Genomic DNA, 57,671 nt, shown 5'->3' on the forward strand with positions numbered 1-57,671 from the left:
AGCGATGTCCGCTAATTTAAATTGGATGGCCTGGAAATTGGATAAACTTTTTCCAAACTGTTTTCTTTCTTTTGCATATTGAAGAGCCTTTTCATAGGCTCCTTGTGCAATACCTACAGCCATCGCAGCGATTCCAATTCTTCCGCCATCAAGAGTAGCCAAAAATTGCTTGTAACCGTTTCCATCCGTTCCCAACAGATTTTCTTTTGGAACTCTTACATTCTCCATGATAAGTTCTGTGGTATTTGAGGCATGCAGACCCATTTTTTCGTAGTTGTCGATGACAGTGAATCCCGGAGCATTTGTAGGAACAATAAATGCGCTGATTCCGTTGATTCCTTTTGAGCGGTCTGTAACCGCTGTCACTGCAAGGTGATTGGCATAGCTTGCATTTGTAATAAAACATTTGGAGCCATTAATGACCCACTCATCTCCATCAAGAACTGCTGTTGTTTGGGTTCCACTTGCATCAGATCCTGCATTTGGCTCAGTCAATCCAAATGCTCCAAGAGACTCTCCCGTACAAATGGGCGTTAAATACTTCTCTTTTTGCTCATGTGTACCAAATAAATTAAGAGGTGCTCCTCCTAATGAAATATGTGCTGAATATGTAATGCCTGTTGATGCACAAACACGACTAAGTTCTTCCACGACAATCGCAAAGCTAATCGTGTCGGCTTCACCTCCACCGTATTGTTCAGGAAATGGCAGGCCCATGATCCCTAACTCTGCTAATTTTGCAAACACTTCCTTAGGGAATTCCCCCGTTCGATCACGTTCATCCGCTCCAGGAGCAACTTCTGCATCAGCAAAATCTCGAACTAACTTGCGGATCATCTCTTGTTCTTTCGTTAAATCAAAATTCATTTATCTACATCCCCTTTCTTAATATTCTGATTTGTTTTTTGAGCAAAAAAAATTAATCCTTCACTACCTATCTATAAGATGAACTCCTTTCATTATTTTCAAAACTTTCTTATAATAAGAATATAATCATTATGAGTATTAAGCTATGTATATTTTCATGAATATAATTATGAAAAATTTGTGTCTTTTACACAAAAATACAAATTGGATGAAATGTGTAGTCTTAGAGAAAGGATGATGACAGATGCAAGATACCTTAACTCATCGGCAATTAAAGTCCTTAATCCATGTGTCGAACGTGATCAATTCCAAATTAGATATTGATACCATCTTTGATTCCATCATGAATGAAACGATATCTGTCGTTGAAGCGGCTGGAGGGGGCTCTATCTGGATTTTTGACAAAAACCAGAATCGACTCATCGCCAAATCTGCTCAAGGATTATTTTATCCACATATATTTAGGCAAATTAAACTAGTTAGTGGTGAATCTATGACTGGGATGTCTTTTGCAGCCAAAAAATGCCTCATTTTTTGGAATGAAGTAGAAATTAAACAAGCACTTTCAACATTAACTCCAGGTAACAGAGATTTATTAGATCAGTCTATTCCAAGTAATTTCCATTTTACATCTGTCATTTCTTCACCTATATTACAAAACGGAAAATGTATTGGCGTGATTACATTGGACTCTTTTGAACAATCGTTGCAGTTTAAGCAAGAGGATATTAATCTATTGGAAGCGATCGGCCACCAAGCAGCAGTCGCCTTGGAAAAATCCATTCTTTATAATGAGAAGGAAAAAATGGTTCAGAAACTTTCACATTCCATCGAAATACATAGAAACCTGGCCAATCTCGTTGTAAATGGAGAAGGAATTCAATCGATTATGGATTATATACATAAAACAATCGGACAACAGATGTTTCTCTTTGATGAAATAGGGGAACTTAGGGCATCTGCCTGCTATTCCTCCTTTTCAGATGAAATGACCGAGTTTATGAAAGCGTATGCAAAACAAATTATCCTAACACTTGAAAACTCACATACCGTTTCCGAAATATCATTAAATGATGAAACGTATCAATTAGTTGTATTACCACTTGGATCCAAATTAAAGTCTTTAGGGGGGCTAATCCTCCTATCAAAACAAAAAATGAATGAGGTGGATATCGCTGCTCTTGAACATGCCTGTACAGTCATTTCACTTGAACTGGGAAAAGAACAGGCCGTTTTTGAATCACAGCAGCGTTTAAGAGGGGAATTCGTGACCAAGCTTTTTTCTGGACAGATCGATGAAGCACTCATTCAGAAAGCAAAAAATTTAAATTTTGACCCTAACCGAAACTATGTTGCTATACTTATTAATTTTGAGGATAAGTTCAACGAGAACAAGGTGATTGCCAATCACTTGATAAGGAATTTACTCCATATGGCCAATTCATTCCTCGGGAGGAACTCGCAAGTAATGGCCGTAAGGGATGAAAATCAAATAGTCGCCCTTTTATCCTTGCCTTCAAGGGTCTCTTCTTCCAAGATTTTTGCCGAAATAAAAGAACTTGCAAAAAATTTACAGAATGAAATTACTAATAAATATAAAGAGATAGACGTATCCATTGGGATTGGAAGAATTAAGCAAGGGCTTATTTTTGTCCACGAATCATTTGTAGAAGCGACAAAGTGCATAAAGTTTCTCAAAAACTATCGATTCGATCATAGAGTCCTTAGTTATACAGACCTTGGCGTCCAGAGGTTTATTTTACAAAATTCAAAAGAAGAATTGATCGATTTTATCCATGAAGTATTAGGTCCCTTAATTGAATATGAAAAAACTAGAAAAGGCGAACTGTTAAGCACGCTTATTGTTTATTTGGACCAAAATCAAAACATAAAGAAAACCGCTGATTCCTTACATATTCACACCAATACCTTAAGCTATCGTTTAAAGCGAATTGAGGAAATTCTATTAACGGACTTGAATGATAGTCAACCATTATTTAATATCCATTTAGCCATCAATATTTATCAATATATAAAAGAGAAAGATACAGATATATTACAGTTAAGCAAAAACTAAAACCAAGGGACACGGTTCTCCCAGCCTTTTGGCCGGGAGAATCATGTCCCTCTGGTATTTTATTCAACATCTGTAGGTGATGTAAGTTTATCTTCGTATTTATCTACAAAAAGGTTACCACCGCTATTGACTACAGCATAATAAATTTCTTCTATCCGCAAATTTCTTCTTTTGAATTCAGCTTCAATCCACTCACGGCTATAGATGCCGGAAGCGTTCTTTTCGATGATTTTCCCGTCCATTACTAGTTCAACCGGCAATGACTCTGATGAATTGGGTATATTGAAATCTTTTTTAATTACATTTTGAAACGGTACCTTTTTAAGAATGGATAATTCCCCGTTTACTTCCAGCATTGCGTATTCCACTTCAGCTATATTAAAGATTTCCTTTTCCCTCAAGAGCTGATTAAGGTCATCAATCGAGAACTTTACTTTTTTCATATTCTTGTCTAATAATTTTCCTTTTTCTATTAGCACGGTAGGTCTACCTGATAGCCACTTTCTAAAAACCCGACTCCTAGAAGATAACACCATGAACAAATAAAAAATTAAAACTAATACAAGAAATGAAATAAACATTTCTTTGAACTTTAAATTCGTATCAAACCCCATGTTAGCTATATAGGAACCAATCGTTACAGATAAGGCAAAGCCATAGTGGTTTTTATGAGAGTTAATATGCTTTCCTATTGCCAGAGTAACGAGTATTAAAATCATAAAGCTGCCAACAGTTCTAAGAACCGGTATAAGTATTTCTTCCATTAAAAACTCCTGTTTACAAATATTAATTTTAACGATATTGACCAAAGATATATCCCCTTGTAATTTATTTATCTTTCCAATTAGCTATTTTATTTATCCATCTACCAAATTTCCGATAAATACATTTTGTATTTTTACAAATTCTTTAATTAAATTGTCTTAAGTTTTATGATGTTTGTCCAGACCACTCTTGTCTTATGACAATATAATAAATTGTACGTATCAGTTAATTTAAAATAAAACTGGTTAAGTGAATCCTTCATTAAAAATATCAGTAAAGATAGGATGACCAAGCTTATGCGAACGATTGTATTTATAGAAACAAACAAATCTGGATCCAGCAGAGAAGCAATTAAAGTTGCCGAACGACTCGGCTTTTTTACGGTGTTATTCACCAATAGACAAAAATTCATACAGCAAAGAACAGAATTTCCCGAAGTCCATCAAATGATTTTAGTGGAATTATCGAATGATGCTGAAATAAAAAAAAACCTCAACAAACTTCAACAACAAGGTAAACAAATTAAAGGCATTTTTAGTTTTGTCCATTCTTACGTTCACCTAGCAGCCGTCTTAGCAGAAGAATTTTGTACAAGTATAGTCTCTACTGATTCTATTTTTAAAATGGAAAATAAAGTCTTAACTCGTGAGCTTCTCAAAGGACACCCAAATTCCCCCTATTATGCCCTTTATAATCCAGATAATTATTCCTTAGAGTATTTTATTGATCAAGCCAAGGACTATTTACCTCTTATTGTAAAGTCTCCTACATCCGCTGGATCAAAAGATGTTATCTTGGCAAATAACGAGAACCAGTTAAAACTGGCAATACAAGAGTTACAAAAAAGAAATGAACAGATTTTACTGGAGGAGTATCTAAAAGGCCCCCAATATTTAATTGAAGTATTAGTCCACAATGGAAAAGTGCATATTGTCGCGATCATCGAACAAGAGATTACTCTTTTACATCGATTTATCGTAACCGGATATTGTTTACTACCATATATCAACCAAAGAATGTACGATAGTATCCTTGATTCAATAAGTTCCCTCTTAAAGGCTTTTGATATGAAAAATGGTGCCTGTCACCTTGAAATGCGTTTAGTAAATGGGGTATGGAAATTAATTGAAATTAATCCAAGGATCTCAGGTGGAGCGATGAATCGAATCATTGAAGTCGGATATGGAATTAATTTAGTTGAGGAAACCATTCAATTAATGTTAGGAAATGCGCCTCGCCTTACAAAAAAACACAGGAAGTATGTATATGCACATTATTTAACAGTTGATTCTAAAGGAACATTAAATAAGGTAACGGGGAAAGAACACAGCTCACAATATCCCGGTGTAGAAGAGGTGTATATAAAACCTCGTCAAGGCCAGATCGTACGTCCGCCATTATCAATGGGTGATCGTTGCGGATACATTTTGGCATCCTCCGATTATAAAATGGAAGCGAAAAGAATTGCCATTCGAGTAGCTAGCAATATACGTTTCTACGTTGACCCATTATAGAATTTTGCGAGTGACAAATATTGAACAAAAATTCTAGTCTTATTATCAGAAAAAGAATGTGGAGAGGTGGAAAAGAAGAGAAATGACGCTAATTGGCATGCTTCATCATCGTAGAGATCCAATTAATGTAAAGAAAGTATATGCTTATGCCGCTGTAGCAAAAGCAGAGGGAGTAAGTTTTTTTTACTTTACCCTAGGGAAGGTGAATATAAAACAGCAAAAAATTTTAGGAAAAGCCTATGAAAATGGACGATGGATTGAAAAAGAATTTCCATTACCAGATGTCATATATAATGCGAGTTATCTTGCAGGTGAGAACACTAGACATATTTTTGATTATTTGTTTGATAGGATTCCGTTTACAAGCCATTCGATTGGGGACAAATTAACAGTATATAACAGAATTAAAAACGCAAATAAATTTAAACATTACCTTATTCCTTTCTATGAATTAACTAACGTTCAAATTTTTTTTGACATGATCAAACGTTATCAAAAGGTTATTATCAAACCGCTATCAGGGCATCAAGGAGGAGACGTTGTTTTTATTGAAAAATATGGATCAAATCATTATAAAATAAATGATGCCGGAGTAGAATCATCTATGAATGAAAAACAATTGGTTAATTGGTTAACCCCTAAAATACAAGAACAGGAGTACGTAGTTCAACAGTTTATTACAAGTCAAACAAAATCTGGGCATGTTTTTGATTTCCGGTTGCATGTACAAAAAAATGGAGAAGGAAAATGGGTGATTACTTCTATATATCCAAGGATCGGGCGTTTAGGAACGATAACATCTAATATGGGGAGTGGGGGTTATAGTACTTACTTGGATATTTTTTTAAAAACAGAGTTTGGTGACTCCTGGTATGATATTAAAAAGTATCTTGAACAGTTTGCGATAAGTTTTTCAAATCATTTTGATTCTTTATATGATAATGAATTGGATGAATTAGGAATTGACGTCGGCATTGATGCAAACCAAAAACTATGGCTTTTTGAAGTAAATTGGCGGCCAGGACCACCTAATATATATAGTCTTGAATTAGATGTAGCCAAAAACACGATTTTGTATGCTAAATATCTAGCTGACAAAAATAAACATTAAACTGGAAGAAAAATAAAACACTAAAAACATTGCCTAAAAAAGGCAGCTTGCCTCTCATGAACAGCACCACCAATTTTGAACAATTGGGTTGCCAGTCATTAAAGGAAAGCTGCCTTTTACGATTAAAGTTTTCTACTATTTTAACCTCTTAAATAGTCGATGACATCATCGAAATCTGAGTCATCCCCGCCCGTTTTGAAATAAACAATGTCATTTGGGATTAAAAATGAATCAAAAAACCTCTTCATTTCGTCTGCATCTGAAAAATGATAAACATTGTGCGGATTTACTCCTGCCTCTATAGCTGGCTTTTCAAAATCTTTTGCAATAAACCCTTTGGTGATGAGAATTTCGATCCCCGAGGCACTGATTAGATGTCCTGCCTTTTCGTATTCTTCATCGGCATATTTTCCCAATGCCGCCATTCTCCCTAGAACAGCAATTTTTCTTTGCGATGGCAATGCTATTCTGCTTAACGTTTCTAAGCCTTTTCTTAAGGAAGCAGGATTTGACTTCCACGTATCATCCACCAGAGTAATGTGATTTCGTCCTTCAATTATTTGAAAATGGGATCTCATGTGGTGATAAGAAGACAATCTCTTTATAGCATAGGGAATATCCACTCCTAACATGGCAGCAGCTGCTATTGAAGCGACTGCATTATATACACTGTGCTCACCAAGACCCGGTATATATCCTTTAAATTCCCTTTGCTTATATTCCATCCAAAAAGTCATACCGGATGAATGATATTGATACTTCTTAATCCTAAAAATAGCATTCGTGTTTTTTCCGAACGTTATTATCTCTCCCTTAAATTTAGAAGTATCGATGGAGGATAGATAATGGTCATCCGAATTTAGGATGAGAATTCCCTCATTATTCATTCCTTCCATAATTTTTGCCTTTTCTGCTAGATAGGTATCAAATGATCGAATTTTATCCGTATGATCCACATCAATCATTGTCATAATCCCAATAGTAGGGTAAAAATACTTACAGGACTCCGTCATATCCCCTTTTGCAGATACAGCAGTTTCAAACACTGCCACATCCGTATCCTCATCTATTCCCATTAAATAAGGCAGGTTGTAACAATTGGCATTTTTGCTGGATATGGTTGCTTGGACCTTATGTGTTCCTTCCAAAATGTGTTTTAGCATTTCTTTCGTTGTAGACTTTCCACATGTACCAGTTATGGCGACTACAGGAAGGTTAAACAGATGCCTGTAGTACGAAGTGAATTTAAAGAAACTGTCTTTTAGATCCTTTACCATAATGATTTGATTCGGATTTAAACTTTCCATTAGAGAAAAGGGTGAATCTGTAACGATGAATACATTTTTGTATTTCTTTATCGATTCAATAGGCACCGCTCTATTGTTCCAACGAAAGAATAACGTTTGACTTCTAATTTCAGATCTGTCATAAGTGACGTTCTTGATTCGTATACCTTTTTGCTTTTCATTAGGCTGAATACTCATGGCAGTTAAAATGTTCTCCAATAATAAAGTTTTCAAAATTTCCCTCCTGAAGTTCCTTTTTTGAAAAAAGCATCTCCCCCAATAATAATGTTCTATATGATGGTAGCGATTGGTTCACTTTGAATTCAAAGGCTTATGTATCATATGACGTGTCCCCTCTTGCAGGTGTGTGATAAATACACAGGCTATAGAAATAAACAAGTATTAGAGGAGGTTTGTATAAACCTCCTCAACATGATCTCTTATTAAACGCAAGTAAACGATTGAATTTGTCTAAGGCTTATTCCGAAACGAACCCATCTACGTCCAGTCCAGCGAAACCCTGAGACAGAGTGTCTACCGATAAATGTTGGATAAAACCAGAATTGTTCACGACCTCTAAGCCATACATACGTGAATCTGTGTAAACACCTAATCATACTACCTGGGTCTACAGCAAACGCTCCTACTTGTTGAGTCTGCTGAGGAACAATAGATGGTGGTGGTGATGTTGGCGGTCCAGGCTCCAGCTCTTGACCAGGAGGTGCAGAGGGAGGTTGTTGCCCACCAAATTGTCTTCCATCAATTGTTGATTGGTAATAATCCATTTCTTGGTAGGGTAACGAATATATATAAGCTTCCTGACTATCTGGATAGTTATAATACAAAGGTCCTTGACTAGGATACATAATATTCACTCCTTTTATTTTTTATCTCATAACATCCTATTCATTAGTCATAGACCTATAAACTTGTTCTCTCATAAATGTGTATTTACCTATTCTTAACACCATTTTAACCACTTTCCTATGAATCTACAGAACATATTCTTATCTTCTATGGGCAGACACACAGTCAAATAGGTATTGACCTACATAATGTACACAAAGCAATTACATGTGTTTTGGAGGGGTACATTTGTCCGGGAATATTAAAGAACATTCGGATACAGAGGTATAAGCATTGGAGGTATAGGGATGACAAATTTTTTTTCGTTTCATGGGACCATCACCATGATTACAGATCTTGTAGGACAAAATGGTGAAGGAGAAGGCTGTAGGAAATTACTATCTGTAGAAAATGGAATGGGAACAATAGTAAATTTCGTGGTGTCTCCCACAACTTACTTTGTAGACCATGTAATGGTGGCAGTGGGAGATCGCGTGACTGGATATTATGACGGAAATGCACCTGCTATTCTTATTTACCCTCCGCAATATCAAGCACTCGTCATGGTAAAGAAAAGCCCATATCAGAATGTAAAAGTAGATTATTTTAATAGTGAGTTGGAGAGTAGTGATGGACGATTACGATTAAATATTTCTCCATATACTCAAATAGTTTTAACAAATGGGCAGCTCTTTTCAAGAACACCTGTGAACCGAGATCTCATTGTTATATACGGACCTGCCACAAAAAGTATCCCCGCCCAAACCACACCCTATAGAATTATAGTTTTGTGTTAGGAGTTAAATAGAAAATTCCTATTTGGAATATTACGGGGTTATATAGGAAAAAGCCTCATGATGAATGAACCATGAGGCTTTAATATAGAGTTATAGATAGTATCAAATAATTCATTTTAGGACTTAAAACTTCTACCTTTTTGTGGCCCCGACATCATTACATCAACCACTGCTTGTATTGCTTACCTTTTCTCTAGATAAAGCTTTTTTAAACTGTTCTATTAGAATAGGAACGATCTCAAAGGCATCACCAACAATTCCATAATGACAGTTCTGAAAAATAGGGGCTTCTTTGTCCTTGTTAATAGCAATAATTAAACTGGAATTTTTCATTCCAACAATATGTTGAATCGCACCGGAGATTCCAATTGCAAAATAAATTTTTGGCGTTACTGTCACACCTGTTTGCCCTACTTGATGGGCGTGATCGATCCACCCCGCTTCCACCACATCCCTGCTGGCACCAACCGCTCCTCCAAGAGTTTCCGCCAATTGGTGTATGATTTGAAAGCCCTCGAAACCCCCTAATCCTTTACCGCCGGCAACAACGATATCCGCCTCATCGATTCTTACTTTCTTAACCGTTTCCTTTACAATTTCCAGTACTTTAGTCCGAATATCTTCTTCCTTTAGGGATATTGTTTCTTCAATTATCTTTCCTGTTCTCCCGGACTCCGGAGGCAATGCCTTCATCACCTTGGCACGTACTGTCGCCATTTGGGGACGGTATTTTTTACATAAAATCGTCGCCATAATATTTCCACCAAATGCAGGCCTGCTCGCCAATAGTAACCCTGTTTCCTCTTCAACATCCAACTCTGTCGTATCTGCCGTCAAACCTGTCGGCAAATCGGTGGCAACTGCACTTGCCAGGTCTTTTCCTGTTGAGGTGGCCCCATAGAGGATAATTTCTGGTTTATATTTATCAGAACACTCCAATAGCGCCTTCATATAGGTTTCGGTCCGGTAATGTTTAAAGATGGGTTGATCATAAACGTAGACTGTATCTGCTCCATATTCAAAAACAGTCTTTGTTAAATGTTTAACATTTTCACCGATGAGAATACCCGCCAATTCCACTCCCCGTTTGTCTGCTAACTTTCTTCCGGCACCTAAAAGTTCTAGTGAAACGGAGGCAACCACATCATCTTTTTGTTCAATGAATACCCAAACGCCTTTATAATCTTGGAAATCCAATTACACGCCCTCCTTCGTTTCAAACAGTTCTTTCTTTCCAAGCAAAATAGAGAGCAATTGATCTACTTGTGCCTCCGGGCTGCCTTCAAAGTACGTTCCCCCAGCCGGTTTTTGCGGAGCCCATACTTTGGAGACAATCGTAGGGGATCCTTTCAAACCAAGCTGCTTTATATCTACACCTTCTAGGTCATCAACAGACCAAATAATTGGTTTATATCTGGCAGCTTTTATCATGTTGGGAAGCGGAGAATATGGCACTTCATTGATTGTTTTTTCAACGGAAAATAAACACGGCAATGTGGACCGGACGACTTCATATCCGTCCTCCAACTTGCGATGGACAATGGCATATCCTTCTTCTTGATTGATTTCCACAACTTTGTTTACAGAAGTCAGCGGTGGAATATCGATCCTTCGTGCTATTCCGGGTCCGACTTGCCCGGTATCTCCATCGATGGACATTTTTCCGCAAATAATCAAATCTATTGGCTTCGTTTTTGCTATTTTTTCAATCGCCTTTGTCACGGCATAACTCGTTGCCAATGTATCTGCACCCGCGAACCGGCGGTCCGTGATTAAATAGCCCTCATCGGCGCCAATTTCAATGCACGTTTTTATCGCGTTAACCGCTGGAGGCGGCCCCATCGTTACGACCGATACAATCCCTCCGTACCTTTCCTTTAGACGAACCGCCTCTTCAACAGCATGGGTATCATACGGATTCAAGATCGCAGGCGCTGTCCTCCGGTCCATTGTGTTTGTTTTTGGATTCATCTTAATAATTTTGGTGTCAGGCACTTGCTTGATACAAACTACAATATGCAGCATTTAACTCCTCCCCTTTAATAAAAACCATATGGTTCCTTTATTTATCGAATGATGAAACTTGCTGGCTGTTTTCCAACTTAAAAGCCTTTTTTAGCCCGTTTACATTTACTTTATTAAAAGAGGTGTCCTGACATTCGAATTTTCTGATAAATATCTTTATTAATGTTTTTACTGGAGGCATCAAAATGAGGTTCTCTTGGATTTTTGTGATAAAATTCATTCCTTTTAAATAAGATGTCTTGTCCTTAATCAAGTAACAAGCAAAAGTAAAATTAGCGGAGATTTTCCGGTTAAATGCAGGATGGAGCTTGTTTCGGGGTATATAAGGGAAATCTTTCCGGTTATGTAAAGCAAATTCTACCATTTTCGAATATTTCGAGTAGATAGACGGAATCTCTCCGTCTATCTAAGCTTTTTTTAGAAATAATTACCAATTAAGCGGAATATTTCCGTTAAAAGAGGTCATCCAGAAATGGCATTAAAAAAATAATCCCCCATCAATCCTTGAACGGAAAAAACGGGGGATAATCACCAAGTATTCTTTTTCCTTTTAGACATAAAATACCTCTCTTTCTTTTTCGTTTAAACTCTCACTAATGGCCTCTTCCCACCATCGAAAGTCATCTGAATTACGATTTTTCATGAGTTTTAACCGTTCATCCGCAAGCTTTGCCTTCCTAAGTGTTTCTTCCTCTTCCATTCCACAACAGATTTGATAAATATCATCAAAGTGAGCGAGTGACATTCCATCACCTTCTTTCATAAGTTTTGATGAATTATAAGAAACATTGCCCTCCCTTCTTTATGTCAATTATATGACCATTAAAGCGATAAAACCATTCTTTATTTTGTCAATATTTTGAATTTTTAAGGTGGTTTTTTTAAAAATAAAAAAAAGGCAAAACTGCCTCATCTACAAATTAGTAAACAGTTTTGCCGAATTTAACAGTTATACTCCTGTCTTCTCAAAGAACATCCCCATTGCTTTCAATCACATTTTTATACCAATGGAATGATTTTTTCCTCCTTCGTTCCAATGTTCCACTTCCATCATCGTTCTTATCGACGTAAATAAACCCATAGCGCTTGGACATTTCACCGGTTGACATACTGACTAAGTCAATACACCCCCAGCTTGTATAACCCATCAGTTCCACACCATCTTCAATCGCCTCGCCCATGGCTGTTATATGCTCTCGTAAATAATTCATTCGATAGTCATCATTGATCGAACCATCTTCCTCCGACTGGTCGTACGCCCCTAAGCCATTTTCGATAACAAAAAGCGGTACCTGATATCTTCCATAAAGCTTGTTTAGGCTGATACGTAAACCAACCGGATCTATTTCCCATCCCCAATCACTGGCCTTAAGGAATGGGTTTTTTACACCACCAACTATATTTCCTTGTGCTTTTTCCCCTTCTGTCTTTTCTTTTTTATCCGTACGGGACATGTAATAACTTAATCCAATATAATCGACTGTACCTTCTTTAATTACGTCTAAATCACCATCATGCATCTCTAATTCGATGTTTTTCTCCTTAAAAAAGCGTTTAATGAAAGCTGGATACTCCCCGCGCACCTGGACATCAGCACAGAAATAATTAAACAATTCCTCTTCTTTTAAGGCATACAGAACATTCTCCGGATTGCAATCGTAAGAATAAACAGGCGCAAAAAGGATCATACAGCCAATTTTCGCATCAGGAATCATTCGTTTACATGCTTTAACTGCAAGTGCACTGGCAACAAATTGATGATGGAATGCTTGGAAAGTCTCCTGATAACGATTTTCTTCATTTTGGGGAGAAAAGCCCATACTCATAATCGGCATCTTTAAGGCACCATTGATTTCGTTAAAGGTCATCCAATAGTTCACTTTTTCCTTATAACGCTCTAGAATGGCATTGGCATATTTTTCAAAGAAGGTAACAACCTGACGACTTCTCCAGCCTCCATACTCTTTTACTAAGTGTAGCGGCATTTCATAGTGAGAAATCGTTACAACAGGTTCAATTCCATGCTTAAGTAATTCATCGAAAACCCGGTCGTAAAAAGCCAAACCCTCTTCATTAGGTTCCAACTCATCACCATTCGGAAAAATCCTTGTCCAAGCAATTGACATCCGAAACACTTTAAAGCCCATTTCGGCAAATAGAGCGATATCTTCCTTGTAACGATGATAAAAATCAATTGCTTCATGATTTGGGTAAGTGTATTTTTCGCGATTGACTTCAAAGTTAAATCCGGGTGACATTAGTATTTTCAGGCGTTCCTTCCCGCCCGGTAGAACATCGGCAATATTTAAGCCCTTATTCCCTTCATTAAATCCACCTTCTATCTGGTTAGCAGCAGTAGCACCTCCCCATAAAAACCCTTCAGGAAATATCCTTTGTGAAAATTTCATTCCTTTTTTCCTCCAGTCTTTTTATAGTTAAATAGGCGTGCTTCCTTTTATCAAACGGATATATTTATAAGCCACTATTTAATGTGCTCTGTTTTTCCTTATATATTAAAAAGGTAAAGGTCCTCCAAATAAATTGGTAACACCCCGTCTTCCTTCGCCTTTCATTTCCAATACCTAGTGAGGTCCCTCAACCCGAACCAGGTACTAATAGAACAGCTCTAATCATATTCATATAAATAAAAACAATGAGAAGGAGTGTTAAAATTAGGTGAAAAAAGTTAGGGTTAGTTTACGGCCAATGGTTAGTAACATTAATTTACCCACTGTTTTGAAAACAACAATCCTTCCGGGAGACTCAGTAGAAAGATTATTTATTGCTACCCAGGTAGGAGAGATCTTTTACATAGGAAATGATAGTTTACAGACTTTTTTAGATATTCGCCCACAAATTCTAAAATTAGGTGGTCCTAGTGGTGGTTATGATGAACGGGGATTGCTGGGGCTGGCGTTTCATCCCCAATTTTATTATAACGGGCTATTTTATCTTCATTACTCGGTAGCTGGAACACAAGGACCGGGTGCTCTTTCTGAATCCATTGAGCCTAACCCGTGTGATCCCAGAACCTTAAACCAAAAATGGATAAATAGAGAAACTAAATATAATCATATTGATACAGTGGAAGAATGGATTTTACAATCAAATGGGCAGTCTCAAAAACGACGGACATTACTTAACTTGAGAAGACCATTTCTTAATCATAATGGTGTAAATAGCTTAAACTTTTCACCCGAAACAGGAAAACTTGTTTTAACAACTGGAGATGGCGGATCTGGCTATGATCCATTTAATTTAAGCCAGGATGATATGGAAATAGCCGGTAAAATTATTGAAATCGACGTAGTTAAGAATACATCTATCTCTAATCCGCCCGTTGTCACACGTTTTAATGAACTTCCCCTGCCTATTCAGGAGACGCTTACGGTTATGGCCAAAGGGGTACGTAATATACCGGGCATTTCATTTCAAAGGTATTATAATCAGTACTTCAAACATGTTGGAAATGTCGGACAGGATCTGGTAGAGTCAATTTTTTCATTTCTTCATTATAAACCAATACCAGTTCCTCAGCTTGTTCGGGCTTCCTTAATGGAACCTGAACCTGACCAAGCAGGCTTGATTAACTTTGGGTGGCGAGGGTGGGAAGGTGCTTTTCCTACTTCAATTAAAAGGGACTGCTCCGCAAATCCGACTTTGGATGAGAAAACAATTGCTTATTACGATGAAGCTATAAAAACTTCAGTGAGACGTCTTCCGCCTTTAACTAGTTATTTTCATAAAGATTCCAGACCCGATAAGTTTGGAGGAACGGCACTTACAGGAGTTCAAGCCTATATGGGAAATGCAATCCCCGATTTAACTGGAAGTGTCGTGTTTACCGACCTTGCGCGGAAAGAATCTCAAACTCAGGTTAAGGGAGTTTTAGCTTTTACCCCAGTAAGAACAGATGGTAAACTAAATGATTTTAGTGTGATTGAAACCGATTATAATTTTGGGTCTCAAGCAGCTTATTATGTTAGTTTAGGAACGAATCTGGCTCAAACCAAACTCTATTTAGGGGTTTATGGCTCGATGAAAGTGACGGATTTTAACCAAGGTACTGTTTTTGAAATCGGTCCGTGATTTAAAGTCATTACTGCAAAATGGATGCAAAAAAAAGCTCTACTCCATAAAGGAATTAGAGCTTTTGTTTATATTTATTTACCTAGATTTTTCCTCATAAGAGATGCCACTTGTAGGTTATCCTGTTTAGAAGTGTTTTCTAGGTTCTTAATAATTAACTCTTGACGTTCCACAGGTTGATTTTGACTTAATTTTGCTTTTGCTTCAATCTTTGTGATTTTTATTCTAAACGGTACAATTCCTTTACTCATTCCTTCAATAAAACTCGGTTCTACAGCATCCAAATTATATAGACTATCTGGACTTTCATATTTATTTACTAAATCATTTAAAGAATCGAGTATCACTTTTCCATCTTCGATAATCTCCATCTTCCCATATAAATGAATGGACACATAATTCCAAGTAGGCACAGCTTTCATTGTTTCGTACCAAGAAGGTGAAATATAACAGTGTGGACCTTGGAAAACTACAAGAACTTGCTGGTTTTCAGCGTCCTTCCATTGTTCATTTGGACGAGCAAAATGACCATATAAAGCATTATCAGATTTATTTAAGATCAGTGGAAGATGTGTCGCATACGGTTCCCCATTATGCTGAGAAAATAAAGTTGCAAAGCCGTTCTCTTTGATAATATTATAAATAATATTTTCATCATCGATTTTAAACTGTTTAGGTATATACATAATAATCCCCCTTTCAAAAAATTTATATAAGTGTTTTGGTCATTATAAAGTCTATTTGTTCTTCGTCCCCCATATAGAACGAGTGGACTCCAGTTTGAACAAACCCCATTTTCTTATAAAAAGCAATCGCATTTTCATTTTTTTCCCAGACGCCTAGCCAGATCTTGGTCTTATTTAGTTCCATTGCAATTTCCAGTGCTTTATTTAGCAGATATTTACCAAGCCCATGTTTTTGAAATTTATTCTTTATATATATCCTCTCGATTTCAAGTGATTCCTCCCCCATTTCTTCAGACTGAGCATCCTTGGTATTGACTTTTAAATATCCAGCTACTTCGTTGTTAAAATAAACAAAAAAGAATTGCGAAGAAATAATGGATAACTCTTTTTCTAATTGGTTTAAGTTAAATGCTCTTTCCAAATAGGCAATCATATTTTCGGGTGAATTCTGATCCTTAAATGTCTCATTAAATGTTTCATAACTAATTTCTTGAAGTTTGCGTGAATCCTCAAGGGTACACTTTTTAAAAATGATAGTCATTTTTCTATGTCGCTCCTTATCTAATCAATAATTTCTCCTATTTCCCTTTTTGACAAATTCCCAATCTATTTCTATATTTTTTCTAACTCGTTGAAGAAGATTAAAAATGGTATCAACTTCTATTTCAGAAAATCCCTCTAATGCGACCATATTGGAATAATCGTTTTCACTTCTTATGAAAGGATACACATTTTTCCCTTTCTCTGTTGGAAAAAGTTTTTTAATTTTTTTGTTATGTTGATCTTCTTTCTTTTCAATAAAGCCATTCATTTCGAGTTTTTGTATAGCACGAGCTGCCGTTGTTCGATCTACTTTTATCATCTCAGCTAACTTTTCTTGAATGATTCCTGGGCTTTCACATATTCGCACAAGGTACAAATACTGCCCTTTTGTAAGGTCATACTCTTTAAATTCTATATTACTTATCGAATCCAATGCCCTTGCTATCATTCCAATTTCACGAAGAATTTCTTTCATGATTATCTCCTTAACTAACTTTATTGTTGCATTTACTACAAAAGTGATATAAATTTAATTTAACCTAATTTTATTGCATTTGCAACAAAATTATCATGATCATATTAACCTAAAAGGACTGAAAGAAATGTATACAAAAAGAATAACTATAGATAAAGAATTAAAGGTAGCTTTTGCGATAAGGAAAGAAATATTTGTGAAGGAACAAGGCGTACCACTAAAAGTTGAATTTGATCAATTTGATACACTGGATGGAATTTGCGAACATATCCTAGTCCATTATAATGAACAACCAGTCGGAACTGGTAGGATAAGGTTTATTAATGGAGTAGGCAAATTGGAACGAATCTGCATCCTCGAACCTTACCGTAAATTTGGTCTTGGAAAAATCATTATAAACGCGTTAGAAGAAATTGCGGAAGAACAGGGAGCCTCACACGTTAAATTACACGGACAAACACAGGCAGAAGGTTTTTATAAAAAACTAGGGTTTAGGACTTCATCCAATATCTTTATGGAAGATGGTATCCCACATATTCTCATGCTCAAAGAATTATCTTCTAAAAAATGAACATGCGGGAGAGTAGAGCCAAATATCTTGTTTATGTATTCGGAATTTTCATTTATACCCTTGGTATTGCTTTCACTAATGGAGTCCATCACCTACTATTGATACTGATAAAAACCATTCCTTATAATTAGAATGGTTTTTGCCTTTCTTATTAACTCTGCAAGTGTTTCTGGTCCACGCGAGTTACGCATAACAACTTCAAGATTGACACGGACTGCAGGCTGTATTCTGACTATCCCTTGTATGCTCTCTGTAATTCCAAAAGATCAAACTTCTTCATTTTTAGAAATGCTTTCGTTACGCGGGCTAGTTGCTCAGGTGTGCCCTTTCTCATCATCTCGTCCATCCCACTTGGTGCAATCTGCCAAGACACACCAAACTGATCTTTTAGCCAGCCACATTGCTCTGCTTCAGGAACTGCAGAGAGTTCTTCCCAGTAATAATCAATCTCTGCTTGTGTGTCGCAGTACACCATAAATGAGATTGCCTCATTAAAACTGAATTTATGCTCATGTGCGCTATCCATTGCGGCAAACCACTGATTTTCAAGCATGAAATCAGATGACATGATTGTTCCTTCTTTGTCAGGTTCCATGCCTTTAGGGTAACGGGCGATAAGTCCCTGCTTTGAATTCTTAAAAACTGATAAATAAAAGCGAATCGCCTCTTCCGCTTTACCGCATTTATCTCCGACAAACAAGAGTGATGGCACTATTGCAGGTCGCTCTTCAGCTTCTGGATTGGTTAGGATTAACTGCCAGGACAGACCATATTTGTCCTGAATCCAACCAAACCTCTCACTGAACGGATACTTATCAAGTGGCATTAACACTGTGCCAGCTTCTGTCAATTTGTTCCATACTTCATTTAATTTCTCTCTCGCATCTTTTTCCCTCGATGGGTCGAAATTTACTATAAAAGATATCGACGGATTGATCTTGAAAAAAGGTCCTGCGCTGATTGCCATGAACTTCTGCCCCCATAGCTCAAAAGAGACGATATCAGAGTCTCCTGAGGGTGTATTGTGGATTGTAGTTACACCCGTGATTTTTGAGTCTGGAAATATGGAAGAATAAAACTCGGCTGCTTCTTTTGCCTCCTTGTCATACCATAAATGTGGGACAATTAATTGATTTGTTTTTGACATAGTTATACCTCCTAGGTTTCTGATTTTTTTCCTTTTTAAATACGATGTCTTGTTATTAATCGATTAACAGCAAAAGTAAAATAAGCGAAGATTTTCCGGTTATATGAAGATTGGAGCTCGTTTCGGGGTATATAAGCGGAGGTTATCCGGTTATGCAAAGCAAAATCTCCCATTTTTGAATTTTTTGAGTCAATAGGCGGAATCTCTCCGTCTATATTAGCTTTTTTTAATAATAATTACTAGTTAAGCGGAGTTTTTCCGTCTATTTATCAGCTCGGGCGCTTTACCTGCTCCCCCACCGATGAATCCATTATTCGAAAGTAGTTCTTCGTGATTTCCACATTCAATAATGTCTCCGTCCTTCAAAAAAACAGGCCCCTCCCTTTGTCTTAAAAGGATTGAGCCTGTTACTATTTTACTCTAATTTGATTTTTTTATATCTTCCATTTCTTTATTTACCTTTCCTTCTGCTATCTTTAAGTGAAGTCCCGGGCTTTGTTACTTTGAAAAGCCTAATAGTTGGGCTTTCTTCAACCGAAGGTCGAAGCGATCAGCATTCATAACCTTGACCCAGGTAGCTATAAAATCACGCACAAACTTCTCTTTGTTATCATCTTGAGCATAAACTTCTGCTATGGCACGTAGAACGGAGTTTGAACCAAACACTAGATCAACACTAGTTGCTGTACGTACTACTACCCCTGTCTTGCGATCACGTCCTTCAAATACGTCACCGCCAACAGGCGTCCACGCTATTCCCATATCAAGTAAGTTAGTAAAAAAGTCGTTAGTAAGTGTGCCTACACGCTCAGTGAAAACTCCGTGTTTTGTACCACCGAAGTTAGTCCCTAGAACACGCATACCGCCAATAAGTACAGTCATTTCTGGTGCAGAAAGACCTAGCAGTTGTGCCTTGTCAATTAGCAGCTCTGCCGAACTTACTCGATACTGTTCCTTCTGATAGTTGCGGAAACCATCAGCGATAGGTTCTAGCACTGCAAAGCTTTCTAAGTCAGTTTGCTCTTGGGTTGCATCACCACGTCCTGGAGCGAAAGGTACAGACACATCAAAGCCTGCATCTTTTGCAGCTTTTTCTATTGCGACACTACCACCAAGGACAATCAAGTCAGCCATGCTCACTTTCTTTCCGAGATGACTTTGAATGCTTTCTAGTACAGTAAGTACTTTTGTAAGTTGTTCAGGCTGATTTACTTCCCAATCCTTCTGTGGAGCAAGTCGGATACGAGCACCATTCGCACCGCCACGCATATCTGAGCCGCGGTAGGTACTTGCTGAAGCCCATGCAGTTGATACTAGTTCGTTGATCGTAAGTCCTGAGTCCAGGATCATAACTTTGATCTTTTTAACTTCCGCATCTGTTAATTCATACTCAACAGCTGGTACAGGATCTTGCCAGATAAGTACTTCTTCTGGAACTTCCGGGCCTAGATACCTAGAACGAGGCCCCATGTCACGGTGTGTTAGTTTAAACCATGCACGAGCGAATGCCTCAGCAAACTCTTCTGGATTCTCATGGAAACGACGAGATATCTTTTCGTAATCTGGATCATAACGCAATGCCATATCAGCGGTAGTCATCATAGTCGGAACACGAACGGATGGATCTTCTGCATCAGGTGCAAGATCCTTCTCATCAGGATTTACAGCAAGCCACTGATAGGCACCTGCAGGACTCTTTGTAAGCCACCATTGATACCCAAACAATAGATCAAAATAACCATTATCCCATTTTGTTGGATTAGCAGTCCAAGCACCTTCAATACCGCTGGTGATAGTATCATGACCTTTACCACTGCCATGTGTGCTTAACCAACCTAAGCCCATTGCTTCAAGTGGAGCAGCTTCCGGTTCTGGACCAATCTGAGCAGCATCTCCTGCACCATGTGCCTTACCAAAAGTATGGCCGCCGGCTATTAAAGCTACTGTTTCTTCATCGTTCATTCCCATACGTGCAAAGGTTTCGCGTATGTCACGACCACTTGCAAGCGGATCCGGATTACCGTTTGGACCTTCCGGGTTAACGTAGATAAGCCCCATCTGAACCGCAGCAAGTGGGTTCTCAAGTTCACGATCACCTGTGTACCGCTTATCACCTAACCATTCCGTTTCAGTTCCCCAATAGGTGTCTTCCTCCGGATGCCAAACATCTGCTCGTCCTCCACCAAAACCAAATGTCTTTCCACCCATTGATTCAATCGCGACATTCCCTGTAAGAATAAATAAGTCAGCCCAAGAAATCTTGTTGCCATACTTTTGCTTAATCGGCCAAAGTAGTCGACGAGCTTTATCAAGGTTACCGTTATCAGGCCAACTGTTAAGTGGAGCAAAACGCTGTGTGCCAGTACCACCGCCACCACGGCCATCACCTGTACGATATGTACCTGCAGAGTGCCAAGCCATACGGATAAAGAATGGGCCATAATGCCCATAGTCTGCTGGCCACCAATCTTGACTGTTGGTCATTAAATCGCGAAGATCCTGTTTAAGAGCATAGTAATCTAACTTTTTAAATTCCTCTGTATAATCAAAGTCTTCCCCCATAGGGTTTGATTTTCTGTCATGCTGATGGAGAATGTTCAAGTTCAACTGGTTAGGCCACCAGTCTCGATTTGACGTACCCATAGAATTGTTACTAGTAGCCCCGCCGTGAAACGGGCACTTACCAACATTAGCATTTTCTTTAGCATCCATACATTTTTCTCCTCCCTGTTCAAGTAAATTAAGTAGTAAATAATTATGTCTCTAGTGGTAAGAAACTTATAAACTGGTTGTATTAATTATTATGTTTTAATTCTACTAGACTATTACTTAAAATTAAAAAAATAACCTACGTTATCACATATTTGTAATATTTAGGAGACGTTTCCTTAAATCTTCATTGAAACAAAAGCTTTAGGTGACAGTGCCACTGGTCCTACCTGAAAAATCTTGTGTTCAACTATTATTTGGTATGGTTCAATTGCTGAAATGAAGGGTTTGGTATAATTACGCCGAATATTAAACAGGTGTTTGTTAAGACTAGCCTTCGCAAACATCTTTTAACAATCAAAATTTTCTCTTGAATCATTTTTGATATAATATAGAGTAGATAGGCGATTAATTTGAAGGTTGTCTATATGCATGGTTCTATAATTGACTAAAATTTGTATTCCCAAAAGAAACAACTTGAAATTTAAGAGAGAAAAGGGAGATGTAAATGTCTTATATCGTTGATTTTAAAAATGTGTCTACCGTTGGATTAGAATCTTCACCTGTAGTAGAAGCGCTTGCTGGTTTACGTGCTAATGAAGCCCGATACTTTATGAACAAATACAAACATGAATTTACGGTTGTACCTGCCAGTGAAAGCCAGGAGACCCTTGATTATGTGAACCGAATTTTGAAAGAAGAACGTGACATAGAGTTTGCAGCCAAACCTTTAGAAACGTCGCGTTTTCAAGTGGAAAATATCAAAATGGCCTACGTCTTTTATGAAGACGGCCTTTCGATCAACGTCATGTATACGGTTGATGACCCCAAGCCAAAGCGGGCCGTTGGTTTTAAGCTTTCTGAGGGGATGGACATACCAAAGGAGTTAGAAGGGAAGTTTAAGTTTGCCAGGCAGAAGTCTAAACTAGCTGGAACCATTCGGGGCTCGTATTTTGTGATTAAAGGAGAATATTAAAGTAAGAAAAAGCGCAAGTGGAGGAATTCAGCCACTTGCGCTTTGAGTCATCTACGCTGGAATCATGCCTATTTTATACCCACTGAATAGACCCAAACTCACCATGCGGATGGTTTTGTAATTTAAATCTTCTATACTCATATTCTAATTTCGTTAGTGGCAACTCATAAAGCTTATGATCTTCTTTGTTATATACGTTTAAAAAAATTAATTTATTGATAAGTTTTTGTCTCTTTTTTTCATCATTATTTCTCATCAGAAACACTCCTTTTGTTTTACAAAAACTTTCTCTTGAATACAACCACTTTTAAATTCGTTTATTTGATTAACTTCATTATAAACCTATAATTCCTATCCGTAAAGTTGGAATTAGAATTAAATAAAAAAGAAGCATGTGTCATGTAGGGTGACTTATGCTTCTTTTTTTGTTGCCCCTGCCAAGGAATATAATTATACCATATTTAAAGTTGCTCATTATTTATTGGACCAAACTATTGGAAACACAAAAACCGTATAGTAAATATTTCCGGTACAGTTAAATTAATATATGTCTGGCGTGACTGCGTGGGAATCGAACCCACCAGACCTGGCACGCAGGTCTGAAGCAGTTTTGAAGTTTGCTTGCACCTGTTTTCCTAGTAGCTTGATGTACCCTCTAGTACTGATAAATCAGGCTTTCTTGCTTCCTAGTGTTTTCTTGTGATTTATAATTTTAAAATTTGGGCACCAAGCATGGCACCAATGATCACTTTTAAGAAACGGCATAAGCATCCCACTTATATGATTTCATTCATATATTAGCTTTGCGTTCGTTACCATGAGTTGTTAATATCTAATTAAACGTCGTTTTTTTTATGTAATAACTAAAAAAACTATCTTATAGTTCCAAAGGATTACTACGGGATAGCCTCACATTATTGTTTAAAATTATTTATCTTATAAGCTCTGATTCGGTTTCGAAAAAGAGTTACCTAAAAATTGCTGAAAAGTTTTCGAGCTTGCATTAGCAAATCTGATGATAAAAAGGCACCAACCGGAGGAAGACTGCCTGTGTATTTCGGTGGTCCAGTAAGTTCTCTATTAGTAGTTGCAATCCAAGTTCCATACTGACCTGCCTGGAAAGAAGGTGTCTTCATGACCAACTGTCTACTTAACATGAAATGACGAACTCTGATGGTTGCATCATCAAATATTTGTAATTGACCAGAAAACGATGCAAACGGTGAATCAAACCTTAGTTGTTTGGTATTTTCATCCCAATATCCATTGATAACAATCGGACTGCCTCGAAAATTGGCTGTACCCCTTACTGTGTTGCCAGAGACTAAATCAATGGTAAGTACCCCCCTTACCAGCGGTCTTCCTGCTATATCGGTACTAATCCTCAACTGTGTTGGAAAATGGGAACCTTAGCATATTATTTTGAACTGCATACAAAATGACCTCTCCTCATTCCTTTACTTTTTAATGCTCACCACATCATATTCGCTAGACTATTGCCTAACAACTTGTACTTTCAAAAATGTGTGTTAACCAAAAAACTATTTTTTCTTAGTATTTACCTTAACCTTAATAAAGTACAATAAGTTTATTTAATTCAAAAAGAGGTAACTACAATCCGAGCACCTGAACATCCGATTGGGTGACCTAATGCTATCGCTCCTCTATTAACATTAATAATCTCCTCTGGCAAACCTAATTCCTTATTTACTGCCAACACTTGAGCTGGAAATGCTTCATTTAATGACGAAGCATTTCCAGCTGTCACTGTCCCATTCTCTTTAAAAGCTGGTTTCAGAGACCATCCTGTCCCAGCTTAGCAACCATAATTCTAGGTCGGCGTCCTTCCCTCGCTTCAAAATCATGAGTTTGTTGTCGTACGTCATTGATTTCTTGCTTAATAGCATATTCGGTACTATATACTCCAATGACCGAGCGAGAATTTGCTTTGTGACGCCCAACAACTTTTTCATATGCATCGGAAATCTCACCAAGATTTGCTCTGGCCCTTGCTGCTTCAATTGCAAGGACTAATAAATTACCATGTTCTAAATCATTTCGTACAGCTTGATTAAACTCTTCTGGATCCGAATAGGGTAATTCCTGACACACTTTCCAAGGTTCATGCTGATTACCCATTTCATCTGTTCCACGTAAATAGGGGAAATCTCCTGGCAATGTAGATAAAAAAGGATATTTTTCAATATCCTCAAGAAGATACAAAGGTTGAAGACGAATTCCTTCATAAGTATCGGTAACTAGATTTTCTTCAAAACTAGCACCTTTTAAGGTTTTCTCTTCCTCTTCCTTCCACTGTTGAAAAGTTGTGTAGAAAAATCCTCAAACATTTTAGATTCTGTAATTTTACTATCAATGGTCACAGTTTAAAGACACTTCCTTCTAATCTATAATTCAGTAATCATTTATTTTTGTATTTTTAACCTGATTTTTGCGAGGAAGTTTTTGACAAAGAATATATGGATTGTCTTAAAAAATGGTAAGTTTGGTAATTATAATAAATTTTTGCAATCGCAAAATTTTCACAAAGGGAACACTTAATTTGATACGATGCTTTGCTAGCATGCGGAGCATCTAACAATGGCAGTGCTTCTTTCATGTGTGTTTTACATACCCACATAATTTCACCTCTCTTACTACTTTTTTATTCATTTATTCGTTTGAGAGCACCATATATTTATTTAAGGGAAAGAATACATTCTTAAATGGATTTGTTAAGAAGTTACGGAATGTTCTCTGATTTTTTTGGATAATAGAAAATGTTTCTTTTATATTTTTCACATACAAATTTCGATAATTTCGTCTTTGTTCAATATATTTATCTAGTTTGTTTATAATTGTATCGGAATAATCACCTTTTAATAGATTATTTAAAGGACTTGTAAGAAGCTCTGATGATAAATTTTTAATATGATCCACTTGATTATTAATTTCCTCAAATGAATTTAAAAGGAATAAATTGTGCAAGCCTGTAGTTGATGTCAAAAGTTGTTCTCGAGACATTTCTTCCCATTCAAAGAGTTCTTTTGTAATTTGATTTATGAGTTCGTTTACATTTTTTTGATTTTGTTTCACACTTTCAGCCAATTGTATTGAAGATTGCAAAAGAACTTCCTCTCGAAAATACTCTCCTTCGTCCCAATCATCTATCATTTGAATCGATTGATTCCATAATTGGTCTATAAATAAACCATTTTTTTTGATATTAACTAAAGTCATTTCAATTCCTCCTATAAGGACATATTTAACTAGCCGATGGTAATGTAATCTCAATTAAAGTTCCTTCGTTCACTTTACTTGCATAGGTAATACTGCCATTGTGCTGTTTAATAATTTTATGACAAATCATTAATCCGAGTCCGGTTCCCTTTTCTTTTAAAGTGTAAAATGGCTCACCTAACCGAGGAAGCAGCTCTTCAGGTATACCGCATCCCTGATCTTGAAATGAAATAATACACACGCCATCTAGGCCATTTCTTAAATTGATGAAAATTTCACCTCCTACTTCCATTGCTTCTATAGCGTTCTTAATTACATTAATAAATACCTGCTTTATTTGGTTCTTCTCACAAGTTATATAAATAGGAGATTCTTCAACAATCAGATGAAATTGAATATCGTTCAAAATGAACTGAGGAGAAAGTATATCAAGCGTATTTTCTATTAGTTCTTTTACATTCATACGGATTAGTTGAACAGCCTGTGGTTTTCCCAAAGAAAGAAGTTCGCTCGTAATCGTTTCAATTCTATCCAGTTCACCTAAGAGCAATTCAGTATACTTAGTAGATTTATTTTCATTCTTATAAAGTTGAACAAACCCCTTTATGGTTGTAAGTGGATTTCTTATTTCATGTGCAACTCCCGCTGCTAATTCACCGACAACGGATAGCTTTTCAGATTGCAAAAGAATTTCTTCTGATTTTTTACGTTCAGAAATATCTCGGCTAATCTTGACAAAATGTTCAATGGAATCGTCATCCCCCTTTACAGGTATAAAACGGGATTCTACTTCAATCCAATCCCCATTTTTGTGTTGTAAACGGAATTCAATCAACTGTGATTGTTTATTTTCAAACATCCCATCCCATCTATTTTTTAACGTACAAACATCATCAGGATGAATTAAAGCAGAGAATTCGACACCTGTTAGGTCATTTTCTTCGTAACCTAAAATATATTTATGTGAAGGAGAGATGTAACGAAAAAAATATTCTTTATCCATTACCGATATTAGGTCTACTGTATTCTCGGCGATCAGTCGATAGTTTGATTCACTTTCCTCTGCTTTCTTATACATAAATGATAATTGGTAGTTTAATCGATGCAACTTGACATACGACTCAATTAGTAAGGCACCAATTACTACTCCTACTACCATAAAAAGTAAATATTGAAGATGAAAGAGTAGATTATCATTAATAATGTGAAAGATGGATACATATAAAACATACATACACACAAAAGTAATAAATAGATGGACAACTTTTTTTATTGGTGTAAATCGAGAAATAAATATATGTGAAACAGAAAAACTAGCCATGACAATTGTAAATCCAATAATGGCTTGGAGCCACTGACCACCTACAAATAGTCTTGCCAGCAATGCAATTCCCCCGGTAATTATTCCCGCATTTGGTCCAAGATAGGCAAAAACAAGCATAACTGTCGCATATCGAAGATCATAAGCATACCCTTGTTGCTTTATAGATAGGAATACAAGGATGATTGTAAACATTCCGGCATAAATACTGACCCAAAGTCGAACTTTATTAATTGGCTTATGATTAATAAATGAACGGATAACGAGAGGCAAAATTACAAAAAGGCAAAATATTGATAGATTAACAATGTAGTATAAAAAATTCAACCTAATTCCCACCTATACTTAAACCTTCTTTTGTATTGTTATTACATGGGGTGACAACTTCAAATTCTGGCAAGTCTAGTAAAATTAAAAACCCTTACAGACCTCCTGTTATGTTTAGCAGTAGCAACATTAGTGCCGAGGTCTGTGATTGGTTTCAATATTATTCTTCTAAACAAATAGATTTTAGCTTTTCACAACTACTTCAATTTGTAAATACAGATCTTCTCATTTGACAGTATTTACGGTTAGTTTGATCTCTCTTCTAACCAATCACCAATCGTGGGATAAGTTATTTTTGAAGCTTTACTCCCAAAAGCAATAGACGTATGCCCAACCGGTAAGTTTATATATTGTTTGTCTTTACTGGATATGCGATTCATTAATGCTTCTACTTGATGCGGTGGAGCAATGTTGTCAATTTCACCCGATAAGTTGAGGACATTAGCAGTGATTACCTCAAGTTTCACCTGACGTCCACGAATAACTAGTTCCCCTTTAATCAGCTTGTTTTTTTGATAAAATTCGCGAATCCACTGACGATAGGATTCACCCGGAAATGGAACGCCGTCGTTTAACCATTTTTGCAAAAGTTTAAAGCTCGTTACAAAACTTTCATTCTCAGCACGATCAAAAAGACTAACATAAGGGCCATAAATGTTTGCCATGGGTTTTAGTAATTTGTTTCCAAAGTCAATCATTTCAGGTGGAATATTTCCGAGCGTTTGGACCAATTTATCAATATCAAAATGTTGCTCATCCAGCATAGCACCATATATGCCTGTATCTTCAAAATCAAACGGAGTAGTCATAAAGATAAGGTTACGAATTGGCAATTCAGGGTGCAGAGTAGCAAATATTGAAGTAATTGTACCGCCCATGCAATATCCCAGTATGGAGACTGCATCCGCATTTGATTTTCGTAAGACTTTACGTACCGCTCGTGGGATGTAGTCCATAATATAATCGTCTAATTTCATATTTTTATCTTCAATGCCCGGTGTACCCCATTCAAGGAGATAGACGTCAAATCCTCGATTTACCAGATATTCAACTAAACTGCCACCCTTTGTTAAATCCATGATATAGGGCTTATTAATCAGTGCATAAATCAAGAGAAGCGGAGTTTTATGCTTTTTCGGTTCTTCTGAAATATAGCGATATAGTATGGTTTTATTCCTAGTCCAAATTACTTCTTTCGGAGTTGGCCCGACCTCTGGTTCGGCATCCTTCATTAACACTTGAGTTACGCTTTTTAATCGTCTATACATCTGTTGATATTCTTCAGGTACCATTTCGATAAAATTTTCGTATTCACTTGCCATGAGATTACTCATAACTCCACCCCTTTACCATATTTAATTGATAAATTAAAATATCTCAGATTGAGAGTTTACTAGTACTATTTTTAATTGAACTTACAACGGAATATTTCCATGCTTTTTTTTCGGTCTTACTTCTTTTTTTGTTCTAAGCATCTCTAAAGACTGTTTCAGAACTTTCCTTGTATCCCTCGGATCGATTACGTCATCCACCATTCCATGAGAGGCTGCAACATAAGGATTGGCAAACAGATTTCGGTATTCCTCAATTTTTTCCGAACGAGTCGACGCCGGATCACTGCTTAGGTTAATTTCTTTTGCAAAGATAATATTTGCTGCTCCCTCAGGACCCATAACGGCAATTTCCGCATTAGGCCAAGCAAATACGATATCCGCACCAATTGCTTTTGAATTCATAGCGACATAGGCCCCGCCAAATGCTTTTCTTAATATGACAGTAATTTTTGGAACAGTTGCTTCTGAATAGGCATAGAGAATTTTTGCACCATGACGAATGATTCCTCCGTGCTCTTGATTTACCCCGGGAAAAAACCTGTAACATCCTCAAAGGTTATGATGGGGATGTTAAAAGAGTCACAGAATCGAATGAATCTGGAAGTCTTATCCGAAGAATTAATATCCAGACCGCCGGCCATTACTTTAGGCTGATTAGCAACAATCCCCACACTTTTTCCGTCTATTTGTCCAAATCCAACCACGGTATTTCTCGCATAGTCCTTATGAACCTCCATGAAATCACCGTGATCTAGAACTTGTTCTAACACCTTCCGAATGTCATATACCTTGGTTCCATTGAGAGGTACCAGGTTAAGCAAATCTTCGCGCCAATCACTGTCTTCACAATGTGAAAGAGCCTGAGGAGTTTCCATATTATTTTGAGGCAGAAAGGAAATTAATCTTCGTACTTCCTCTAAGACCCCCTGTTCAGAATCACCGGTAAAATGTGCACAGCCACTAATGGAGGAATGAACCTTTGCACCGCCCAGATTCTCTGCAGAAATTTTCTCGCCGGTAACCGTTTCAATGACCTTTGGACCTGTAATAAACATTTGACTGGTATTTTCCACCATAAACACAAAATCAGTTATGGCTGGAGAATAGACTGCCCCACCAGCACAAGGACCCATGATCACCGATATTTGCGGGATTACACCAGAGTAGATGGCATTTCGATAAAAAATTTGACCGTATCCGTCTAAAGAAACGACGCCTTCTTGTATCCTGGCACCGCCTGAGTCATTTAATCCAATAATGGGTGCTCCATTTTTTGCAGCTAAATCCATAATTTTGCAAATTTTAGTTGCATGCATCTCTCCTAGTGCTCCGCCAAAAACAGTAAAATCCTGGGCAAATACGTATACAAGACGCCCATTAATTTTACCGTAACCCGTCACAACACCTTCCCCCGGGCTTTCCATTTTATCCATGCCGAAGTTGGTTGCTCGGTGCTTGATGAATGAATTTAATTCCACAAAGGAGTCATTGTCCAGCAATAGATCAATTCGTTCCCTTGCAGTAAGCTTCCCGCGATTATGCTGTGTATCAATTCGCTTGTCACCGCCGCCAAGCACGATTTTACTTTTCCGATCCCATAGATCATAAATCTTCTCATAAACTGTGCTCATTGGAAATCTCCACTTCCTCTCTGCTCGAAATATGTTATGATGTCTGCTTCACCAAGAAAAGAGGTTGGCCGTATTCTACGAGCTGACCATTTTCAACTAGTACTTCAACGATTTCTCCATCCATTTCTGCTTCAATTTCATTAAACAATTTCATAGCTTCTAAAATGCAGACAATTGTTGATTTCTCAACTTTTTCACCAATTTTAACAAATGGTGCGGCATCCTCTCCTGGTGCTCTGTAAAATATGCCTACCATTGGAGAGACAATTTTTGAAAGGTTATTGATTTCCTCATTTTTTTGTGTATTATGCACCTCCTCTAGATTATCTCTCGTTACAGCTGCTTGAACATGTCCTTCTGATATCTCCTTAACCGTGGTAGTTGGTAATACGGCTGTATTCTCAATAGCAACCTCATTTGCCTGACTCTTAGCAGTGTTAATCTCCTGGGGAACGACTGCTGCTGCCCCCAACTTTCTACTAATCAAAATTTTAGAATTACCTTCTTCTATTTCCAAAACCTCTATAGAAGAAGCATCAACTAGTTTAATCATTTCTCTGATTTCTTGGATTTTAAACATTTTCTCTCTCCTTCATAATCGGTAATAAAGAATCATACCTCTAACTTCAATGGATTCGTTTCAAGGAACTTTGTATTAAACTGACCCTTAACAAAGGATTCATGTTCTAGTAATTTCTGGTGGAACGGGATCGTCGTTTTAATTCCACTTATGACAAATTCATCGAGCGCCCTTTTCATTCGCTCAATCGCTTCATCACGATCTTTTCCCCAAACGATCACTTTTGCTGCCATCGAATCATAAAAAGGTGAAATTTCATAACCAGGATAGACAGCACTATCCACTCGTACACCATACCCCCCTGGAGGATGATACATTTCGACTTTTCCTGGTGAAGGCATAAAATTCTTTGCCGGATTTTCTGCATTTATACGGCATTCAATCGCCCACCCATTTATTTTTATATCACTTTGGTTGAAGGAAAGCGGATATCCTGCCGCTACTGAAATTTGTTCTTTTATTAAGTCAATACCAGTAATCATTTCTGTAACAGGGTGTTCTACCTGAATACGGGTATTCATTTCCATGAAATAGAAATGGCCGTTTTTATCTAAGAGGAACTCAACAGTACCCGCGCCATGATAATGGACAGCCTTTGCAGCCGCGATTGCTGCACAACCCATCTGTTCACGAATCTCTTGCTCAAGGGCTGGTGACGGAGCTTCTTCAACCAGTTTTTGATGTCGTCTTTGGATGGAACAGTCTCGTTCACCTAAATAAACGATATTTCCAAGCATATCTCCCATGATTTGAATTTCCACATGACGGGGTCCCTCAATGTATTTCTCGAGATACACACCCGCGTTTCCAAATGCCGTTTCAGCTTCTTTCTGTGCTTGACGGATGGCTTTGCGTAATTCCTCCTCATCCTCTGCAACTCTCATTCCCTTTCCTCCACCGCCAGCTGTTGCTTTAACAATGACCGGGAATCCAATTTCCTTCGCTATCATAATAGCTTCTTCAAGATCTTCAATTAGACCATCTGTTCCAGGAACGGTAGGCACGCCTACACTTTTCATGGTTTCTCTCGCGACCGCTTTATCCCCCATTTTATTAATGGCGTCTGCATCTGGCCCAATAAATGAAATGTTGTAATCCCAGCAAATTTCAGCAAAGGTACCATTTTCCGCCAGAAAACCATAACCAGGGTGGATCGCATCCGCATTCGTAGATTGAGCAACGCAAATTATATTTGCAATATTCAAATAGCTTCGCGTGGATGCAGTGGGTCCAATACAATATGCTTCGTCAGCCATTTGCACATGCAGGGCTTCACGGTCTGCCTCAGAATAAACTGCAACCGTGGATATCCCCATTTCCTTGCACGCCCTAATTACACGAACAGCAATTTCTCCTCGATTAGCGATAAGAACCTTTTTAAACATGTACATGTTCCTTTCCAATAGTAATTTTATAGAAGGGTTGCCCATCAATGGATCCATTCATGCAGATTGTTATTGAGAAGAAATTTCCTTTACAAGAGTAATGCCCTGTTAACTAAACCCATTGATTTTAAGAGTTTACTAGTACTTTTTTGAATTCTTCCGCTAGTAGAGGAACCACTTCAAACAAATCACCCACAATACCGTAGTCCGCTATTTTAAAAATTGGGGCTTCCGGATCTTTGTTAATCGCCACGATCAGTTTTGAGTTAGACATCCCGGCTAAATGCTGAATGGCACCAGAAATTCCACAGGCAATATACAAATCAGGGGTTACAACCTTTCCAGTCTGTCCAATTTGCAGGGAATAGTCACAGTAATCAGCATCACATGCACCCCGGGAAGCACCGACTGCTCCCCCCAGGACATCCGCCAATTCCTGAAGTTGCTTGAAACCTTCAGGGGATCTAACCCCGCGTCCGCCAGAGATAACAACTTTAGCTTCTGATAAATCTACACCGCCAGTTGTTTTACGTATTACTTCCTTAACAATCGTCCGTAAGTCTTTGATCTCAGCATAAAAATGCACAATCTCAATCGTTCCGCTGATTTCTGCGACCGGGATATTATTTGGACGCACTGTTGCGAATGGGATGCCAGATACTACTTTCTTTTTCTCAAACGCTTTTCCGGAAAAAACAGGACGTGTAAAAATAACGTCACCATCCTCTACCTGAACATCAATGACGTCAGATACAAGTCCCAGCCCCAAACAGGCTGCAATGCGCGGCGCAAGATCTCTCCCAATTGCCGTATGCGGCATTAAAATAGCATCTGGTTCCACTTCATCAAATACCTGTCTCAAGCTTTGAGAATATGCATCCGTTGTATACACATCGAGTTCTTCGTTGCCCACAATATATACTTTATTTGCTCCATGTTTCCCTAAAACATTTGCATAATGAGCTGCATTATTGCCGAAAGCCACAGCTATAATTTCTCCGCCTTCCGCAATGCGCTGCGCAGCTGTCAGGGACTCCAGCGAAACACCTCTTAGGTTCCCAGACTTAGCTTCCGTCACCACCAGTACTTTTCTCATGTTAGTTCGTCCTCCTGTGTGTTAGTTTACCTTCGCTACACTGCGAAGAAGTACAGCCAGTTCAGAAACTTGAGCTTCGATATCCCCCTCCAGGATACGTCCTGTTCCTTTTTTCGGCGGAAAAAATGTCTTGGTAGTTATTGTCTTTACTTCAAGGATGTCATGGATATTTAAATCATCAATCTCTATTCGCTCAATTGGCTTTTTCTTCGCTTTCATGATACCGGGCAAGGAAGGATATCGCGGCTCATTTAGTCCCTGTTGGGCTGTAACCAATACTGGAAGAGATACCCAAACAACCTCTTTATCTCCTTCAACGTCACGCTCGATCACCGCTTCATTCCCGACAATTTCCAGCTTTGTGATCGACGTCACTTGTGGAATATTGAGTTCCTCTGCAAGGCGCGAACCAATTTGTCCACCGCCATAATCCACTCCCACATTACCAGCTAATATGATGTCAAATTCACGATTTTTAATAACGGCCTCAAGAATTTTGACTGTACTGTATTCATCAAGATTTAAATTTTCACTATTAACCATAATCGCTTTATCCGCACCCATCGCAAGCGCCGTTCGCAGCCCATTCTCTGCACGTTCCGGTCCTACCGTGATAACTGTTACCTCTCCACCATGTATAGCTCGCAATTGAAGAGCTTCTTCAATCGCATATTCATCGTAAGGATTGATGATGAAGTTTACCCCTTCTTCACTAACGGTGCCGAAATGGAACGCAATTTTTTCCTCCGGATCAAACGTTTGTTTCATCAATACTAAAATGTTCATTTTTTCGTATCCCCTTCTGATGTAATATTATTAACGCACCCGTGCTAAACGATTTGTGGGTTCCATACTCAATTTCGGTTTAAACCAAATATAAGTCCCCTCAGCAATTTATTTTGTGCTTCCTATTTCGCCCATTAGTAATTGAGCGAGCGATTGCTCATTTTTAATCAAAATCGAAGTTAGCTGTAAAAACTCCCACCCTTTAAGGATGGGAATTTATTGGCTATTTACACTTTTTGCTCGATCATCTTTCGGGTATAGATGGTTACCCACTTCCTTGGCAGCAGTCCCACAGATTTTGCCATGAGTTTATTTTTAAAGCCTGGGATGATCACCGTTTTTTTCTTCATTAACCCTTCAAAGCCGCACTTGGCAACTGCTTCTGGTTCCATCAAGTTCTTAATAAAAATTTTTGTTCCTGTTGCGGCCAGGCCTTCCGTGAGCGGCGTTTTGGTTGAAGGGGGACATAATACACTAACTTGAACTCCGGTTCCTTTTAGTTCTTCCGCAATCGCTTCTGAAAAGGTTAAGACGTACGATTTGCTCGCCCCATACATCGACATCCCTGGAGTTGGCTGAAAGGCCGCTGTTGAAGCCACGTTTAAAATTTTACCTTGTTTTCGTTTTACCATTTCATCCGCTATAAGTTTGGTTAAATACGTGAGCGAAATCATGTTGAGCTGCAGATATTCCAATTCTTTTTTAATATCCAATTCCGTCATTAACCCTAATCCGCCAGCCCCGGCATTATTAATCAAAATATCGATGTTGATTCCTTCGCTTTTCAATTGCCGATGCAAGCTCTCTACTGTTGCATGGCTGCTTAAGTCACCTGCAAAAGTATTTACTTGCACTCCATAATTATTTTTTAAATTCTCGGCTTGTTGTTCCAACAATGTTACATCTCTGGCAACTAGTACCAAGTTATATCGATGGACTGCGAAAACTTTTGCGAATTCCAAACCGATCCCTTTAGTAGCGCCTGTAATCAAAACTGTTTCTGTTGGCATATGTTTTTTAGTCCCCTAACGTTTGGAATATTCTAAAATTTATAAATACTATTATGTTATTGATTATACTCATTAGTAATAATTAAATAAAATTAAAGATTTTAATATATAAGTAAGTATTACTAATATTCATATAGTGAAAATAGTGAAAAATATCAATTTTTCAAATTTCCTGGAATTAGTAAGAGTTGCGCATAAAAAAAAGAAGCCTCTTCGTCACTTAGACACCGGGCTTCTCTATTTATTACAGATTTATTTATTAAAACGCAGTTACATTAGCGGGTTCAATTCCTTCAGCCTCGCAATAGTCAAGGTATCTTTTCAGGAATGATTCCCAATTATCTCGTGCAAGAATTTCTCCATTTTCACCGATATAGTCTAATGTTCCTTCCACAATATTGAAGGTAATAACGTCTTCATCCCCTACAGCCGTAGGTGTATGTGTGGAGCCGGCAGGTTCAAAAACCATGTCGCCAGGTTTGGAGATCCAATCCTCCTCGAGATATCTCCAAGACCCTTGTACGGTATAAACAATAACTTGTCCAGGATGAAAATGGGCCGGTAGCTGCATTTTCGCAGGTACATATAATAAGGTAATATTCTGTCCTGTCACAGGGTTGGCTTTAAGCAATTTAAATTTCGCATCTCCGAAATAAGGAACCCAAGGCAATTCATCTACATTAACATTACCAGCATGATATGCTACTGCTTGTTGGACATTTTTTACGTTACTCACTAAAATCCCCTCTTCCAATGTTTGTTTTTTAAATTCGCACGCTGTTAACGCTTACATTAGCCAGCTAATTAACTTTTTCGAATTTATTAATTTCAGTATATTTGTAATTTTCAGCTAAGTAAAATTGTTATTTTTAACTTGCAGTTAGGTATAATTAATTTACACAGTACAGTTATTTGGATGAAATTTACTTAGCCCCAAGTCCCCCATCAAGGACCAAAATTTGTCCCGTACAATAATTAGAAGCTGCTGAAGCAAAGTAAAGGAGAGCACCTACTAAATCATTGTCACTGCCTAACCTTCTAACTGGAACTTGGGAAGCAATGAAAGGTCCTGCTTTGTGTACAAGTGTTCCCGGTATGTCTGGGTTATTCATTCCAGTAGTGAAAACTCCAGGAGCAATTGAATTTACATACACTCCATGGCGGCCCCACTTAACTGCTAGATCCTTCGTTAAAGTCATAACTGCACCCTTACTTGTTGTATATCCCACAGAATCTACTGCTTCTGGGTCAACACCTTTAAAACCTATACTTGAAGAAATGTTAATGATTTTCCCGTATTCGTTATTGATCATATGTTTTCCAACTGCCTGACACATTAAGAATGTTCCTGTTACATTTGTATCAAGCATAGCTTGCCATTGTTCTAAAGGCATTTCCGCTGCAGGCGTTTCAAAAACCGTTCCGCTGCTGTTGACTAAAATATCAATTTTCCCAAAACGAGAAACCGCTTTCTCCACACCTTGAACAACAGATTCAGGATTTGTTACATCCAAGGCTAGGGCAAGTGCTTGTCCTTTTAACGCCTCGATTTCTTTCACTACTTCTTCACAAACCTCTAAACGGCGCGAACATACTACAACGTTTGCTCCGGCTTCTGCCAACGCCAGTGCCATTACACGCCCTAACCCGCTGCCGCCTCCGGTAACGATGGCTGTCTGTCCTGTTAAATCAAACAATTGATTTACTGTCATTCTAATTTTCCCCCTAAATTAAGAATATTCAAAGATTTTAAAATCTTATTGATATTAAGTATACTTATAAATTATAATTAAATAAAATTAAAGATTTTAATGTGTAAGTAAGTATTACTAATATTCAAAAAAGGGGTACAGCCATGAACATTGAACAATTACTATATATTGTTGAAGTTGCAAAATATAGTTCTCTATCTATAGCAGCACAGAATCTTCATGTGACTCAATCAACCATAAGCCAGTCCATTACTAACTTTGAAAAGGAGCTAGGGATTAAAGTTCTTAAACGATCACGTGGACACGGAGCTGTACCAACTGATGAAGGCAGAATCATATTAAAGCTTGCCTACGAAGTACAGAAAAAACTGGAGGAAATAAAAGAAGCAGCCAACCTATTGAATTCCACTGAAGTAGGAGAACTAAAAATATCTTCTTTACCCGGCTTGATGACATTTCTGGTAAAAGCTATAGCCGGATTTAGACAGGATCATCCTCACGTAAATTTAGAGATTGCCGATAAAAGTGGATCTGCTGTTATTGAAGATGTTCGACAGCATAACACTGATTTCGGACTGATTACTTATTCAAGTGACTTGAATATAAACATGGAAGGAATTGCTTTTGAAGCTCTTATTGAAGGGAAGCAGAAAGTATATGTTTCTAAGCATTCTCCAGTAGCGTTTCTAGGTACCGTATCACCGAATGATATTCTTGATCAAACTCTCGTTACATATAAAGGTGAATTAATGCAGTATTTTGTTCAAGATTTCTTTAACAAATATAAGCCTATGAAAATCCTATTTACTTCAAATAATATGGATGGAGTTCTTCAAGCCATAAGTGAAAATTTGGCGATTACATTTGCTCCTGATTTCGTAATGAAAAACTATCCCCCTGTCATCAATGGTGATATCATCCCAATTGATTTGATGAATCATCCCACGGTTAATATTTCTTTAGGGTTAGTTCGATCAGAGAATAAACATTTATCTACTTTTGCCCACAAATACATACATTATCTAAAATCAGAAATACTTAATAGTTAAGACAGAAAAAAGAGAAGCAACTTCGCGTAAGTGAACGAAAAGCTTCTCTTTTTTACGAATCTATTTATACCCCCAACAGGGATTAGCAGTTTATTCCTTTTACGTGGTGATAGGAGCTTTTTGAACATACCCATTATCGGAAGTCAGATTTACGCTGATCGTAAACGAAGCCTCCGTCTTCTCTATTACTTCATCAATTGTAACACCTTCTTGAGTTTCTAGAAGAATCATTCCCACGGGTGTAAAATCAAACACAGCCAAATCAGTAATCAGGCGATGTACAACCTTTTGACCTGTCAATGGAAGGGTACAGCTTTTTTTGATCTTGGATTCATTGTACTTATTTGTGTGCTCCATAATGACCACAATTCTTTTGGCTCCATGGACAAGATCCATTGCTCCTCCCATACCTTTGATCATTTTTCCAGGGATCATCCAGTTTGCCAAGTCACCTTGTTCGGAAACCTCCATGCCGCCCAGGATGGCTAGGTCGATGTGTCCTCCTCGAATCATGGCAAAGGACTCCGCACTATCAAAGAAAGATCCACCGATCACCGCTGTAACCGTTTCTTTCCCAGCGTTTATAAGATCAGGATCCTCCATCCCTTCAACAGGATATGGCCCGATGCCAAGCAACCCATTTTCTGATTGCAATAATACATGAAATTCCCTCGGAATTTCGTTAGCGATCAGGGTTGGCATTCCAATTCCGAGATTTACGTTCATTCCATTTTGAATCTCTTGAACCGCACGATTAATGATTTTTGTCCTGGTATCCATCCTTTTATCCTCCTGAAAAATTGCCTAGTAATTTTTTGATATGTTACTATTCAAAGGTATATTAAGTCCGCATGACGGTACGGCGTTCAATTCTTTTCACATAATTCTTTCCTTCCAATATCCTTTGGACATAGATCCCAGGTGTATGGATCTCATCCGGATCAAGAGACCCCACCTCAACCATGTGCTCCACCTCGGCAATCGTAATCCTGCCGGCCGTTGCAGCGAGTGGATTAAAATTTCGCGCCGTCTTCCGGAAAACAAGATTTCCTAACGGGTCACCTTTCCATGCCTTTACGAAGGCAAAATCCCCAACAATTCCTTCTTCAAGAATATGCGGTCTACCATTAAATAATCGATGTTCTTTGCCCTCTGCAATCGGGGTACCTACGCCAGTGGGCGTATAGAATCCAGGGATCCCAGCTCCGCCTGCCCGAATTCTTTCTGCCAAAGTACCCTGGGGAACAAGCTCTACTTCCAATTCTCCACTTAAAAATTGTTTTTCAAAGATTTTGTTCTCACCCACATAGCTTGCCACCATTTTCTTAATCTGCTTATTGGCAAGAAGAAGACCCAGACCCCAATCATCCACTCCACAATTGTTACTTACAATCGTTAAGTCTTTAGTTCCCTTTTCCCGTAACGCCAGAATCAGATACTCAGGTATTCCCGATAAACCAAACCCACCAACAATGATGGTCGCACCATCTTGAATATCTTGAATCGCTTCATTAAAATCTGTGATTATCTTTTCTTGTCCAGCCAATATTGTCACTCCTTGCGTATTAACTTAATTTTTAGAATTTTTATTATGTTATCGATTATACTCATAAGTATTAGTTAAATAAAATTAAACATTTTAATTTATAAGTAAATATTACTTATATAAAAAAACCAAGGATCTAAAAAATAATTAAGGACCTCCAGAATTGGAGGCCCTTTTACAACTCAATTCATGTAGTCATTTTGCAAAGAGGCTTAATCCGTTGTATCATTCCACTTCAACATGGTCATCAGCGTAAGTCTCCGATATCTTATCCAGACAATTCCAGCACTTACTGCGATTTCGTTCCATAATGGCTAATTCATCATGACAATCTACACAGCGATCAATTTCAGTAACGGCGTTTAAATCTTTACACATATTTTTTTCCCTCCTGGTTCATGTAGAAATGTTTGTTAAATTATCACTTGTTCCTCTGCTTTTATCGTAGTGTCAGTCTGCTTCGCGGGACGTACCATTGTCCAAAACAGTAATCCGAAAACAAACATTACCAAAGAAGTTACTTGAAAACCATATCCATACCCAATGGCCTCAGTTCCTGCATATTGGATAAGATACCCGAAAACAAGCGGTGCGATGATACTTGTTGAACTTGAAAGAGCAACGTATGTCCCTTGTGCTTTTCCAATGTTTTTAGTTGAAAAGAAATCCATCAACATCGCGGGTGCGAGTGTAAGAATAACAATTCCAAAACCTGGAGCAAGTATAAAGAACACTATGGAGATAGCACTTGAGCTCATGCTATTGGCAAGATATAAACAAATAGATGATAGCACCATCGTAATACCAGCAACATTTATTCGGGCTTTACGAATATCTCCTGTTTTGCGATAAAGCCGGTCTGAAATCAAGGCAAATACAATTTGGCAAATAGCAGCGAAAAGAAACGGTAAAGACACGGCCAGTTTTAATGTTTTTCCATCAAAATGTTGAATTTTGGTAAAGTAAGCAGGAAACCATACGGCTTGAACTGACAATAACCAATAGGCACAACCTGCACATAAAACAGTAAAAATGAAATTTTTAGAAAAAAGGTGCGGAAGAAATTGACGCCAAGAAACCTTTGATTGGATTACTGAGTCCTTATCCTCTTGCTCAATTGTAGGCAACCCTATTTCTTTTGGATTTTCTTTTCCGAAAATCAGCCATAAAACCAGCACAATGAGTCCAACAATTCCCATTGCTATAAAAGCAGATCTCCATCCATATCGACTGATCAAGGTGATTAATAATGGAGAAGCAATTGCAGGCCCAATTGTTGCCCCAAAGAGTACAGCGCCAAAGCCTATTCCGTGTCTGTGTTTAGGGAACCATTTTCCTATTAATGAAGTTGATATAGCAACGGCAGGTCCTTCACCTGCTCCCAAGATCATTCTTGTCATCACTAACAAAGACAAACTGGAAATAAAAGGTGTGGTAAATTGAACCACCAACCATATAAACGAGATCCAGGTAAACATTTTTTTCGTGTTTTTGGAATCGGCCATGCCTCCAATAATGAAAGAGGAAAAGGTAAAGAACCAAAAGAAGGAACTTCCAACCACTCCCCATTGTGAAGGACTTAAATGTAACTCATTCATTAAAGGAACGGAAACCAAACCAATGATAATTTTGTCAACTTGGTTAACCATACCGGAAGCAACTAGAATTAATAATATAATCCAAGAATATTTTGGTGTCTTCAATTTAATAATCTCCCCTTCACATGAAACAATTGGTGATTTTTTCGAAACGTTTTATAAAAGGAAATCATACTTGGTTATTATCACAACTACACTCCCGATCATTCATAAACCAATAACTCATTTTTTCAGCAATACCGCTAGCTGTTTTTTCACGTACGGGAATACCACCGCGCCCAGGTTTACCGGTTTTCTCATCAATAAACATAGCAAAATCGGGCGCGATTTCTCTTCCATTTGGCATCGTAAGCCACAATCTTAATAAATGACGTTTGCGTTCCGGTTCTTTGTAATCTTCATAGACAGTACGAGAATGAAGAACGGTATAATTATTTACAAATTGCATATCACCCGGTTCCAACATCATATCGATATGCATGTTTTCATCATGAAGGAGAGAATCCATTAAGTCATATGCTTCTATTTCAACCTTTGACAAATGGATACCTGTTTTAGCTTGGGCTGATTCGACATATCCGCGATTATATCGGCAGCTTAGTTTACCTTTGTAATAACTAAAGACTGGTGATGAATATACTGGAGATTCACCAGGAGATTCCTCACCGCGGCGATCTAAGAAGTATGGTCGATAGAGAATTCCAAGATACTCTGGGTACCTCTCGAGAATTTCATTATAAACAGCAATCGAACTCACGATACTGCTGAACCCACCTGATTTAGCTTTTTGAAGACTTAATAATCCGACTACGTCAGATCCATCCGGATGAAAGGGAAGATGTGCGTTCGTTTGGTAACCGCGTACATTTGAATCATTAATGTCGAGACCTTGGTCAATGACATGCCCTAAAAGATCACCTTTTGCATTTTGCGTCACGGGGAAACCCATATGTACTCCGAGGCCCCAATATATGATGCTCGCTTCTTCATCTGTATACCTATCCATTGGTAATCCACGAATGAGTAGAAAACCTCTTCCATTTTCCAACTCTTCAACGAAGTAAGCGATTTCATTTGAAAGATCAGGAATTGGGAAGTCGTCCTTGTTAAAATCAGGTGCCTTTAACCCCTTTTGTTTTACATGAAATAGTGCATTCTCAAGAGCTGAAATTGTTTGCTCTGACAAATAATAAATCCATGTATCATCTTTAGCTAGATCAATACCTTTCCAAGCTACTGGTCCTTGAATTTTTTCCTTTAATATGGACGGCATAGATACTCTCCTTTTTTTTTATTGCAATCCCTTTTTCAGACAATTATTACTTATTAAATGATGTCCCCCCTTTATTTACCTAGAATCGATTAAATAACATTGTGACAGTACTAATAGTAATTACGTTAATTATATTCATAATTTTCAGTGAAATAAAGTTAAAATATTTAATTTGAAAGTAAATATTACTAATATACAAGAAATAGTACTACCATGTACATTAGAAAATAACGTTAATACAGTATATTAGTACAACTTAATTACAGATTAATATCTTTAATTTTATATAATTATTATTTATAGGTAGAATCAAGTATAGAAATGAGTTAATATTCAAAAAAATCATTGTTTGAGTGATGAAATAGAAACAGGAGGAAGTATTATGGACTTAAAGTTATCTGGAAAAAAAGCGCTAATAATTGGAGGAAGCCGGGGGATTGGTAAAGCCGTTGCCCGCCAGTTGGCTCTGGAAGGTGTAGATTGTACGATTTGTTCTAGAAACGAATCATCACTAAAAATCACTGCAGCGGAATTAGCCCAAGAAACAAAAAGAAATATCTATCCGATCGTGGCAGATACCACTGATCTTGACTCTATCCTAAATTTAGTTGAAAAATCAGCGGCAGCGATGGGAAGCATTGATATTTTAATCAACAGTGGAGCCCGTGTTGGCGGCCATGAGCCAGAGGATTTTCATAGTATTAAAGATGAACTTATTTTGAAAGATTTTGAAGAAAAGTATATGGGCTATTTTCGTTGTATCCGAGCTGTTGCACCATATATGATTGAAAATAATTGGGGGCGTATCATCAATATAAGTGGTCTGGCTGCCAGAATTGGCGGTAATTATTTTAGTTCCGGTCCGCGTAATGCATCTGTTGTCCATATGACAAAATCCGCGTCATTGGAATTAGGAAAGCATGGAATTAACGTTAATGCTCTTTACCCAGGGATTGTAGATACGGAAACGTTTCGAGGCCGTGTCACTAGTGAGGAGGCTATACGCCAGGTAGAATCACTAAATTCCCTCGGCCGCTTGATTACAGCAGAGGAAATTGCCAATGTCGTTACCTTTCTAGCCTCACCTTTGGCGGCATCGATTACTGGGGATGTCATTTCAGTAACTGGAGGTATTGGAAATACAGTTTATTACTAAAATGCCAGATTAATATTATACCTTAATAGTAGATTACAAAAAAATAAAAAGGGTTATATTAATAACAAGCCTCACTAAAATGTGAGGCTCGTTTAATTTAGCATGGTTTAATTTTAATCTGTCCCTACTGTATATTTAGCGGTACTCAAGAACTTATCGATCCTAGATACAGTTGATTCAATGTTCTTAGAGAAAATAGCCATGTGTGCAAAAAAACCGTGTACCATACCCGGTTCACATGCATATTCCACGTTTACACCAAATTTCTCCAGAAGTTCAGCATAAGCCCTTCCTTCATCCCGAAGCACATCATTTTCCGCAGTAATCACAATTGCTGGCGGAAGACCACTTAAATCTTTAGCAACCAAGGGGGAAGCGTACACATTACACCTGTCCTCCTCATTCCTCAAATAGTGATCACGGAACCAAACCAGCTGTTCGCGATCCAAACCAAATCCTTTTGCAAATATTTGATGGGATTCCGTATTGAATAGAAGGTTTGTAGGAGGATAGATCAAGACCTGTGCAGTAATGTTGGGACCTTTTCTATCTCTTGCCATCATGGTAACCACTGTCGCTAGATTTCCACCTACGCTATCCCCTCCAACTGCCAACCTAGAAACATCTCCGTTAAAGGTGGTCCCTTTTTCATTAACCCATATCAATGCAGCATATGCGTCTTCCACTGGAGTCGGGAATTTATACTCTGGAGCAAGACGATAGTTTACGGAGACAACAATACTATCCGTTCTATTAGCGATCATTCGGCAACTGGCATCCGTCGATTCAATGTCTCCCAAGACCCATCCTCCACCATGATAGTATATAAATAGAGGGAAGGGACCCTCTCCTTCAGGGATGTATACCCTGCATTTTATTTCTTCATTTTGGCTTATCGGGATCATAATATCCTCGACCTTTGAAAGCGGATCCAATTTTACAACAGGACGTGGGGCATTTGAAAGCATTTCCCGTACTTTCATAGGATCCATTTTATTAATAGGAGGCAACTGATTAAATACCTGTAAATATTTTTCTGCTTGCGAATCTAAATTTGCCAAGAAACATCATCCTCACTTCAATTAATTTTATATAAACTCCGTTGACACCATCACATTTCCTTCATTATTAAAAAACATAAAATGGTGATTTTATTCACCCTGTCTCGTTGAATAAAATCACCACACTACTCGATATAAGGGAAAATGGTAAAAATAATAACACTAGCTTTTTATCTAGTTACAGGTGCTCCTCCAATATAAAACTCGAAATCTGGGGCAATTTTACGACCATTGGGCATCATGAGCCATAGTCTTAATAGATGGCGTTTCTTGTCATCTTCTTCGTAATCTTCAAAATGAGTCCGTGAATGAAAAACGGTATAATTATTAACGAATTGCATATCACCCGGTTCCATCATCATATCAATATGAAAGTTTTTATCATGAGTGAGGGAATCGATAAAATCAAATACTTCGATTTCCTCTTTCGACAAATAGCCACCTGTTTTCGTTTGTGCTGATTGGACATATTGGCGAATATATCTGCAGCTTAATTTACCATCGTAATAGCTAAAAATCGGTGTTTGAACTACTGGCGATTGACCTTCTGCTTCTTCCCCGCGAAGATCATGGGCGAATGGACGATAGAGAATTTCAAGGTATTCTGGGTGCTTTTCCAGAATTTCATTATAGATAGCCATCGCACTTGCGATACTGCTTAAACCGCCAGATTTCGCTTTCTGAAGACAAAGTAAACCGACTACATCAGCGAGATCTGTGTGATAGTCAAGATGTACATTCGTTTGGTAACCACGAACTTTTGTATTATCATTAAAGTCTTTACCAACGTTTTTGATATGCCCTAGGAGCTCCCCGTTTTTGCTTTGGACTATTGGTAAGCCCAAGTGAAGTCCGAGACCCCAGTAAATAATGCTCGCTTCTTCTTCCGTATATCGTTCCATCGGCAATCCACGAATCAATAGAAAACCTCTGCCATTCTCAAGTTCATCAACAAAGTAAGTGATTTCGTCAGCAAGATCAGGAATCGGGAAATCCTGCTTTTGAAAATCAGGCGCTTTTAACCCCAATTGTTGAACATGTAATATGGCCTTATCAAGAGATGCAATCGTTTTTTCAGACAAATAATAAATCCATGAATCATCTTTTGCTAGATCAGTACCTTTCCACGCAGAACGCCCTTGGATTTTTTCATTTAAAATGATCGACATAAATAATCCTCCTTTATTAATTTGATTATTCTATTAATCTGAATGACTCTCTCACTTTTACTATATAAGGAACACCTTTTCCTGAAATCTGAAAAGGTGTTCCCACTAGTTTTAACAGAACTATTGATGCACAATTACTTTAAGGTTTCAACAATACCGCCAGCTGTTTTATTACGAGGAGGTACACCTCCGCGACCCGGTTTTCCCGTATTCTCATCAATAAACATCGCAAAATCGGGGGAAATTTCCCGGCCATTTGGCATCGTGAGCCACAATCTTAATAAATGACGTTTTCGATTCAGTTCTTCATAGTCTTCATATTGAGTACGTGAGTGAAGAACCGTATAATTATTAACGAATTGCATATCGCCTTCCTCCAGCAGCATATTATAATGCAACTTTTCATCATGAAGGAGTGTATCCAGTAAATCTAATGCTTCAATTTCAACCTTCGACAGATGGATACCTGTTTTCGCTTGTGCTGATTCGATAAATAAACGGACATATCGGCAGCTCAATTTTCCATCATAGTAACTAAAGATTGGTGATGTAAATACTGGAGATTCTCCTGGCGCTTCCTCTCCACGACGATCAAAGTTGAATGGACGACAGAGAATTCCTAAATATTCTGGGTTCTTCTCCAAAATTTCATTATAAACAGCCATCGAGCTTATAATGCTGCTGTAACCTCCGGATTTCCCTTTTCGCAGGCTTAACAATCCAACTACGTCAGATCCATCAGCGTGAAAAGGAAGATGCAGTTTTGTTTGGTAACCGCGTACATTTGAATTTTCCAAGCTAAGACCTTGATCCCTAACGTGACCTAAAAGATCACCATTAGCATTTTGCGATACCGGTGTGCCCATATGAAGGCCGAGACCCCAGTAAATGATACTGGCTTCTTCATCTGTATACCTTTCCATTGGTAATCCGCGAATTAATAGGAACCCTCTCCCATTCTCAAGCTCTTCAACAAAGTAATCGATTTCATCTAAGAGATCTGAAATCGGGAAGTCCTCCTTGTTAAACTCAGGTGCCTTTAAACCCTTTTGTTTGACATGTGCTAAAGCGTTCTCAAGTGAAGCAATCGTTTTTTCGGTCAAATAATAAACCCATGATTCATCTTTAGCCAGGTCAGTGCCTTTCCAAGCTACTGGCCCTTTAACTTTTTCCTTTAAAATGGTTGACATAATTAATCCCCCTTTAATAATTTAGTTAGTTTCTTACTTTACTTCAGTCAATTCTCTTAACTCTCTGCGCAAAATCTTCCCTGTTGAGTTCTTTGGCAGCTCTTTAAAAAATTCTACTTGTTTAGGAAGCTTGTACTTTACCAGTTTATCCTGACAGAATTGGATAATGTCATTTATGGTGATCTGCTCATCCCTAACGACAACATAAGCTTTTACGTTTTCCCCGTAGTCTCCATCAGGTACTCCAATTACCGCCGCCTCGACCACGTCAGGATGCTGGTAAAGGACTTCCTCCACTTCACGAGGATATACATTGTATCCACCAACTAAAATAAGATCCTTCTTGCGGTCAACAATGAAGATGTATCCATCTTCATCCATTGTTGCTAGATCTCCGGTGTAAAACCACCCATCTTTAAATGCATCTGATGTAGCTTCCGGCAGCCCCAAATATCCCCTCATTACATTAGGTCCTTGAACAACTAATTCTCCGACTACACCTCTCGGCAATACTTTTCCGTTCTCATCTACCACTTTGCTTCTCACAGCTGGTATGTTCAGCCCGATAGAGCCTGGTTTACGGATTCCCTTTAAAGGATTGATTGAGACAAGAGGAGCCGTTTCTGAAAGTCCATACCCTTCCAGGATACAAACGTTAAATTTATTTTCAAACTTATGGAGCAGGTCGACCGGAATCGATGCACCTCCAGAGATACACAAGCGAATGGACTGGAAATCCTCCGCAGTTGCTTCAGGCAATTGATTGATAAAGCTGTACATCGTAGGTACCCCAGCAAACATGGTTGCGGCCCTTTCTCGAATGGTGTTGACCACTTCATGAGGGCTGAATTTAGGTTGGATCAAAACTGTGGCCCCACAAGCAATTGGCGCATTCAGACAAACTGTCATACAGAATACATGGAACATTGGCAAAACAGCTACAACACGATCATTATCATTAAGCTCTAGCAATTTTGAAATGGAGTCCGCATTCGAAGCCATGTTCCGATGCGTTAACATCGCACCCTTAGGTTTCCCTGTTGTTCCCGATGTGTATAGAATGACTGCAAGGTTATCTGCATCAATGTAAGGGCTTCCAAAAACATTAATGCTAGTTTCCATGAGATGCTCCCATGTCCATTCTTGATTCTTAGCATCGGTATAAATGACTAGCTTTAGATTTTCCAATTGTTTCTTTACTTCTGATAACTTCGGCTCTACAGATACATGAGAAATGACCGCTTTGGCTTGACTATTGTCCAATATGTAGCTGATTTCCCCTTGGGTAAACAAAGGATTGATCGGAACAACATATGCACCTAGTCGTAAAATACCGTAGTAAGCAATGAGAAATTCAGGGCTGTTACCTAATATAAGAGCCACTCCATCACCTTTACCAATTCCATGGGCAGTCAAACCAGCAGCCAATCGCTTTACCTGTTGATTAAGTTCTTTGTAAGTAACACTTGTATCTCTATAGATATAAGCGATACTTTCTGGGAAATTACTACTACTTCTGATCAGATTTTCATTTAAATTGTAACTCATAATGATTTCCACCCCTTTTACTCACATGCAAGCAAGCTTTAGTATGCCTACTATTATGAATTTTTAAAATATTAACAAATTAAGTATACTTATAAATAAAAATTAAATAAAATTAAAATATTTAATTTGTATGTAATTGTTACTAATATAAAAAGGAGTTCAATATGGTATATGGACTTCTTCATCGTCTCCACATCAACGTGTAAATAAAAAGACAAAGCCCTGATTGAGAGGGCTTTGTCTTTTTATATCTATAATGATTTTATTAGTAAGTTAGAGCTATTCCTGCTATTGATTCTTGAGAAAATCTTCAATTAACTTAATAAATAAGTTCATCGATTTCGTATGCAGTTCAACAGATTCTGTAATAACGGAAAAATTTCTCTTTATCGGTGTCCCTTTAACATTTAATATTTGGATGGTACCAAGCAGCCTTTCTTTTTTAACCGTAAGTTCAGATAAATAACTAATACCAAGCCCCGCTTCGACAGCTTCTTTAATTAGTTGTGTGCTGCCGAATTCCATTAACCTAGTAGGACGTATTTGCAACGTTTCAAATAATTTTTCTGTTGCATCTCTTGTTCCGGAACCCTCTTCACGAACAATCCAATTCTCTTGTTCTACCTGGCTTTGTGTAACTTCCTTATTGAAATATATTGGATATTTCCCTCCTGCTACGATAAACATTTGGTCCGTTGAAACTGTTTTAATATAGATATTTCGATGAGATATCTCACCCTCTACAATTCCCACATCGATCTCATGACTTAAAATTGCTTTTGCTATATCTCTTGTGTTGCCAATCTGTACCGAAGGTGTGATATTAGGAAATTGGCCCTTCATTGTTGCAAGTATATGCGGTAAAACATATTCACCAAAGGTATAGCTGGCCCCAATTTTTAATAGACCTGTTGGCTCGTTATTTAATTCATTCACTAACATAGACATTCTTTTATATAGACCTGTTATTTCTTTAGCATGTAAATAGACAATTTCACCAGCTTTAGTGAGCTGTACATTTTTGTTTGTTCTTAAAAGCAGCTTTGTACCTATATATTTTTCTAATTGTTGAATTTGCTGGCTAACAGCAGGTTGAGTCATATGAAGCTCTTCCGCTGCTCTGGAGAAATTTCTTTTATCTGCTACAGATATAAATACTGATAATAGTTGATCCATTGAGTTTACCTACTTTATATCGTTTTTACTTATTATAACTATAATAATCATTAATTTCCCTTATTGTAAATCATTCGGTACTATAAATTTAAATAATGCAATTGAGGGGATGAAAAACATTGGAACAAAAAGCATTAATACTCACTAGTACAACTAATCATAAAAAATCTAAAAAAATTCTAAATGTATCTTTGATACTTGGAATTGGTTTTACCATAATTATTGCCATTTGTGGATTTTTATTGGCGACATTGCCAGGTGTAAATCATATTGGAGCACTTGCATGTGCCATTTTACTTGCTATGGGGTATAGACAAGTTTTTGGATACCCAGAGAAATTACGTACTGGGATACAGTTTTCATCTAAAAAATTATTAAGATTGGCCATCATTCTTTATGGTTTAAAGCTAAATATGATCATCATATTTCATCAGGGTTTCCCACTATTACTCAGAGGAGCAGTAACAATCATTTTTTCAATTGCAGTTTTGATGATACTTGCAAAATGGCTCAAAGCAGATCTTAATCTTTCTTTATTATTAAGTGTTGGAACAGGCATATGTGGTGCCGCTGCCATCGCAGCTGTTTCGCCAATTATAAAGGCAAAAGATGAGGATACGGCTATGGGGGTCGGCATCATCGCATTAGTAGGCACCGTTTTTTCAATTATCTATACGTTAATATATCCCATATTACCTATTAGTCTTGTAGATTACGGAAAGTGGGTTGGAATCAGTCTTCATGAGATCGGCCATGTTGCTTTAGCAGCTGCACCTGCTGGTCAGGATGCTCTTGCAAACGCTTTACTCGCCAAACTTGCTCGAGTGTTTCTATTAATTCCTGTTTGTTTTGTCCTTATGTTTTGGATGAAAAAGAAAGGAAAATTGGAGGGTGAAACAAAATTCGAGTTTCCATGGTTTTTAATCGGTTTTATCGTAATGAGTTTTGTGGGGAGTTATATTATCGGAAATGAGTTTGTAGTATCAAAAAAACACATGTCAGATATTGCAACTTTCACATCATTTATTTTAACGATGTCTATGACCGGCTTAGGATTAAATATTAGCATAAAAGAATTACGCACGAAAGCAATCCGTCCACTTATTGCTATTATCATTACATCTATTCTTTTATCGTTTCTAACGTACGCCTTTTTATAATTAACCAAATAATCTTATTCATAGATTTTTATGGTTAGGTGGAGTAAATGCTCCACCTATTTATAAGTTTTTTACTAAGTAATTAATAAATTCCTTTGCTACCTTTGTTAAACCTTTTGTTTCTAAATATATAAGCCAGAAATCAATTGGAAAATAATTTTCTTCCCTTAGAGGGATAATTTTAATTTCTCCATTTTTAACCATTTGGCTATAGTTAATAGAAAAATCATGCAAAAATAAAACGGCCTGACTTTCTTTTATCAACTCAAAAAGTAGGCTGCTGCTATTCGATCTAATTAAAACTTGATGGGGGTTCAGTTTTATTAATTTTAATATCTTTTTATAATCCGATGAATTATATAAAACAAATTTTGAATTCTCTAAATCATTAAGAGTTACATAATCAAAAGAATAATAAGGTGAATTTTTACCAACCGCTATACATATGTGACCCTCATGAATATGTTCAAAACAAATATTTTTTTCTTTTTTTAATTCATCTATAGATGCATGTATTAAAGCCAAGTCATAGTTTTCTTTGTTGAAATTCTGAATAATATCTGTAGGGTTTTGCTCTACAAATTCGAATGTAATATCAGGATTTCTTGAATTAAACTTAACCATTGTTTCTTGAATTAGATAAGAAAAGGTGGGCGCTGTAATAATTTTCAAATGAGTTTGATTACTATTTTTATAATCATAAATTTCTTTGTTCAGTTCTTTAATGGTCTTAAGTAAAGCGATAGCTTTGGAAATAACTATTTTACCTTCAAAAGTAGGAGTAACTCCTTGTTTTGATCGGTTAAAGACTTTTATACCAAGCTCATTTTCTAGCTGTGTTATTGATTGACTCATCCCGGAAGGAGATATAAATAATTTTTCTGCTGCTTTTGTAATTGACATCTCATTTGCAACATTGACAATATACTCCATTTGTTCAAAATTCATTTTATCACCTCAACTTCAGCTGATCCGATGCACATTAAGATCTATGAAACCATTTTACATTTGATTCTTCTTCTCCTCCAGACACAGTTATTCTGTAAGGATTTTCTCAAAAAATAAATAATTTTGGTCATTCATTGGACGCGTTCTCCAATCTGAGTACGCGTCCAACCAAGCTATTATTCTTCCGAGTTAAGGATCTGCACATCGAAGTTCGGTTCGATCGACATATCCGGAAAGTCTTTTCGCCAATTTAATGACTTCCAAATGTTCGGATGATATGCTTTTAATTCCATTCCAATGCCGAGAATGTCGCAATTCGCTTTTTGCAAAGTCTCTATCATCGCTGCCGCTTTTTCTTCCAGGTGTTTACTCAGTTCTTTTTCCATTCGATTAACGTAATCAGCCTTAAGCATATGAACTGACTTGCCAAGTCCGAATACATTAATTCGCAATCGGACTCCGATAGTAACTTTCGGCAATCCTCTTGATTCAGGATGTACTGATATCTTTGAATTCCCTTTTTTGACGGAAAACCCATATTCGATGTGCCGTCCCTCACCGTTTTCCGACATCTGTCCGGTATATCTTTGCCTCCCTTTGCCCTTCCCTAATAACAGCATAGACATCTGGACTTGTTCTTTGCTGAGACTCACCCCTGTATTCTTACCTTGACGGAATAATAGAGCGCCGCTTAATTCCATTCCCGAATTGAACTTTTTCAACACAGGCAATGCGATACCTTCCAATGGTTCTTCACGGGACAGAATAAAACGCATCATAGAAACGGTGGGCATCATTCCGTTCCTTTCCGAGGATAAAATAAACTCATTTAGATTTTTCGTAAAATCTTTATTATTTTCCGATTGAGTTTTCAAAAGCTTTGAAACGTTCCCGTCAAATACAATTACGGGGGTGTTGACCGACGAATAGGGGGTGTTAAGTAAAAAAGTAAGTGTTGAAACAGGATTTTGCGCAGCAAACCTCTTGCTTATCATATAGATTCTCGTGTTGATCCCTAAGAAAGGAGAGCGATCGGTGTAGTCTCCTTGACCGACTGCTTCAATTAAACTAGGTTCTCTGATTTCCGTCATTTGCAAATTCGGCTCCCCTTCTCCTTGGCCCGAATTTTTGAGCTTGGTGACAATAATAGAGAGTTTTACGTCCCCACTCTCCTTGTCCAAATCCAACCCGGCAATGTCCACCAGTTGAAGATTACGCAGCAGTAATCGATCCCAACAACCGGTCAAGAGCAGTAACGACAAAATTCCAATTGCGGCTTTTTTCATACTCCCGCCGCCTTTCCCCGTGCCAAAGAAATGAGAAGCAGAATTGTCGGCACAATGGCAATCATAATACCAGTAACAATATTATGATAGTCTAATATTCGGGACTGCAATTGCCGGTCGGAGCACCATAATCCGGCCCCGAAGCAAACGATTGCAAGAATCCATACCAAAAGAGAATGGTTGCGGATTTCCTTACCTCTGATGAACGCCAAATGACGTGCGGCTATAAACAAATAAACATACTGCGTTACCAAAACCACAGATAGCCAAATCGTCATAAATAGAATATCGAGACTATGAACGATTGGCCAATTGAATACACGGAGAATGAACACCATCGGCTCCGGGATGGACTTCAATTGATTTTCGCTGAAGTTGGACGTAACAAGGACTGTTATCAACAGGTAAAAAAAGGTCGTAAATCCATTGGCAGCCGAAATTGCCATTAAGATATCCTTCTTCTTACGGGATCTTACAAATGGGAAAACGTACATGAGATGCTCATATCCCGAGTACAACCAAAACGAAGGGAGAGCACCCTTAATAATCGGTCCAATCCCGTGAGTGCCTATTGGCAGTATATGACGGAAATCAATTTCTTTTGAAAGTCCACTTATCAATACGATCACAAAACATATCAGAAACATAAGCATAATCATCTGCGTAATGGTAGCCATTGACCGTAGGGTAGATGAAGCGATATACGCTCCAATTGTGAAAGATACTCCGATTAACACAGACCAGGGAGTCTCAAATAACACCCAGCGGTTGATGACATCAGTATACGTGATAATAACCATAAGACCATTTTGTGCGAAGTAGACTGCAAACAAGAAGTTTAAGACCGATCCTAACGGCTTTCCAACAATTGTAGAAATATACTGGGGCAACGGCCGATCCGCATATCTCTTTCCAAGTTGATAGATGATCAGGATGACCGCTTGAGCAATCACTCCCCCGATCAATATGGACATCCACGAGTCGTTTCCCGAGTCACGGATTTGTGCATAAGGAACCGTTAAAACACTAACGCCGACTTGGGTCAGAATAACAAGGCAGATAAGTTGGTTGATAGAGATTTTTTCTAAGTGTATCATTTAGTCCCTTCCCTTCGGCCACTAATTCTGATTTCATCCTTTGCCAAGCTTTCCATCGGGCGTTTTTTCAAACTCCTAATTGGTCCTCTGAACCATGTATCCTTGATGGTATCGCCTCTAATCCCCGAGTAAAAGTACGGTATGCCCATCGTGTTTAAACGGGCCAAATGCGTCAGCACCAAGAGTAATGAAAGCTCCAAGCCGATCAGCCCGAAAATCGAGGCCATGACAATGAACGGGTATGTCAAAAATCGAGCCGCGGTACTCATTTCGTAGGAAGGAATAATAAATGAAGCAATTCCCGTAAGCGCCACTACGATGACCATCATGTTGGAAATCAAATTAGACTCAACCACTGTGGTGCCGATAACGATAGCCCCAACCACGCCGACCGAATTGGCGATTGAGGTTGGGAGACGGACGGTTGCCTCTCGCAAAATTTCGAGTATGAACAGCATAGTTAGCGCCTCCAGTACTGGTGGCAACGAGATGTATTGCATAGAGCTTTGCAGCGTCAGTGCAACTTCGAACGGGAGAATACGTGGATCGAAGGTGACAAGGGCAACATAAATGCCAGGCAGGCTGATCGCGAAAAGAAAACTGAAAATCCGAAGAAACCGCAAGGCGCTGCCCCACAGCCAGCCAATTTGGTAATCGTCGGGGGTTTGGAAGAACGCCCAGAACGAAACCGGAAGTATCAGGCAATTTGGCGAACCGTCAGATAAAATGGCGATTTTCCCATCCATCAGGTAAGATTTTACCCGGTCCGGTCTTTCAGTAACAAGCATTTTTGGAAACAACGAGAATTTTTTGTCTTCAATCATTTCTTGAATAAACCCGGGCGCTTCGACGTAATCAATGTCAATGCTTTTTATCCTGCGTTCAAACTCCTTTAAGACATTTTCGTTGGCTAGGGACCGTAGGTAAAGTACGCCAACTTTTGTATTCGACCTGCGGCCAACCTGATAGTACATTATAACAAGATCGGGCGACGCGATCTGCTTGCGGATCAAATTGAGATTCGTATCCAGGTTTTCGATTAACGCTTGGTTGGAACCACGCAGTGTCCGTTCGTTCAACGGAATATTTACCGCACGTTCTTTATTAAGCTCGGTTCCAAGCAAATAGAACTTAGCTTCGCCTTCAATTTGAACAATCGTCTTCCCCACGACGAGCGCTGTCGACGCTACCGTGATAAGATCGGTCTCTCCATAATCTAGGATAGAAACAGCTTCACGGACGCCAACGTCCGTTTTACCAAGCAACGGGCGGATAATGTGTTCCTGTACCACAGAAAGTTCGATCATTGTATCCAAATAAAATAGCCGAAAATGTCGGTCGCCGGCCACGAAATCACTCGATTTGAAATCTGAGCTATGAAATAGCATTTCCTGCAGCGACTTCTCGTTCTTGTCTAGGGATCGATCGGCTTTCATTAGAGGTACCTCATTTCTCCAAATCGGAAATTTTTACATATTTTACCCTGAGCTTCTTTTCCTATTCCGTTTCAAAGCTATTAAAATGAACTTTTCGCTACATCGAGTGGCACCTTTATTTTTTGGATATTTCACTTGAATGTCTTCTTAAGTATTACTTCACAAGATGATCCATTTTCCTAAATGTACTTAATATTTCGAAGAATATAGAATGTTATCTGATAGGTTGTTTCCTTAAGGGCAAATTGGCCAGGGGGGCTTTTAGTTATGTATGAGGGGAAAATCATCAAGTTTTATCGTGAAAAATACAAATTAACTCAAGAGCAATTAGGAAAAGATATATGTTCTATCACATTACTAAGAAAAAGCCATCAAATAGTAGAGGATCGTGCATAAAAAAAGCAATTCTCATTATTAGGAGAATCGCTTTTTTGTTATTTAGAAACGGATTGAATACCTAAATATTCTTCAAGTGTAATGCCGCGATATTTAATTGGTTTTGAGATATGTCCTACGTAACGAAGATGCCACGGTTCATACTTATAACCTGTAATAGGTTCTTTTCCTTTTGGGTAACGAACAATAAACCCAAAATTCGCACTGTTTTTACTTAACCAGGCCGCTTCTTTTTTGCTTCCAAAACAAGATGAAACTGCGCATATTCCATCTGCTCCGCTGACATCAATCGCTAAACCTGTTTGATGTTCACTGGTTCCCGGAATCGCACTATATGTTAGGGCTTTTTTAAATCCATCTTTTTTAACATACTTGTTAAATAATACTTTTTGTGTTGCATAAGAACGATATGCAGATACCCCGCTCAAATTAATTCCATCCTTTTTAGCAGCGGCAAACATCTTTTCTAAATCTCTTGCGGCTTCCTGCCTCATTTTACGTTTTTCAATTTTTTCTTTGAATAGAAAAGGTACTCTCGGATATACTAAATTCTTCGGCACATAAGTAATAGGTAAATAATATTTTTTATTTACTACGGAAGCTAGCGAAGTTGGATAGGGGGTTAATGTAACAGCACTTATTCTAGTTTTTCGTTTGTTATTAAGGTTCTTATCATAAGGGTTCGATATGTTCATTTGATTAAATTTGTTTTTCTTAGGTGATGATAATTCATTTGAATTTTTGTTACATCCTGTCAGACTTATTATTAAAAAGAACACCAATAAGAAACTGATGTTTATTTTAATCATGTATCTTAGCCTCCTTTACAATTACGCTTATAATGCCTTATAAAAGGAGATTTATTCTTAGAAAGAATATCGTTTTATTAAGGTATCGATATAAAATTTGAACTGAATTGAATCAACAATATAAAAGAGTCAGTCCCTCAATGCTTTACCACATTGGTGAACTGACTCCTAATAGGTATATAATGAAGAATCTTGGGTGTATATGGACAGAGATAGCACTTTTCTTTGTTTCGACATTAAACATTCATCAAAACAATAATTGAAAAAAGAGTAAGTCTACCTTCCGATATAAACACTTTCACATGTTCCAGGTTTTGGTTCATAAAAACAATGTTCTTTAAACTGACCAGCAAAAGGTTGACCATACCATGTTGGAGGACAAGCACCACTTGGATTAAAATACCAGAGGGAATATTTGGCTGGATTTTCTCTCCAATAATCTAAATTTTTTTGTGCTAATCTTTTTTCAGCAGTCCTAGCTCTTTGATAAAACACATTACCTTTTTGAACCGCTTCAAAAGAATAATTTCCACCTTGCACATGAAAAATTGCTTGTTCCACCGTCCTTATATCTTTAAAATCTAAACACTCTGCTTTCACACGATTTACAATTACGTTCCCAACATATAACATTCCTTGTTTTCCTTCACCTTCGGCTTCTGCTCTCATCATTCTTGCCATTAAATCGACTTCATGAATTCTGTAATTAATTCTTGTCATTTTTTCACCCCAAAATATAGTATGAAAAAAAGCCTACATTGATGTTATTGTTTTTAAAATATGAATGTATTATCAAATTAATTTTAATTCCTCCGTGAAGGGAGCAATAATAATCATACTCATTAGTTTTACTATAGTAGGTATTCCTAC

The 57,671-nt window shown here is 37.9% G+C and carries 52 protein-coding genes and 3 pseudogenes (1 of these 55 running past the window's edge); 11 read left to right on the forward strand and 44 right to left on the reverse strand.

The window, feature by feature from the left end; genetic code table 11:
• Nucleotides 1-867, reverse strand: partial view of an acyl-CoA dehydrogenase gene (locus RCG22_RS05880; RefSeq protein WP_308106135.1) — the 5' portion only. 273 nt of this gene lie to the left of the window's left edge; only the first 867 of its 1,140 coding nucleotides appear in the window; it begins with the start codon at nt 865-867; the stop codon falls past the left edge of the window.
• Between the two features lie 244 nt (nt 868-1,111).
• Here RCG22_RS05880 and RCG22_RS05885 point away from each other — a divergent pair, with 244 nt between their 5' ends.
• A complete protein-coding gene (locus tag RCG22_RS05885) occupies nt 1,112-2,944 on the forward strand; it encodes a helix-turn-helix domain-containing protein (protein ID WP_308106136.1) in 1,833 nt (610 codons plus the stop codon).
• Nucleotides 2,945-3,003: 59 nt separating this feature from the next.
• Here RCG22_RS05885 and RCG22_RS05890 read toward each other — a convergent pair whose 3' ends face one another.
• On the reverse strand, nt 3,004-3,708 hold the full coding sequence (locus RCG22_RS05890; protein ID WP_308106137.1) for a DUF421 domain-containing protein: 705 nt from the start codon (nt 3,706-3,708) through the stop codon (nt 3,004-3,006).
• Nucleotides 3,709-4,005: 297 nt separating this feature from the next.
• On the opposite strand from RCG22_RS05890, the gene RCG22_RS05895 reads away from it, so the two are divergent.
• Both RCG22_RS05895 and RCG22_RS05900 read left to right on the forward strand, forming a co-directional pair.
• Nucleotides 4,006-5,223, forward strand: a complete 1,218-nt coding sequence (locus RCG22_RS05895) for an ATP-grasp domain-containing protein (protein ID WP_308106138.1) — start codon at nt 4,006-4,008, stop codon at nt 5,221-5,223.
• A gap of 82 nt (nt 5,224-5,305) precedes the next feature.
• Nucleotides 5,306-6,334, forward strand: coding sequence for a YheC/YheD family endospore coat-associated protein (locus RCG22_RS05900; RefSeq protein WP_308106139.1), 1,029 nt, complete (start codon nt 5,306-5,308; stop codon nt 6,332-6,334).
• A 140-nt stretch (nt 6,335-6,474) separates the two neighbouring features.
• Here RCG22_RS05900 and RCG22_RS05905 read toward each other — a convergent pair whose 3' ends face one another.
• Nucleotides 6,475-7,854 (reverse strand): Mur ligase family protein, encoded by a 1,380-nt coding sequence (locus RCG22_RS05905; protein WP_308106140.1) that lies wholly within the window; start codon nt 7,852-7,854, stop codon nt 6,475-6,477.
• A gap of 209 nt (nt 7,855-8,063) precedes the next feature.
• Nucleotides 8,064-8,486, reverse strand: coding sequence for a hypothetical protein (locus tag RCG22_RS05910; RefSeq protein ID WP_308106141.1), 423 nt, complete (start codon nt 8,484-8,486; stop codon nt 8,064-8,066).
• A 288-nt stretch (nt 8,487-8,774) separates the two neighbouring features.
• Between RCG22_RS05910 and RCG22_RS05915 the strand changes: the two genes are divergently transcribed.
• Nucleotides 8,775-9,263 carry a hypothetical protein gene (locus RCG22_RS05915; RefSeq protein WP_308106142.1) on the forward strand — a complete coding sequence of 163 codons (489 nt, stop codon included), beginning with the start codon at nt 8,775-8,777 and terminating at the stop codon, nt 9,261-9,263.
• 162 nt (nt 9,264-9,425) lie between these two features.
• Here RCG22_RS05915 and RCG22_RS05920 read toward each other — a convergent pair whose 3' ends face one another.
• The 4 genes from RCG22_RS05920 to RCG22_RS05935 all read right to left on the reverse strand — a co-directional run bounded on the left by RCG22_RS05920 (nt 9,426) and on the right by RCG22_RS05935 (nt 13,696).
• Entirely contained in the window at nt 9,426-10,460 is a 1,035-nt protein-coding gene (locus RCG22_RS05920; RefSeq protein WP_308106143.1) for an electron transfer flavoprotein subunit alpha/FixB family protein, read from the reverse strand.
• Complete coding sequence (locus RCG22_RS05925) at nt 10,461-11,288, reverse strand: electron transfer flavoprotein subunit beta/FixA family protein (RefSeq protein WP_098261329.1); 828 nt, start codon at nt 11,286-11,288, stop codon at nt 10,461-10,463.
• 550 nt (nt 11,289-11,838) lie between these two features.
• Nucleotides 11,839-12,051 (reverse strand): hypothetical protein, encoded by a 213-nt coding sequence (locus RCG22_RS05930; RefSeq protein ID WP_308106144.1) that lies wholly within the window; start codon nt 12,049-12,051, stop codon nt 11,839-11,841.
• 202 nt (nt 12,052-12,253) lie between these two features.
• Nucleotides 12,254-13,696 (reverse strand): glycoside hydrolase family 1 protein, encoded by a 1,443-nt coding sequence (locus tag RCG22_RS05935; protein WP_308106145.1) that lies wholly within the window; start codon nt 13,694-13,696, stop codon nt 12,254-12,256.
• 268 nt (nt 13,697-13,964) lie between these two features.
• On the opposite strand from RCG22_RS05935, the gene RCG22_RS05940 reads away from it, so the two are divergent.
• Nucleotides 13,965-15,377, forward strand: coding sequence for a PQQ-dependent sugar dehydrogenase (locus RCG22_RS05940; protein WP_308106146.1), 1,413 nt, complete (start codon nt 13,965-13,967; stop codon nt 15,375-15,377).
• A 74-nt stretch (nt 15,378-15,451) separates the two neighbouring features.
• Here the strand turns inward: RCG22_RS05940 and RCG22_RS05945 are convergent, their stop codons facing one another.
• The 3 genes from RCG22_RS05945 to RCG22_RS05955 are packed head-to-tail and all read right to left on the reverse strand — an operon-like array spanning nt 15,452 to nt 17,081.
• The gene (locus tag RCG22_RS05945; RefSeq protein ID WP_308106147.1) at nt 15,452-16,063 is read right to left on the reverse strand and encodes an FMN-binding negative transcriptional regulator; all 612 of its coding nucleotides are present in this window, start codon (nt 16,061-16,063) and stop codon (nt 15,452-15,454) included.
• Nucleotides 16,064-16,085: 22 nt separating this feature from the next.
• Entirely contained in the window at nt 16,086-16,604 is a 519-nt protein-coding gene (gene paiA, locus RCG22_RS05950) for a spermidine/spermine N(1)-acetyltransferase (protein ID WP_308106148.1), read from the reverse strand.
• A gap of 24 nt (nt 16,605-16,628) precedes the next feature.
• Entirely contained in the window at nt 16,629-17,081 is a 453-nt protein-coding gene (locus RCG22_RS05955; RefSeq protein ID WP_308106149.1) for a MarR family winged helix-turn-helix transcriptional regulator, read from the reverse strand.
• Nucleotides 17,082-17,208: 127 nt separating this feature from the next.
• Here RCG22_RS05955 and RCG22_RS05960 point away from each other — a divergent pair, with 127 nt between their 5' ends.
• The gene (locus tag RCG22_RS05960) at nt 17,209-17,652 is read left to right on the forward strand and encodes a GNAT family N-acetyltransferase (RefSeq protein ID WP_308106150.1); all 444 of its coding nucleotides are present in this window, start codon (nt 17,209-17,211) and stop codon (nt 17,650-17,652) included.
• A 232-nt stretch (nt 17,653-17,884) separates the two neighbouring features.
• Here the strand turns inward: RCG22_RS05960 and RCG22_RS05965 are convergent, their stop codons facing one another.
• Nucleotides 17,885-18,799, reverse strand: coding sequence for a VOC family protein (locus tag RCG22_RS05965; RefSeq protein ID WP_308106151.1), 915 nt, complete (start codon nt 18,797-18,799; stop codon nt 17,885-17,887).
• 498 nt (nt 18,800-19,297) lie between these two features.
• Complete coding sequence (gene katG, locus RCG22_RS05970) at nt 19,298-21,511, reverse strand: catalase/peroxidase HPI (protein ID WP_308106152.1); 2,214 nt, start codon at nt 21,509-21,511, stop codon at nt 19,298-19,300.
• Between the two features lie 505 nt (nt 21,512-22,016).
• Between katG and RCG22_RS05975 the strand changes: the two genes are divergently transcribed.
• Nucleotides 22,017-22,484: a DUF8821 family protein gene (locus tag RCG22_RS05975; RefSeq protein ID WP_098261318.1), complete on the forward strand. Its 468-nt coding sequence runs from the start codon at nt 22,017-22,019 to the stop codon at nt 22,482-22,484.
• A gap of 73 nt (nt 22,485-22,557) precedes the next feature.
• Here RCG22_RS05975 and RCG22_RS05980 read toward each other — a convergent pair whose 3' ends face one another.
• The 15 genes and pseudogenes from RCG22_RS05980 to RCG22_RS06055 form a co-directional block, all read right to left on the reverse strand.
• Nucleotides 22,558-22,740 (reverse strand): Fur-regulated basic protein FbpA, encoded by a 183-nt coding sequence (locus tag RCG22_RS05980; protein ID WP_308106153.1) that lies wholly within the window; start codon nt 22,738-22,740, stop codon nt 22,558-22,560.
• 715 nt (nt 22,741-23,455) lie between these two features.
• Nucleotides 23,456-23,872, reverse strand: coding sequence for a hypothetical protein (locus tag RCG22_RS05985; protein ID WP_308106154.1), 417 nt, complete (start codon nt 23,870-23,872; stop codon nt 23,456-23,458).
• A gap of 218 nt (nt 23,873-24,090) precedes the next feature.
• A pseudogene (locus RCG22_RS05990) lies at nt 24,091-24,228 on the reverse strand (acetyl-CoA C-acyltransferase); the annotation flags it as partial.
• 56 nt (nt 24,229-24,284) lie between these two features.
• A pseudogene (locus RCG22_RS25415) lies at nt 24,285-24,722 on the reverse strand (methylmalonyl-CoA mutase family protein); the annotation flags it as partial.
• A gap of 432 nt (nt 24,723-25,154) precedes the next feature.
• Complete coding sequence (locus RCG22_RS06005; RefSeq protein WP_308106155.1) at nt 25,155-25,721, reverse strand: hypothetical protein; 567 nt, start codon at nt 25,719-25,721, stop codon at nt 25,155-25,157.
• A gap of 25 nt (nt 25,722-25,746) precedes the next feature.
• Entirely contained in the window at nt 25,747-27,369 is a 1,623-nt protein-coding gene (locus RCG22_RS06010; protein WP_308106156.1) for an ATP-binding protein, read from the reverse strand.
• Nucleotides 27,370-27,614: 245 nt separating this feature from the next.
• Complete coding sequence (gene phaC / locus RCG22_RS06015; RefSeq protein WP_308106157.1) at nt 27,615-28,703, reverse strand: class III poly(R)-hydroxyalkanoic acid synthase subunit PhaC; 1,089 nt, start codon at nt 28,701-28,703, stop codon at nt 27,615-27,617.
• A gap of 81 nt (nt 28,704-28,784) precedes the next feature.
• A pseudogene (locus RCG22_RS06020) lies at nt 28,785-30,334 on the reverse strand (acyl-CoA carboxylase subunit beta).
• A gap of 34 nt (nt 30,335-30,368) precedes the next feature.
• The gene (gene accB, locus RCG22_RS06025) at nt 30,369-30,914 is read right to left on the reverse strand and encodes an acetyl-CoA carboxylase biotin carboxyl carrier protein (protein ID WP_308106158.1); all 546 of its coding nucleotides are present in this window, start codon (nt 30,912-30,914) and stop codon (nt 30,369-30,371) included.
• A gap of 32 nt (nt 30,915-30,946) precedes the next feature.
• Nucleotides 30,947-32,299 carry an acetyl-CoA carboxylase biotin carboxylase subunit gene (gene accC, locus RCG22_RS06030; protein WP_308107099.1) on the reverse strand — a complete coding sequence of 451 codons (1,353 nt, stop codon included), beginning with the start codon at nt 32,297-32,299 and terminating at the stop codon, nt 30,947-30,949.
• Nucleotides 32,300-32,426: 127 nt separating this feature from the next.
• Nucleotides 32,427-33,395, reverse strand: coding sequence for an electron transfer flavoprotein subunit alpha/FixB family protein (locus tag RCG22_RS06035; protein ID WP_308106159.1), 969 nt, complete (start codon nt 33,393-33,395; stop codon nt 32,427-32,429).
• Between the two features lie 21 nt (nt 33,396-33,416).
• Entirely contained in the window at nt 33,417-34,181 is a 765-nt protein-coding gene (locus RCG22_RS06040) for an electron transfer flavoprotein subunit beta/FixA family protein (RefSeq protein WP_308106160.1), read from the reverse strand.
• Between the two features lie 227 nt (nt 34,182-34,408).
• Nucleotides 34,409-35,191, reverse strand: a complete 783-nt coding sequence (locus tag RCG22_RS06045; protein ID WP_308106161.1) for an SDR family NAD(P)-dependent oxidoreductase — start codon at nt 35,189-35,191, stop codon at nt 34,409-34,411.
• A gap of 259 nt (nt 35,192-35,450) precedes the next feature.
• A complete protein-coding gene (locus RCG22_RS06050) occupies nt 35,451-35,927 on the reverse strand; it encodes a 2,4'-dihydroxyacetophenone dioxygenase family protein (protein WP_308106162.1) in 477 nt (158 codons plus the stop codon).
• Between the two features lie 187 nt (nt 35,928-36,114).
• Nucleotides 36,115-36,903 carry an SDR family NAD(P)-dependent oxidoreductase gene (locus RCG22_RS06055; protein ID WP_308106163.1) on the reverse strand — a complete coding sequence of 263 codons (789 nt, stop codon included), beginning with the start codon at nt 36,901-36,903 and terminating at the stop codon, nt 36,115-36,117.
• Nucleotides 36,904-37,046: 143 nt separating this feature from the next.
• Between RCG22_RS06055 and RCG22_RS06060 the strand changes: the two genes are divergently transcribed.
• On the forward strand, nt 37,047-37,952 hold the full coding sequence (locus RCG22_RS06060; RefSeq protein WP_308106164.1) for a LysR family transcriptional regulator: 906 nt from the start codon (nt 37,047-37,049) through the stop codon (nt 37,950-37,952).
• Between the two features lie 99 nt (nt 37,953-38,051).
• Here the strand turns inward: RCG22_RS06060 and RCG22_RS06065 are convergent, their stop codons facing one another.
• The 5 genes from RCG22_RS06065 to RCG22_RS06085 all read right to left on the reverse strand — a co-directional run bounded on the left by RCG22_RS06065 (nt 38,052) and on the right by RCG22_RS06085 (nt 42,369).
• A complete protein-coding gene (locus tag RCG22_RS06065) occupies nt 38,052-38,732 on the reverse strand; it encodes a 3-oxoacid CoA-transferase subunit B (protein ID WP_308106165.1) in 681 nt (226 codons plus the stop codon).
• Between the two features lie 61 nt (nt 38,733-38,793).
• Complete coding sequence (locus RCG22_RS06070) at nt 38,794-39,498, reverse strand: CoA transferase subunit A (protein WP_308106166.1); 705 nt, start codon at nt 39,496-39,498, stop codon at nt 38,794-38,796.
• 225 nt (nt 39,499-39,723) lie between these two features.
• A complete protein-coding gene (locus RCG22_RS06075) occupies nt 39,724-39,876 on the reverse strand; it encodes a hypothetical protein (RefSeq protein ID WP_308106167.1) in 153 nt (50 codons plus the stop codon).
• 35 nt (nt 39,877-39,911) lie between these two features.
• Complete coding sequence (locus RCG22_RS06080; RefSeq protein ID WP_308106168.1) at nt 39,912-41,201, reverse strand: MFS transporter; 1,290 nt, start codon at nt 41,199-41,201, stop codon at nt 39,912-39,914.
• Between the two features lie 64 nt (nt 41,202-41,265).
• Complete coding sequence (locus RCG22_RS06085; protein ID WP_308106169.1) at nt 41,266-42,369, reverse strand: TauD/TfdA family dioxygenase; 1,104 nt, start codon at nt 42,367-42,369, stop codon at nt 41,266-41,268.
• A gap of 382 nt (nt 42,370-42,751) precedes the next feature.
• Here RCG22_RS06085 and RCG22_RS06090 point away from each other — a divergent pair, with 382 nt between their 5' ends.
• Nucleotides 42,752-43,525, forward strand: a complete 774-nt coding sequence (locus tag RCG22_RS06090; protein ID WP_308106170.1) for an SDR family NAD(P)-dependent oxidoreductase — start codon at nt 42,752-42,754, stop codon at nt 43,523-43,525.
• Nucleotides 43,526-43,638: 113 nt separating this feature from the next.
• Here the strand turns inward: RCG22_RS06090 and RCG22_RS06095 are convergent, their stop codons facing one another.
• From RCG22_RS06095 to RCG22_RS06115, 5 genes are all read right to left on the reverse strand, one after another.
• The gene (locus RCG22_RS06095; RefSeq protein WP_308106171.1) at nt 43,639-44,586 is read right to left on the reverse strand and encodes an alpha/beta hydrolase; all 948 of its coding nucleotides are present in this window, start codon (nt 44,584-44,586) and stop codon (nt 43,639-43,641) included.
• Nucleotides 44,587-44,756: 170 nt separating this feature from the next.
• On the reverse strand, nt 44,757-45,755 hold the full coding sequence (locus RCG22_RS06100; RefSeq protein WP_308106172.1) for a TauD/TfdA family dioxygenase: 999 nt from the start codon (nt 45,753-45,755) through the stop codon (nt 44,757-44,759).
• 134 nt (nt 45,756-45,889) lie between these two features.
• Nucleotides 45,890-46,945, reverse strand: coding sequence for a TauD/TfdA family dioxygenase (locus tag RCG22_RS06105; protein ID WP_308106173.1), 1,056 nt, complete (start codon nt 46,943-46,945; stop codon nt 45,890-45,892).
• A 33-nt stretch (nt 46,946-46,978) separates the two neighbouring features.
• A complete protein-coding gene (locus RCG22_RS06110) occupies nt 46,979-48,493 on the reverse strand; it encodes a long-chain-fatty-acid--CoA ligase (protein WP_308106174.1) in 1,515 nt (504 codons plus the stop codon).
• A gap of 288 nt (nt 48,494-48,781) precedes the next feature.
• Nucleotides 48,782-49,669 (reverse strand): LysR family transcriptional regulator, encoded by an 888-nt coding sequence (locus RCG22_RS06115; RefSeq protein WP_308106175.1) that lies wholly within the window; start codon nt 49,667-49,669, stop codon nt 48,782-48,784.
• Nucleotides 49,670-49,845: 176 nt separating this feature from the next.
• On the opposite strand from RCG22_RS06115, the gene RCG22_RS06120 reads away from it, so the two are divergent.
• Entirely contained in the window at nt 49,846-50,829 is a 984-nt protein-coding gene (locus RCG22_RS06120) for a YeiH family protein (protein WP_308107100.1), read from the forward strand.
• Between the two features lie 60 nt (nt 50,830-50,889).
• Here RCG22_RS06120 and RCG22_RS06125 read toward each other — a convergent pair whose 3' ends face one another.
• From RCG22_RS06125 to RCG22_RS06140, 4 genes are all read right to left on the reverse strand, one after another.
• Nucleotides 50,890-51,777 (reverse strand): LysR family transcriptional regulator, encoded by an 888-nt coding sequence (locus RCG22_RS06125; protein WP_308106176.1) that lies wholly within the window; start codon nt 51,775-51,777, stop codon nt 50,890-50,892.
• 176 nt (nt 51,778-51,953) lie between these two features.
• Nucleotides 51,954-53,063, reverse strand: coding sequence for a Ger(x)C family spore germination protein (locus RCG22_RS06130; protein WP_308106177.1), 1,110 nt, complete (start codon nt 53,061-53,063; stop codon nt 51,954-51,956).
• Complete coding sequence (locus tag RCG22_RS06135; RefSeq protein ID WP_308106178.1) at nt 53,060-54,160, reverse strand: GerAB/ArcD/ProY family transporter; 1,101 nt, start codon at nt 54,158-54,160, stop codon at nt 53,060-53,062. Before RCG22_RS06135 ends, RCG22_RS06130 begins: the two co-directional genes overlap by 4 nt.
• Nucleotides 54,157-55,596 carry a spore germination protein gene (locus RCG22_RS06140; RefSeq protein ID WP_308106179.1) on the reverse strand — a complete coding sequence of 480 codons (1,440 nt, stop codon included), beginning with the start codon at nt 55,594-55,596 and terminating at the stop codon, nt 54,157-54,159. The genes RCG22_RS06135 and RCG22_RS06140 overlap by 4 nt, the downstream gene beginning before the upstream one ends.
• Nucleotides 55,597-55,863: 267 nt before the next feature.
• On the opposite strand from RCG22_RS06140, the gene RCG22_RS06145 reads away from it, so the two are divergent.
• On the forward strand, nt 55,864-55,992 hold the full coding sequence (locus RCG22_RS06145) for a hypothetical protein (RefSeq protein ID WP_308106180.1): 129 nt from the start codon (nt 55,864-55,866) through the stop codon (nt 55,990-55,992).
• 38 nt (nt 55,993-56,030) lie between these two features.
• Here RCG22_RS06145 and RCG22_RS06150 read toward each other — a convergent pair whose 3' ends face one another.
• Entirely contained in the window at nt 56,031-56,801 is a 771-nt protein-coding gene (locus RCG22_RS06150) for a M15 family metallopeptidase (RefSeq protein ID WP_308106181.1), read from the reverse strand.
• A gap of 276 nt (nt 56,802-57,077) precedes the next feature.
• Nucleotides 57,078-57,521 carry a cell wall hydrolase gene (locus RCG22_RS06155; protein ID WP_308106182.1) on the reverse strand — a complete coding sequence of 148 codons (444 nt, stop codon included), beginning with the start codon at nt 57,519-57,521 and terminating at the stop codon, nt 57,078-57,080.
• Between the last annotated feature and the right edge of the window lie 150 nt (nt 57,522-57,671).

It is taken from the genome of Neobacillus nitrireducens (genome assembly GCF_030915405.1).
GTDB lineage: Bacteria > Bacillota > Bacilli > Bacillales > Cytobacillaceae > Neobacillus.

What these genes read in the sequence shown, in the direction of transcription:
- RCG22_RS06140 (WP_308106179.1), bottom strand. Translation starts at nt 55,596, where the DNA reads ATGAAAGCCGATCGATCCCTAGACAAGAACGAGAAGTCGCTGCAGGAA.
- paiA (WP_308106148.1), bottom strand. Translation starts at nt 16,604, where the DNA reads ATGACTATCATTTTTAAAAAGTGTACCCTTGAGGATTCACGCAAACTT.
- RCG22_RS06105 (WP_308106173.1), bottom strand. Translation starts at nt 46,945, where the DNA reads ATGTCAACCATTTTAAAGGAAAAAGTTAAAGGGCCAGTAGCTTGGAAA.
- RCG22_RS06085 (WP_308106169.1), bottom strand. Translation starts at nt 42,369, where the DNA reads ATGCCGTCCATATTAAAGGAAAAAATTCAAGGACCAGTAGCTTGGAAA.
- RCG22_RS06075 (WP_308106167.1), bottom strand. Translation starts at nt 39,876, where the DNA reads ATGTGTAAAGATTTAAACGCCGTTACTGAAATTGATCGCTGTGTAGAT.
- RCG22_RS06060 (WP_308106164.1), top strand. Translation starts at nt 37,047, where the DNA reads ATGAACATTGAACAATTACTATATATTGTTGAAGTTGCAAAATATAGT.
- RCG22_RS05915 (WP_308106142.1), top strand. Translation starts at nt 8,775, where the DNA reads ATGACAAATTTTTTTTCGTTTCATGGGACCATCACCATGATTACAGAT.
- RCG22_RS06150 (WP_308106181.1), bottom strand. Translation starts at nt 56,801, where the DNA reads ATGATTAAAATAAACATCAGTTTCTTATTGGTGTTCTTTTTAATAATA.
- RCG22_RS05925 (WP_098261329.1), bottom strand. Translation starts at nt 11,288, where the DNA reads ATGCTGCATATTGTAGTTTGTATCAAGCAAGTGCCTGACACCAAAATT.
- RCG22_RS05930 (WP_308106144.1), bottom strand. Translation starts at nt 12,051, where the DNA reads ATGAAAGAAGGTGATGGAATGTCACTCGCTCACTTTGATGATATTTAT.
- katG (WP_308106152.1), bottom strand. Translation starts at nt 21,511, where the DNA reads ATGGATGCTAAAGAAAATGCTAATGTTGGTAAGTGCCCGTTTCACGGC.
- RCG22_RS05955 (WP_308106149.1), bottom strand. Translation starts at nt 17,081, where the DNA reads ATGAAAGAAATTCTTCGTGAAATTGGAATGATAGCAAGGGCATTGGAT.
- RCG22_RS05965 (WP_308106151.1), bottom strand. Translation starts at nt 18,799, where the DNA reads ATGTCAAAAACAAATCAATTAATTGTCCCACATTTATGGTATGACAAG.
- RCG22_RS06145 (WP_308106180.1), top strand. Translation starts at nt 55,864, where the DNA reads ATGTATGAGGGGAAAATCATCAAGTTTTATCGTGAAAAATACAAATTA.
- RCG22_RS06110 (WP_308106174.1), bottom strand. Translation starts at nt 48,493, where the DNA reads ATGAGTTACAATTTAAATGAAAATCTGATCAGAAGTAGTAGTAATTTC.
- RCG22_RS06130 (WP_308106177.1), bottom strand. Translation starts at nt 53,063, where the DNA reads ATGAAAAAAGCCGCAATTGGAATTTTGTCGTTACTGCTCTTGACCGGT.
- RCG22_RS06135 (WP_308106178.1), bottom strand. Translation starts at nt 54,160, where the DNA reads ATGATACACTTAGAAAAAATCTCTATCAACCAACTTATCTGCCTTGTT.
- RCG22_RS06155 (WP_308106182.1), bottom strand. Translation starts at nt 57,521, where the DNA reads ATGACAAGAATTAATTACAGAATTCATGAAGTCGATTTAATGGCAAGA.
- RCG22_RS06055 (WP_308106163.1), bottom strand. Translation starts at nt 36,903, where the DNA reads ATGACAGTAAATCAATTGTTTGATTTAACAGGACAGACAGCCATCGTT.
- RCG22_RS06065 (WP_308106165.1), bottom strand. Translation starts at nt 38,732, where the DNA reads ATGGATACCAGGACAAAAATCATTAATCGTGCGGTTCAAGAGATTCAA.
- RCG22_RS05895 (WP_308106138.1), top strand. Translation starts at nt 4,006, where the DNA reads ATGCGAACGATTGTATTTATAGAAACAAACAAATCTGGATCCAGCAGA.
- RCG22_RS05890 (WP_308106137.1), bottom strand. Translation starts at nt 3,708, where the DNA reads ATGGAAGAAATACTTATACCGGTTCTTAGAACTGTTGGCAGCTTTATG.
- RCG22_RS06100 (WP_308106172.1), bottom strand. Translation starts at nt 45,755, where the DNA reads ATGTCGATCATTTTAAATGAAAAAATCCAAGGGCGTTCTGCGTGGAAA.
- RCG22_RS05980 (WP_308106153.1), bottom strand. Translation starts at nt 22,740, where the DNA reads ATGAGAAATAATGATGAAAAAAAGAGACAAAAACTTATCAATAAATTA.
- RCG22_RS06040 (WP_308106160.1), bottom strand. Translation starts at nt 34,181, where the DNA reads ATGAACATTTTAGTATTGATGAAACAAACGTTTGATCCGGAGGAAAAA.
- RCG22_RS05900 (WP_308106139.1), top strand. Translation starts at nt 5,306, where the DNA reads ATGACGCTAATTGGCATGCTTCATCATCGTAGAGATCCAATTAATGTA.
- RCG22_RS06115 (WP_308106175.1), bottom strand. Translation starts at nt 49,669, where the DNA reads ATGGATCAACTATTATCAGTATTTATATCTGTAGCAGATAAAAGAAAT.
- RCG22_RS06035 (WP_308106159.1), bottom strand. Translation starts at nt 33,395, where the DNA reads ATGAGAAAAGTACTGGTGGTGACGGAAGCTAAGTCTGGGAACCTAAGA.
- RCG22_RS05975 (WP_098261318.1), top strand. Translation starts at nt 22,017, where the DNA reads ATGTCTTATATCGTTGATTTTAAAAATGTGTCTACCGTTGGATTAGAA.
- phaC (WP_308106157.1), bottom strand. Translation starts at nt 28,703, where the DNA reads ATGAGTAATCTCATGGCAAGTGAATACGAAAATTTTATCGAAATGGTA.
- RCG22_RS05960 (WP_308106150.1), top strand. Translation starts at nt 17,209, where the DNA reads ATGTATACAAAAAGAATAACTATAGATAAAGAATTAAAGGTAGCTTTT.
- RCG22_RS06045 (WP_308106161.1), bottom strand. Translation starts at nt 35,191, where the DNA reads ATGCCAACAGAAACAGTTTTGATTACAGGCGCTACTAAAGGGATCGGT.
- RCG22_RS05910 (WP_308106141.1), bottom strand. Translation starts at nt 8,486, where the DNA reads ATGTATCCTAGTCAAGGACCTTTGTATTATAACTATCCAGATAGTCAG.
- accC (WP_308107099.1), bottom strand. Translation starts at nt 32,299, where the DNA reads ATGTTTAAAAAGGTTCTTATCGCTAATCGAGGAGAAATTGCTGTTCGT.
- RCG22_RS05885 (WP_308106136.1), top strand. Translation starts at nt 1,112, where the DNA reads ATGCAAGATACCTTAACTCATCGGCAATTAAAGTCCTTAATCCATGTG.
- accB (WP_308106158.1), bottom strand. Translation starts at nt 30,914, where the DNA reads ATGTTTAAAATCCAAGAAATCAGAGAAATGATTAAACTAGTTGATGCT.
- RCG22_RS06125 (WP_308106176.1), bottom strand. Translation starts at nt 51,777, where the DNA reads ATGAATTTTGAACAAATGGAGTATATTGTCAATGTTGCAAATGAGATG.
- RCG22_RS05935 (WP_308106145.1), bottom strand. Translation starts at nt 13,696, where the DNA reads ATGAAATTTTCACAAAGGATATTTCCTGAAGGGTTTTTATGGGGAGGT.
- RCG22_RS05945 (WP_308106147.1), bottom strand. Translation starts at nt 16,063, where the DNA reads ATGTATATACCTAAACAGTTTAAAATCGATGATGAAAATATTATTTAT.
- RCG22_RS06005 (WP_308106155.1), bottom strand. Translation starts at nt 25,721, where the DNA reads ATGACTTTAGTTAATATCAAAAAAAATGGTTTATTTATAGACCAATTA.
- RCG22_RS06090 (WP_308106170.1), top strand. Translation starts at nt 42,752, where the DNA reads ATGGACTTAAAGTTATCTGGAAAAAAAGCGCTAATAATTGGAGGAAGC.